The organism is Marinobacterium lacunae (assembly GCF_000705555.1).
GTDB classification, from domain to species: Bacteria; Pseudomonadota; Gammaproteobacteria; order Pseudomonadales; family Balneatricaceae; genus Marinobacterium_D; species Marinobacterium_D lacunae.
Genome location: NZ_JMQN01000043.1, coordinates 1 through 56,583 on the forward strand (window position 1 = coordinate 1; position 56,583 = coordinate 56,583).

Genomic DNA, 56,583 nt, shown 5'->3' on the forward strand with positions numbered 1-56,583 from the left:
GAGTAGGTCATCGCCAGGCACCTAATGATCCCGAGAGGGAGTGAAGAACCCCGGTACCGAAAGGTGCTGGGGTTTTTTGCGTCTGGGGCGGGTGAAATATATTGGACGAAGGACTGTATGACGGAGAAAGAGGCGCTGTGACGGGGTGAAGTGCCGAGTGCAGTCAATGCACCGAGATGGATCATTTTAGGAAAAATTCCTATATAAAAAGGTGGGGAATTAGGGGAATATGCGCATCGAGGGACGCAGGGAGGCGTGACTTTAAAGCGGGATGCTTTACCCTCATCCCATATCAAGGACGATATGGGGGCGGAATGGAAGCCGCAAAACCTAAGGGGCCCGGTTCACGGATGTGTTCGGGCCCCAACTTTTTATACCGTACAGCTTTCCTTACCTTCGATAGCCCTTCCTCATTGAACGATTCTGCTCATCCAATCGGATACATCCTGAATAACGCCTGAGATCGGAGCCATGTCATAGGCACGCATAAAAGACAGCGTGTACGGAGACTTGAGAAGCCGTACGTTTTGACCCAAAATGCTGTGTATATATACAGTATTTTGAGGTGGTCATGGCATTGGTCAACCTTTTGGAGCAGGGACAGCTATGGCGTGGTTCGCATGCAGGCTCAGAGAGTATTGGCGGCGTTGAAATAAGCGGTTATAGCCAGCTGGATGAGAAGCTGTATGGCGGAGGGTGGCTGAAAGGGCAGCTTGTCGAACTGCTTTACTCGGGAGAAGGGCTTGGAGAGATCCGTCTGATCTGGCCTTTATTGAGGCGTTTCTCGGCTGAAAGCAAGCCAGTGTTCTGGATTGACCCTCCTCATCATCTCTATCCAATAGCGTTGCAGAACGCTGGAATAGGGCTGTCATCTCAATATGTCGTCTATACCAGCAGCACTCGGGATCGGCTTTGGACCATCGAACAGGTGCTAAAAAGCGGTATGTCTCCTCTGGTGTTGAGCTGGCTGGACGACCGGGTCGTTACCTCCTCTCTTAGACGGCTGCAACTAGCGGTGCAAGCGGGTGGTGGGCTCGGTTGGGTGATGAGGCCGGAGAGTGTCCGGAATCAATCCTCGGCGGCGGCATACAGGATGGTTCTAAACAGGCAAGGGCAGTCGACCGAGTTGACTCTGCTTAAGCGCCGGGGCGGATGGCCTCTGCCACCGTTTCGCATAGATCTTCCGGCGGTGATATGAGATGCGTTGGTTGTGTCTGCATTTTCCCTGGCTGGAATTGGAACTGCATGGACTCTCAGAAGAGGTCCCGCAAGTATTGCTCGATAGTCGACGGCGTATTAAAACCCTGAATCCCTGTGCGGAAGATCTGGGCATAAAAACGGGGCAGGCGTTGGCGACGGCTCTGGCGCTTGGGCCTGAACTGGTTGTTCTCGATACATCCGATAAGCGTTTACGCTCCGCTCTGGAGCAGTTGGCTATCTGGGCGGGTCGTTTCAGTGCCAGAGTCTGCTTATGTCCACCGCAAGCGTTGCTGCTGGAGATCGCCAGTATGCTGAACTATTTCGGGGGGATGATGCAGCTAATAGCAGCGATAACCGATTCGCTGCGAAGTACTGGCTATACGGCCAGAATGGCCGTGGGCGAAACGGCGAAAGGGGTACAACTGCTCGCGGCTATCGAGAACCGGTTGTGTAGTGATGCGCAATCCTGGTGGGCGGGTTTGTATGCGTTACGGATCGATCAGCTCCAGCTTCACTCTGAACAGGTAGAGCGTCTGCAAGGGGTTGGGCTTTCGACATTGCAGGACCTTCTTGAACTGCCTCGCGCAGAGTTATCTCAGCGCTTTGGGCCGTCGTTGCTGCGGGAACTGGTATCGATCATCGATCCGGGAGCGCCAGCCCCTGAAACGTATAATCCACCGGAGCATTTTAGACAGCGCTGTGAGCTAGCCGCTGAGATTACGTACAGCACGGGCTTGCTGTTTCCGTTGCGTCGTTTGCTATCGGCGTTGGAGGGCTATCTCACTCAGCGCCAGCAAAAAGTAGCCCGTATCCATCTGACGCTTAATCTACGGGGGGCTTCAACTCAGACTCTTGATATAGGGCATGCAGGTGGTTGCGCGGCTGCTTCTGCCTGGCTGGAACTTTGTCGGCTGCGACTTGAGCGCGAGCAGCTCAAGGGACCGGTCCTGTCGATAGAGCTGAGTGCCGAACAAGGTGAGGTATATGAGGCCATCAGTGGGGACCTCTTTGCCCTATCTCATGCGCAGAGTTCATTACCGGATCTGATAAGTCGGCTTCGCAGCCGTTTGGGAAGTGAAGCGGTAAAGACCCTGAGCGTTTATCCGGATCATCGCCCTGAGTCTGTATTGCGTGTGGAAGGCAGTTACCGGGAGGTGTCTCCAGAGGGAATGGTACGACCCAGCTGGTTGCTGCCACATCCTCAGCCACTGTCAAAGTCACAGCGCTGTCGTCTGGAGCTGCTCAGTGGCCCTGAAAGAATTAGCAGTGGTTGGTGGGATCGAATGGTCAGTCGGGATTATTTCGTGGCCCGCTGGCCTGATGGTCGCTGTTGCTGGCTATTTCGTGAGCCCGACGGCTGCTGGTTTATCCATGGCTGGTTTGGTTGAGGTGGTGGCTGTGAATAGCGCTCTAGCGGGCTATGCAGAGTTGCATGCCGTATCCAATTTCTCGTTTCTGCGGGGTGGCTCGCATCCGGAGGAGTTGGTTGCACAGGCGGCTGCACAGGGATATCGCGCACTGGCCTTGACGGATGAGTGCTCGGTCGCCGGTGTGGTAAGGGCTCATCAGGAGGCGAAAGAGCTGGGCCTTCAGCTGTTGATAGGCAGCGAGTTTAAAGTTGATGGGCGTGTATTGGTCATATTGGCAAGGGACCGTAGAGGCTATGCCCAGCTTTGTGCATTGATTACCTGCGGGCGCAGGAGAGGCAAAAAGGGTGGGTACTTACTTACGCTAGAGGACTTTGAAAAAGAGCTGGATCGTTGTCTGATCCTGTTTCAGCCCGGCAGGGATGATAGCAACACAGAGGCTGACTTGAACTGGCTCCGACGGCATCACGCCGGACGTAGCTGGGTGCTTGTGGAGCGTCTACTCGACTCGGATGATCGTTGGCGCTATCACCGTTTAATGGAGATGCATGAGCGTCACTCGATACCGCTGGTCTGTGCGGGAGATGTGAATATGCATGAGCCTTCGCGACAGCCCTTACAGGATATTCTGACTGCAATACGGCTGCGTACAACGATTGATCAAGCCGGCTGGAGGCTCGCGGCCAATGCCGAAAGGCACCTGAGATCGCTGCCAAAGCTGGAAAAAATCTATCCACAGGCCCTGCGGGAGCAAACACTCGAAATAGCATCGCTGTGCAGTTTCTCCCTTGATGAGCTGCGCTACGAATATCCCGATGAATTGGTGCCGAATGGACTGACGCCCAGAGCACATCTGCGGGCACTGGTCGAGGCCGGTGTGAAACGGCGCTTTCCGGAAGGTGTACCTGAACAGGTGCGACAGCAGATCGAGCGTGAGCTGCAGTTGATCGCCGAGCTCAAATACGAACCTTACTTCCTTACCATTGAAGATATCGTCCGGTTTGCACGGGATAACCGGATTCTCTGTCAGGGACGAGGCTCGGCCGCCAATTCGGTGGTGTGTTATTGCCTGGGGATCACCGAAGTTGACCCGCGTCGGGTCAACCTGCTGTTCGAGCGCTTCCTGTCGAAAGAGCGCAACGAACCGCCGGATATCGATGTGGACTTCGAGCACCAGCGGCGCGAGGAGGTGATTCAATATATTTACCGTCGCTACGGGCGGGACAGGGCAGGATTGGCCGCAGCGGTGATCAGCTATTGCAGTCGCAGTGCCATTCGTGATGTCGGGAGGGCGTTAGGCTTCGATGACGCCTATCTGGGGTGGCTGATCAGTCAGATTGACCGCCGGGATACGGTACAGCCCTGGCTGAAACAGCTGGAAAAACTCGGGGGTGATAAGCCTGCACAACGCTTTCGTCACCTGCTGATGCTGGTTCCGCAGATACTCCATTTTCCGCGTCATCTGTCACAGCATGTTGGGGGCTTTGTCATCTCATCAGGCCCTTTGCATCAACTGGTGCCGATCGAGAATGCCGCCATGGAGGGGCGAACGCTGATCCAGTGGAATAAAGACGATCTTGAAGCTCTGGGGTTGCTCAAGATCGATGTGCTGGCGTTGGGCATGCTCAGTGCACTGCGGCGTGCACTTCATCTGCTTGGCGAACGTGATGGCCGGGAGTGGCTATTGCAGGATATCCCGCGCGAAGATCTATCAGTGTACGACATGCTTAGCGAAGGCGATTCGATGGGGGTGTTTCAGGTTGAGTCGCGTGCCCAGATGAACATGCTGCCGCGGCTCAGGCCTCACTGTTACTACGATCTGGTCGTACAGGTGGCTATCGTACGCCCCGGCCCTATTCAGGGTGATATGGTGCATCCCTATCTACTAAGGCGACAGGGCAAGGAGGCAATTGATTACCCTAGCGAGGCGGTCAAAGCGGTATTGGAACCCACACTCGGGGTACCGATCTTTCAGGAGCAGGTGATCCGGTTGGCGATGGTCGCCGCAGGCTTCAGCGGAGGTGAGGCAGATCAGTTGAGACGGGCGATGGCGGCCTGGCGGCGCAGTGGACATATTGCGATCTATCAGCAGAAACTGCGCAGCGGCATGATGGCGCGTGGCTACAGTGCCGAATATGCCGAGCGGATCTGCCGTCAGATCGAAGGGTTTGGCGAATATGGTTTCCCTGAATCCCATGCGGCGAGTTTTGCGCTGCTGGTTTATCTCTCTGCATGGATCAAGTGCCATGAGCCGGCAGCGTTTTGCTGTGCGTTACTCAACAGTCAGCCGATGGGCTTCTATTCGCCTTCGCAGTTGGTACAGGACGCGCGTCGGCATGGCGTTCAGGTACGCCCGGTGTGCATCAATGCCAGTGCCTATGACTGCACGCTGGAGTATGACAGCCCTGAACAGCGTGCGGCCGGTCGGGGAATACTGCGTTTGGGGTTTCGGCTGGTAAAAGGCATGTCCCGCTCGGCGGGAGAACAGATAGCCGCCATGCGACCGATTGATGGTTACCGGTCGGTCGCCGATCTGCGTGCACGGGTTCGCCTTGGTCGGAGGGATTATGACGCGTTGGCTGCGGCCAATGCTCTGGCTGCGATTGCCGGGCATCGCCATCAGGCACGTTGGGCGCTGATGAATGACGAGGCTGTTCTGGAACTGGATACCCAGGCGGCGGAGTCTGATACCAGTTGCTTGCTGGGCAGCGAAGCGGTCATGCCGGCACCGGATGAACGCAGCGAGTTGCAGGCGGATTATCGACATCTTGGGTTGACGCTCGGCCGCCATCCTATGGCGCTGCTACGCGAGCGGGGCGTGCTGTCGCGCTGCGTGCCCTCCACTGGGCTTGCCGGTGTGGAGAGTGGACGTCCGGTGCGTGTTGCCGGGTTGGTAACCAATCGCCAACGGCCGGGAACGGCAACCGGCATCACCTTTGTGACGCTTGAGGATGAGCATGGCCCGATCAATCTTGTGGTCTGGCAGGCAACTGCTCGGGCCCAGCGCAAGGCGCTGCTGGGTAGCCGGATCTTGCAGGTAGACGGCATTCTGGAGCGGGAAGGGGGGCTGATTCATGTCATAGCGGGGCGGCTGACCGATATCACATCTCTTTGGGATGGATTGAGCAGCCGCTCCCGGGACTTCCACTAGCCGGGTACTTGGTTCAGATATCGCCCAGCATATTGGAGGCGTTGGACAGCCGCATCGCTTCATGCCGTTCCAGTGCCGCCAGCTCCTCGAGCAGGTCGACAGCCGGAGTCGCGACGGCTCTGCCGGCAAGGAACTTGTACAGCTCGACGATATCGCGATGCTCCTCTTCTACCCGCTGGATAATCTCTTCGGCGGACAGGTCCGCGAATGGGGCGTCGATCTGGGCAAAGGATTTGATCGGTTTTTTGTCCAGATACTCCATGACCCAAGTATTCAATGCCTTGAGGTTATCGCTTTTCTCGAATGCGTCTACCGCCCGGGCCAGTTTGGCCTCATGCTCGGAAAGGTAATCCAGTAGCAACCGCGCCTTCTCGTCACGATTCGCGTCGCTGCTTTTTTTCAGGCTGTCGGAAAGCTGCTGATGGTAAGCTTTCGTCCAGTGAATGATGTCGCGAAAAGTATCGATCTGCATGCTGACTCTCCTCGATGACTGACGGCCCCGAAAGCATCGGCAAAGGGACCTTTGCTGTCTACCTAAAGGATATGTCAGTACACCCTGATTACCAGTTAATTGCGTGGCAGCCAGACCGAGATCAAGACTGTCAGCAATAGCAGGGCTGTGGATATCCACAGACAGGCGGCGAGTCCGACGGCACCTTGTCCTGCAGCCTGAAATACCCAACCTGAGAGCAGCGTGCCCAGAAGACGGCCCAGCGCATTGGCCATGTAGTAGAAGCCGACATCCAGCGAGACACCATCTGCGCGGGCAAGACTCACGATCAGGTAGCTGTGCAGCGATGAGTTGATCGCAAACAGCAGGCCAAACACCATAAGGCCTGCAACTATCAGCGTTTGCGGGGCAAGTGCTGCGTCCAGCCCGAGGGCGATCACCGCTGGCGTCATGGCAAGGGCAGCCGCCCACAGCATCGCCGCGCGACCATCCGGCACACGGCCACTGGCTTTGCCGGTGATGCGTGGGGCCAGCGCCTGAACCGCGCCATAACCGATGATCCACAGGGCGAGAAAACCGCCGGTCTGCCAGTGGTCCCAGCCCAGCGTCTGCGAGAGAAAGACCGGCAGCGCGACCACAAACCAGACATCGCGTGCGCCGAACAGGCACAAGCGAGCGGCCGAGAGAATATTGATCGCTGGGCTTTTAGAGAATATGTCACGGAACTTGGGCTTTGATTTCGCCTTGCCCAGATCATGTTTAAGCGCGATCAGACTGGCACACCATACCAGTGCCAGTGCCGCCGCCATGAAGGCGATAGCCCCGGTGAAGCCAAGCCCCACCAGCAGCGCGCCGCCGAGAAAGAAGCCGACACCCTTGAGTGCATTTTTAGAACCGGTCAGCAGCGCTACCCATTTATAAAGCGCGCCTTGAGCATCGGCTGGCACCAGCAGCTTGATCGAGCTCTTGGCGCTCATCTTGTTGAGATCCTTGGCGATGCCGGATAGTGCCTGAGCGGCCATGACCCAGGGCACGCTCAACATCGCGGTCGGGACCAGCAACATCACCAGCGCCACAACCTGCAGACCCAGGCCTATGTTCATCGTGCGGTTCAGCCCCAGGTGAGCACCGAGCCAGCCGCCGAACAGGTTGGTGACAACGCCGAAGATCTCGTAAAAGAGAAACAGCAGCGCGATCTCCAGCGGCGAATAGCCGAGACTGTGAAAATGCAGCACGACCAGCATGCGCAGAGCGCCGTCCGTGAGCGTAAAGGCCCAGTAGTTGCCGGTGACAACCAAATATTGGCGCACCTGCGGGGTGAGCTGGCTCAGCATCATCCTTTATCCAGTTGACCGACCTTCAGTGCCAGTTCCGCGGTGCGGTTGGCATAGCCCCACTCGTTGTCGTACCAGGCGTATATCTTCACCTGCGTACCATTAACCACCATCGTCGAAAGCGCATCGATGATGCTTGAGCGCGGGTCTGTCTTGTAATCGATCGATACCAGCGGGCGCTCCTCGTAACCGAGAATCCCCTTCAGCTCGCCTTCAGCGGCCTGTTTTAGCAGGGCGTTGACCTCTTCAGCGCTGGTCTCGCGTGCAACTTCGAACACGCAGTCGGTTAGAGACGCGTTAGCCAGCGGCACGCGGATGGCGTGGCCGTTCAGCTTGCCCTTTAGCTCCGGGAAGATATGGGTAATCGCCGTGGCAGAGCCGGTAGTGGTTGGGATCAGACTCTGGCCGCAGGCACGCGCCCGACGCAGATCCTTGTGAGGGGCGTCAAGGATGGTCTGGGTATTGGTAATATCGTGGATTGTGGTCATCGAGCCATGCTTGATACCCAGCTGCTCGTGGATAACCTTCACCACAGGTGCCAGACAGTTGGTGGTACAGGATGCCGCCGTCACGATGCGATGCTCTGCGGGGTTGTAGAGATCGTCATTAACGCCGATGACCAGATTGAGCACGCCCTCCTCTTTGACAGGAGCGGTCACGACCACGCGCATTACCCCCTGCTCAAGATAGGCTTCAAGGAGCGCTTTCTTGTTCATCTTGCCGGAGGCTTCGATCACCAGATCGCAGCCGGACCAGTCGGTTTCGCCGATTGTCTTGTTCCGGCTGGTCGCGATGCGCTGTCCTTCGATCAGGATGCAGTCGTTCTCGGCACGCGCTTCGTGGCTCCAGCGACCGTGAACCGAATCGAAATTGAGCAGGTGGGCCAGTGTGGCCGCATCACCTGCCGGATCGTTGATCTGTACGAACTCGATCTCATCCCAGCCCCAGGCTGCGCGCATCGCAAGCCGCCCCATGCGGCCGAACCCATTGATTCCGACTTTGATCTTTTGCATCTGAAAACTCTTCTACAGGTTGATACGGATCAGGCCAGCCAGCTGCGGATAGCGTCCTGACTCGGGATACTGCCTGAGTGAACGACAGTGTCGTCGATAACCACGGCGGGTGTGCTCATGACGCCATGATTCATGATCGCTTCCGGATCGGTCTCTTTGATGACATTCACCTCAACGCCGATATCCGCCGCCACCTTGGCGATGATGTCGGCTGTCTTGATACATTTGCTGCAACCGCTGCCCAATACCTTGATCTGTTTCATTATTGACTCCTTGTAACCGTCGCGCTGACGTTCATATAAACGGCGTCAGCAGATTGAAAATCCAGCCCACCAGCGTAAAGGCGGTCAGCAGCAGTGCGAACAGCGTCACCAGCAACCGCCACTGCATTACCTGCTTGAGCAGAATGAACTCGGGAAAACTGGCAGCCACCGTGCTCATGCAAAACGCCAGCGTCGTACCGATAGGGAGGCCGTTCTGAATCAGGCTTTCCATGACTGGAATCACGCCGGTGGCGTTGGAATACAAGGGGATTCCCAGCCCCACGGCAGCCGGGACCGACCACCATTGACCGTTGCCCAGATGAGCCTCTATCCAGCCATCCGGTACAAACCCGTGCAGGGCCGCGCCGAGGCCGACGCCGATAATCACCCACTTCCAGACCCGGCCAAATATGTCGGCGGTTTCCGAGCGGGCGAAACTGTGGCGCTCGGCAAAGCTCAACTGGCGCGGTGCGCTGGATGGGGTGAGGGGGCCTCCCTGTTGTCCCCGTTCGAGCGCTTTGCGGGCGAACGACTGCAACCAGCGCTCGGCGCGTATCTGGTCGAGAAAAATGCCCCCAAGAATGCCGACCGACATGCCCACAACCACATACAGCAAGGTGAACTTCCAGCCGAGCAAGCTCAGCAACAACAGCACCGCCACCTCGTTGATCAACGGCGATGTAAGCAGGAACGCCATGGTGATGCCCACCGGAATGCCTGCCGAGGTGAAACCGAGGAAGACCGGAATGCTCGAGCAGGAGCAGAACGGGGTGATCGCGCCGAAGCCTGAGCCCAGCAGATAGCCCACACCGCGATGCCGGCCCGCGAGAAAGTCGCGAACACGTTCCACATCGAGTGATGCACGGGCCAGCGCGATCAGGTAGATCATCACCACCAGCAGTACGTAGATCTTGCTGACATCCTCGACGAAAAAGTGCAGGGCGTCGCCGAGCTTTGTTTCGGGTGACAGACTCAACAGACCGTAGACCAGCCAGTCGGCCAGATAGGTGAAGATCTCAAACATGGCTCATCTCCTTGAAGCCGGGGTTCAGGACGCGGCCGAACAGAGCCGTTCGCTGTCTGAAGGGCGGTCTTGCATCAATGCCAAACGGCTTTCCGGCTGTCGCAGGAGAGTCGGGTTGTGTTCCCGCGTTTGCCTCAGTAACTCGACGATCCACTGCGGTATCTGCGGATGCAGACGGTAGAACACCCACTGCCCCTGACGGCGATCCTGCAGTAGCCCCGCGCGGCGCAACTGTGCCAGATGGCGTGATACCTTGGGTTGGCTCTCATCAAGCGCCTGCATCAGCTCGCACACGCAGAGCTCACCTCTGGCTTCGATCAGCAGCAGGCTGCTCAGGCGCAGCTCGTCGGAGAGGTTCTTGAACAGCTGGGCCGGTGATAAGGTCGGCATCGTCATGGTGGTGCTCTTGATTGATCCTGTATATATGGAAAAGTATATATATGGAAAAGCATATGTAAAAGCCCCAAGCCTGATCTGAATCAGCTGTGGCTCCACATTCGCGTCTTGAGAGTCAGGCGCTATCTTTATAGGCACAAACGCGAGCGAATGGAGTGCGGAATGAAGCGTGAGCAGTTCCTCGAAAGCCTGAGTGCGCAGTGTGAAGCGCTGAAGCAGGACGGGCTCTACAAAACAGAGCGTCAAATCACCTCGCCCCAGTCCGTCGATGTGACACTCGGCGGTGGTCATACCGTCGTCAATTTCTGTGCTAACAACTACCTTGGTCTTGCCGATCATCCGGCACTGATTGAGGCGGCCAAGCAGGGATTGGATCAGCACGGGTTTGGTATGGCATCGGTGCGCTTTATCTGCGGCACCCAGGATATACACAAGCAACTCGAAGCCTCGCTTGCGGCGTTTCTCGGTATGGAGGACAGCATTCTTTACTCCTCCTGCTTTGACGCCAACGGCGGTTTGTTCGAAACCCTGCTGGGCTCTGAGGACGCGGTGATCAGTGATGCGCTGAACCACGCCAGCATCATCGATGGAGTACGCCTGAGCAAGGCCCGACGCTGTCGCTACGCCAACAACGATATGGCTGAACTGGAGCGACAGCTCAAGGACACCCAGGATTGCCGGGTGAAACTGATCGCCACTGACGGCGTGTTCTCCATGGATGGGGTCATCGCCAATCTGCCGGCGATCTGTGATCTGGCAGAGCGCTACGATGCGCTGGTGATGGTGGATGACTCCCACGCGGTGGGCTTCTTGGGTGAGCACGGCAGGGGCACCCCGGAATATCACGGTGTCATGGAGCGGGTGGATATTCTGACCGGTACCTTCGGAAAGGCACTCGGTGGTGCTTCGGGAGGCTATACCGCCGCAAGCCGCGCAATTGTCGACTGGTTGCGTCAGCGCTCACGCCCCTATCTGTTTTCCAACTCGTTGGCGCCGCCAATCGTACAGGCCACGCTCACATCGCTTGAACTGGTGGAATCTCACGGGCGCGAGATGCGTGCACGGCTGCAGGAAAACAGCCGCTACTTTCGCCGGGAGATGGAAAGCGCCGGCTTCTCTCTGGCTGGCGGTGAGCACCCCATTATTCCAGTAATGATCGGCGATGCCGCGCTGGCCGGTGAGATGGCGGAACGTTTGCTGGCCGAGGGTATCTATGTGATCGGCTTCTCCTATCCGGTGGTGCCGATGGGGCAGGCCCGGATACGCACGCAGATGTCGGCCGCGCACAGCCTGATCCAGCTGGAGCGGGCGGTAGAAGCCTTTCATCGAATCGGTCGTGAACTGGGAGTGATCTGATGCGCGCGTTGGCGAAACTGCACCCTGAAGAGGGTATCTGGCTGCATACCACGCAGCGCCCGAAAATGGGACACAACGATCTGATGATCAAGATCCACAAGACCGCGATCTGCGGCACCGATATGCATATCTACAATTGGGACGCCTGGGCGCAGAAGACCATTCCTGTGGGTATGACCGTGGGGCATGAGTACGTCGGTGAAGTGGTGGAGATCGGCTCTGAGGTCGAGGGCTTCAGGCCTGGCGATCGGGTGTCAGGCGAGGGCCATATTACCTGCGGCCACTGCCGCAACTGCCGTGCCGGACGTCGTCACCTGTGCCGCAATACCCAGGGTGTAGGCGTCAACCGACCTGGCGCCTTTGCCGAATATCTGGTGATTCCCGCGATCAACGCATTCAAGATACCCGATAACATCTCCGACGACCTGGCGGCTATTTTCGACCCCTTCGGCAACGCCCTGCACACGGCGCTGTCATTCGATCTCGTTGGTGAGGATGTGCTGGTAACCGGCGCCGGCCCCATCGGTATCATGGCTGCAGCCGTTGCCCGGCATGTGGGGGCTCGTCATGTGGTGTTGACCGATGTGAACCCCTATCGCCTGGCGCTTGGGCGGCGAATGGGGGTTATCCACACCGTCAACGTGGCTGAGCAGTCCCTTGATGACAAAATGCACGAACTGCAGATGAATGAAGGCTTCGATGTCGGGCTGGAGATGTCCGGCGCGGAACCGGCCTTTCGCAGCATGTTGGAGGCGATGAACCACGGCGGCAAGATAGCCATGCTCGGCATTCCAGCCGGCGACATGGCGATCGACTGGACGCAGGTGATCTTCAAGGGCCTGATCATCAAGGGCATCTACGGTCGCGAAATGTTCGAGACCTGGTACAAGATGGCGTCGGTTGTTCAGTCCGGGCTCAACCTGTCCCCCATCATTACCCACCGTTTTCCCATCGAGCAGTTTCAGCAGGGGTTCGATGTCATGCGCTCAGGCGAGGCGGGCAAGGTGATACTGGAGTGGGACTCGTGAGTTGCTCCAGAGCTTCCCGAATCGCCGCCTTGCTGCTCTCCTGTAACTCCACCATTGGTAAGCGCAGTTCAGCTGAGCATAGCCCCAACAGGGAGCATGCGTACTTGATTCCGGCGGGGTTGGGTTCCAGCCCCAAGGCCTGGATCATCGGTGTCAGCTGGCGCTGGATCGCGGTGGCGGTGGTGAAGTCGTTGGCGCGGCAGGCATCCTGCAGTTGGCGGCTATGGGCGGGTAGAAGGTTGGCGATGACGCTGATGATGCCGTTGCCCCCCATCGCGTTGTATGCGGCGGCGGTGCAGTCATCGCCTGAGAGGTAACAGAACAGGTCGCCAATCAGTATCCGCTCCTGCATCGGTCTGGCCAGATCCCGGCACGCGTCCTTGACGCCGATCACCCGATCCAGCTGGGCCAGACGAGCCATCGTATCCGGTTGTATATCGACGATGGTGCGCGGCGGAATATTGTAGATGATGATCGGCAGATGGGTGTTATCGTGAACGTAACGGAAATGCTCGTACAGCCCCTGCTGATTGGGCCGGTTGTAGTAGCCGGCGGCGCAGAGCAGTGCATCCACACCGGTTTGCTCTGCAGCCTGGGCCAGTGCCAATGCTTCTATCGGGTTGTAGGAGGTCGCGCCTGCAATTACCGGAATACGTCCTGCGATATATCGGCAGACCTCGGACAACAGCTGTTGATATTCAGCCTTGTTCAGCGCTGGCGCTTCGCCTGTTGTTCCCGCGATCAGCAGCCCCTGAGTGCCGTTTTCGAGATGGTGGTCCAGGCAGCGCAAGAGACTGGGGTAATCGATCTGTCCCTCACTGAAGGGGGTGATCAAGGCAACGAGTGAACCTTCAAACATGGTGTTTCTCCCTAAATAGGTGGGTATAGGTGGTCGTGACCAGGTTCTCCGGGCATTAAAAAACCCGGTGGCGTAGTCCGCGACCGGGTTTCTGTAAACGCTAAGATCGTTACCCTCTCAGCCCTTCATACACACAACACCCGTCCCGGACAGAAAATGCCCGTTTATCGGCGTTGCGTTTAGAGAAGAGAGATGTGGCTATCACAAGTGCGACGATCAAATCAGTAGTTGGTTGAGTTGAATCTAGCAACCAGCCTGCGGTTGGTCAATCGTAAAGGTTAGGGAATGTAAAAAGGCCCGCTGCCTTTTTGAGGAGCGGGCCAAGCTGACAAGTCCAGTCATGAGCAGACGCCATCCCTGGCGTCGGTATTGCAAACGGCTTAGGCGCCGATGATGCCGCCATCCTTGCGGCGCACAACCATAATGGTTGAGCGGGGTTTGCTGCTGCCGCCAGCCGGGAAGTGGGACGGGGCAAGCTCTTCGCCCGGGTGCTGTACGCCGACGAAGACAGCGCGATGGTCCGGCGCGAATGTCAGGCCGGTGATCTCACAGGCGATCGGGCCCGTAGCGAAGCGGCGGATCTCGCCGGTTTCAGGATCGGCGCAGAGCATCTGGTTGTTACCCATGCCGGCGAATTCACCCTCGTTGGAGTATTTGCCGTCGGTCAGGATCCACAGGCGACCGTCGTTATCGAAGCCCAGACCGTCAGGGCTGTTGAACATGTTGTCGGCGTTGATGTTGGCGCTGCCTTTGTACAGGCCTTCACCGACTGTCGGGTTGCCGGCAATCACGAACAGATCCCAGTCGAAACCGGCAGCGGTATGATCACCACCGCGCGGCCACCAGCGCACGATCTGGCCGTAGTTGTTTTTGGCACGCGGGTTCGGGCCGCCCACCGGCTGGTTCTTGCCTTCAACACCGCGGTATTTGTTGTTGGTCAGGGTGCAGCACACGCTCTTGTTGTTCGGGTGTACGGCAATCCATTCCGGACGGTCCATCGTGGTTGCGCCAACCTGAGTCGCGGCTTCACGGGCGAAGATCAGTACTTCAGCCTGATCGGCAAAACCGTTTTCCTGGGTCAGGCCGTTCTTGCCATGAGTCAATTCCAGCCACTGGCCCTGACCTTTCAGCTCGCCTTCGCCAGCGTCGAAACGTGCCACATACAGAGTGCCCTCTTCGAGCAGGTTGCGGTTAGCCGCCTGATCGTTGGGGTTGTACGTGTTCTTGGACACGAAGCGGTACAGGTGCTCACCACGCTCGTCATCACCGAGATACACCACGACATGGCCGTTGTCATCGACGGTTACGGCAGCGTTTTCATGCTTGAAGCGACCCAGCGCGGTGCGCTTCTGCGGTGTAGAGGTCGGATCCATCGGATCGATCTCGACGATCCAGCCATGACGGTTCGGCTCGTTCGGGTTTTTGGCGATATCGAAACGCTCATCCTGAGTGAACCACTGGTAGTCGCTCTTGTCTTTCAGACCGTAGCGCTTCTGGTGCTTGTCGGCCGAGAACGCGGCATCTGCAGTACCGAAGAAACCGTTGAAGTTCTCTTCACAGGTCAGGTAGGTGCCCCAGGGGGTCTGGCCGTTGGCGCAGTTGTTGAACGTACCCAGTACCTTCTTGCCAGCGGCGTCGGCTGAGGTTTTGACCAATGCATGACCGGCGACGGGGCCGGTCAGCTCCATCTCGGTGTTGGCGGTGATGCGGCGGTTGTACTTGGAATCTTTCAGGTAGCTCCAGCCGCCGTTGGCATTGCGCTGTACTTCGAAGACCGATACACCGACAGCGGCCTGGGCTTTCTTCACCTCGTCGGCACTCAGCGCCTCTTTACCCTGATGGGGGAAGAGGTACTCGTAGTTTGTGTATTCGTTGTTCACGGCAATTACGCCGCGGTCTTCGCTCAGCGGGAAGAAGCTCATACCGTCGGTGTTGTCACCGAACTGGCCCGCCTGCGCAGCAGAGTCCTGCAGGCCGGATTCGTCGAATGCCGGTGCACCCTTGAGAATTGGATCACCCCAGGAGATCAGCGGCTCGGCGATATAGCCTTCCGGTACTTCGAAGGTATCGGCTGTGCTGGCCGGAATCTGGGTGAAACCGAGCAGTTTGCTTTCGGTCACGGCAGCAACGGCTTTTGCCAGCGGGGATGCGGCCAGGAACAGACCCATGGCGGCGGCACTGCCCTGCAGGAAACCGCGGCGGCTCAGGCCTTTCTGAACCAGCTTGTCGAAGTCGCTGTGTTCCAGCTCGATATGATCTTCATCGTCGTAGGGTTTGTGGCTCATGGTGATGTTGTCCTGTCGTTCAAGAAAAATTCAGTGCGCATTTGATAACAGCCGCAGATGACAGAAATAAGAAACCGACCGCAAATGTCAGTTTTTAGTCCGCCTAGCGCAGGGGAACGTGAATAAGACAGGGGCTTTGAGTCATTGTAGAGCGAGAGGAGCCGGCACATCGCTGAGGGCGATGCGCCGCCCGAAGTCAGTTGGGTGTTATTTCGCGAACAAAGTGTCGATGTTTTTGAACGCCTTGATCTCGATCGCATTGTCAGATGGATCAAGGAAGAACATGGTGGCCTGCTCACCGACCTCCCCGGCAAAGCGTATATAGGGTTCGATAACAAAATCGATGCCCAGCCCCTTGAGCCTGTCGGCCAGTGCCTGCCATTCATCCATTGGCAGCACGATGCCGAAATGCCGGGCCGGAACTTTGTGGTTATCCACATCGCTGGTTGCCGAACAGCCGCACTCCTCAGGCGCGACATGCGCCACGATCTGGTGGCCGTAAAAGTTGAAATCGCACCATTTTCCCGGTGAACAACGCCCCTCGCTGCACCCGAGCACGTGGCCATAGAAGTGGCGGGCTTCCTCCAGCTCACGAACGGGAAATGCCAGATGGAAGGGGTGAATACTCTGGTTGGATCCACTCATCTAGAACTCCTGACATCAGAATGTGTTTTGGTCAGTGTAGTGTGGTTTCCGATGCGAATTCACCCCGCGGTGTTTTGCGCCCTATATCAGTATTGTCTAATTTTTATTCATCAGTGCACTTGAAGCCGGCGGAAAACACCCTCATTTACTGAGGTAACAGAAAGTTCCGGAGTCTATCCGGCGCAGCAGAGTTCAAAAGGAGAGCCTATGCGTCCTGACAAATTCACCTCCAAACTCCAGGAGGCCCTGGCCGATGCCCAGTCGCTGGCGATCGGCAAAGACCACAACATGATCGAGCCGATCCACCTGCTGGCGGCATTCCTCGAGCAGCGCGGCGGCTCTATCAGACCGCTGCTGAAGCAGGCTGGCGCCGAGCCTATGGCGCTTACCCGCAAGGTGGGTGAGGCACTCGATCGCTTGCCGGTGGTCTCCAATCCGGACGGCGAGATTCGCCTGTCCCAGAACATGGCACGGCTGTTTAACCTGACCGATAAGCTGGCGCAGCAGCGCGGCGACGAGTATGTCGCCAGCGAGCTGGTACTGCTGGCGATGCTGGAGGACAAGGGTGACACCAGCAAGCTGCTGAAAGAGGCCGGTGTCACCCGTGAGTCGCTGACCACGGCGATCAACAACGTGCGCGGCGACCAGGCGGTGACCGACCCCAATGCCGAGGAGAACCGTCAGGCGTTGGATAAATACTGTATCGACATGACCGAGCGTGCCGAGTCCGGCAAGCTCGATCCGGTGATCGGCCGTGACGACGAGATTCGCCGCACCATCCAGGTGCTGCAGCGGCGCACCAAGAACAACCCGGTGCTGATCGGTGAACCCGGTGTCGGTAAGACCGCCATCGTCGAGGGCCTTGCGCAGCGTATCGTCAATGGCGAAGTGCCTGAAGGACTCAAGCACAAGCGTGTGCTGGCGCTGGATATGGGCGCGCTGATCGCTGGCGCCAAGTTCCGCGGCGAGTTCGAGGAGCGCCTGAAGGCAGTGCTGAACGAGCTGTCCAAGCAGGAAGGCCAGATCATCCTGTTTATCGATGAGCTGCACACCATGGTCGGCGCCGGTAAGGCCGAGGGTGCCATGGACGCCGGTAATATGCTCAAGCCGGCGCTGGCGCGCGGCGAACTGCACTGCGTCGGCGCCACCACGCTGGACGAGTACCGCCAGTACGTGGAGAAGGACGCGGCACTTGAGCGTCGCTTCCAGAAGGTGATCGTCGACGAACCCAGCGAAGAGGACACCATCGCCATTCTGCGTGGCTTGAAAGAGCGCTACGAGGTGCATCACGGCGTCGATATCACCGACCCTGCAATCATCGCCGCGGCCAAGCTCAGTCAGCGCTACATCACCGACCGCCAACTGCCGGACAAGGCGATCGACCTGATCGACGAAGCCGCCTCCCGTATCCGCATGGAGATCGACTCCAAGCCGGAGGAGATGGACCGTCTCGACCGTCGCTTGATCCAGCTGAAGATGGAGCGCGAAGCGTTGAAGAAGGAGAAGGACGAGGCCTCGCGCAAGCGTTTGTCCGAACTGGAGGAGCATATCGCCACGCTGGAGAAGGAGTACGCCGACTTCGAGGAGATCTGGAAGGCGGAGAAAGCCACGCTGCAGGGCTCGGCTCAGGTCAAGGAGCAGCTCGACCAGGCCCGTATCGAGATGGAGCAGGCGCGCCGTGCCGGTGATCTGGCCAAAATGTCCGAGCTTCAGTATGGCCGCATCCCGGAGCTGGAAAAGCAGCTGCAGGCGGCCGATAGCGCCGAGCAGGAGCAGACCGAGACCAAGCTGCTGCGCAACAAGGTGACCGAAGAGGAGGTGGCCGAGGTGGTCTCCCGCTGGACCGGCATCCCTGTCGCTAAGATGCTCGAGGGTGAGCGCGAGAAACTGCTGCGCATGGAAGAAGCGCTGCACCAGCGGGTGGTCGGCCAGGACGAAGCGGTGATCGCTGTGTCCAACGCCGTGCGCCGCTCCCGTGCAGGTCTTGCCGATCCTAACCGTCCGCACGGCTCCTTCCTGTTCCTCGGCCCTACCGGTGTCGGCAAGACCGAGCTGTGCAAGGCGCTGGCCGGCTTCCTCTTCGATACCGAAGAGGCGATGGTACGCATCGACATGTCCGAGTTCATGGAGAAACACTCCGTGGCCCGCCTGATTGGTGCGCCTCCTGGCTATGTCGGGTACGAGGAGGGCGGCTACCTGACCGAAGCGGTACGCCGCAAACCCTACTCCGTGCTGCTGCTCGACGAGGTGGAAAAGGCGCACCCGGACGTGTTCAACATCCTGCTGCAGGTGCTGGAAGATGGCCGCCTGACCGATGGTCAGGGGCGTACCGTGGATTTCCGCAACACCATTGTGGTGATGACCTCGAACCTGGGCTCGGACCTGATCCAGAACTACACCGAGGACGATGACTACAACCTGATGAAGAGCGCGGTGATGGAGGCGGTGGGCATGCACTTCCGCCCCGAGGTGATCAATCGTATCGACGAGGTGGTGGTGTTCCACAGCCTGCGTAAAGAGCAGGTGGCCGGTATCGCCAACATCCAGCTTGAGCGCCTGCGCAAGCGTCTGGCCGAGCGTGAGCTGACGCTGACGCTGACCAGTACCGCCATGGACAAGCTGGTTGATGTGGGCTTCGAGCCGATATACGGCGCGCGGCCGTTGAAGCGTGCGATCCAGCAGTGGATCGAGAACCCGCTGGCGCAGAAGATTCTCTCGGGCGATTACGCACCGGGTGATGAGATTGGGGTGGATGTTGAGGCAGGGGAGTTTGTGTTCCGATAAGTTTTCGGTACTTCCGCCTGCATGAGAAAAGAGCCTGCCGGTGTTTCGGTGGGCTCTTTTTATTTAGTCAGTGTTTCGCCCTGGGGCGAGTTCATTTTCTTTGCTTGCCCAAAGAAAACGAACCAAAAGAAAAGGCACACCCACGAAGCAGGCCTTCGGCTCCCCTGCGCTTCTCGAAGCGACGGGATGGCTGAGAAACTCGTCGCTTCGCTCCTCAAACAACTCAGCCATTTTTCCCGTCACTTCTGCGATGCTCGGCTGCTTTGAGGGGGAGGTGGGTGCCATCGTCATCAAAAGTGTGATGCAGCCACTTCGACGCCACCCCTACTGCAGCGCTTGGACATCGCTGCAGGCCTGCACCATCGCGCGCAAACAGGCCCAAGACGTGCCGGTAAACAGTATCCTGCACAGAGCCTGCACCTGCGCGACACCATCTACCCCATCTATTCAGATACCGAGGCGGATAAGCCTATGCAGCGACGCAGCAGTTCGGGGATGAGGAGCGGAACATACCAGCACGCGAGTATTTTTGGAATCGGTCTTGTGGATGTGGAGGAATTTTTGGGTATTCTGGCGGAGGAGCTGGAGGGGTTGCTTAGAAGGACGGAATTTGTGTCCGTGTGGAGCAGGGATTCTAGTTTGCGGCTCATAACGCTATTCTAACGGTTTGAGAAGCCAAATCTCGCTGTACCCCTTTAACGAACTCAAGGAACTGAGTCGCCATGTCTGATACAAAGACTTACCAAGTAAGCTTCTATACCACTAACGTTCTCGATGGTACTGAGCAACCTCCAACTCTTGGAGAAGCATTTTCACAACTAGTGGAAGGCGATTTACCTTACGAGTTCGTCCATCCGGTAGATGGACTTGTGTATCAGCTTCGAGAACTCGAACAGATGCCTGGAGGGCGCTATAGAGGGGTTGTAGCAAAGTTTCGTTATAGTGATATACCAAATATTGGGGATCGTTCAACGACGGAGGAGCGTCCCATTGATCTCGAAGACCAAGAAGGTCTCATCGAAAAGAATTTTTTCCTGTTCGATCCGGCGCTAAACCTGATGACATATCAGATCAACGGTAACGGTTGTAACATCAACAGAGTCGCGGAAATTTTTGATGCGCTGGCTACAGGAAAATTTGGACACCTTGCGAACGTAAATTTAAGCCCAGTTCTTCGACCGGATGCCATCGAGCGTATCCTTAATGGTGATATGCGGGTGAGGAAACTGGAAGTGGGTTTCAGTAAACCTACAAATGCAGCTACGTGGGCTTCTCAGGAGCAGTTTTCTGGAGAGCTTCTGCACCTTCTCAACGCGCTCGGAGGAGCATCCATGAACATAACTGTCAGCGCAAATCCAGCTGGCAGATCCGCTGTTCGAAGCTTCCTTTCAGACTTCGTAAAAACGGGTGTCGCCCACTTTGCTCAACAAGCCCCCGTGCGGGTATCCCGGTTATGGTTTGATGAAGCGTCAGATCCAATCGACCTTATCGAAGATCGTATAAAGGGAACCACACGACCAGTGGAGCTTAATGGCCGATATCCCGAACCTGAGTCTATCTTTAGTGCGCTTGATCAGGTTTGGAAGAAATACGAGGATGATATTCGGCAGGTTCTAAGCGAATCTGGGCTCGAATAAAGCGTCTCAAGAGAGGCGAAGAAAAAAATGAGCAAAAGAATTCGACGTTCTCTATACCGACTCGTCATCTCCATATCATTCGCCACGGTAGTCGCCTACTTGGCGTTTGTAATGTACGTTGACTTGCCGTCGGATAGAGCGTTAGCGATTACATCGGGGTTTGCATCGCACTCAGTCACTATTATGAGCATATTGGTCGCGGCTGGAGCTATTCTTATGACAATTGCGAATACGAGGCTAATGCGGAATATGGCTAAGACTGGTCATTACAAGCGTTTGGTAGATAGTTTGTTGGCCTCCGCGATCCTATTCTTGATCACAGCGATCTCGGCGATTGGCATGATGTACATGCCACAAGACCTGGAGCATTACTGGTTTACGCTAACGTCTGCTCTATTCGCGATGGGAATATATAGCTTTGTAGCGACAGGCTCGATGTTGTATCACGTGCTAACAACAATCTATAGCCCTCAAACCTCAAACCCACGTTAAACGACACCCTCTGACCATGCCGCCATCATGGCGGCATGAGCATTTCAAACCACCTACACATCGCAGTTCTCGCCAGCCAGACCGACCGATCAGGAATATTAGGTCAGCGTAACAATCTTCGTCGTTATCTCACCTTTGGTGATGATGGCACGTTTATCCCCTTGGGGCAGCCGAGCATCGCAGAAGTGGCGGGAAATAATGGCTGAGTTGTCTGAGGAGCGCAGCGACGAGTTTCTCAGCCATCCCGTCGCTTCGAGAAGCGCAGGGAAGCCGAAGGCCTGCCCCTCGGGGTGCACTTTCTTTTGGTTCGGTTTTCTTTGTGCAAGCAAAGAAAATGAACTCGCCCTTCAGGGCGAAACCGGACTCAAACCGCAAACCCCACATGTCGCCCATCCGGCAACTCGATATCCACCCGCACCTTGCCGCCAGCGGCCTCCACATAGCGCTTCAGTGTGGATAACTTGAGATCACGCCCGTCGCGTTCCAACCCGGCAACGGTTGGCTGCTTGATCGCCATCGCGTCAGCGATCTCGGTCTGGGTCTTACCCAGCAGTTCGCGGATCTCGGCAAGACGGAGTTCCAGCCGCATCTGCTCGGCCTTGGCTTCGGCACGGGCCACCACTTCCGGCTGTTCGTTTTCGAGTATCTGGTTCAGAGTGCGAGCCATGATTCACTCCTCGCTCTGTTTGAGCGTTTCGAGGTGCCAGTCGAACTCTTGGTCGGCGATGGGCACCATTACTGTGTAAAAGCGTTTTTCCTGACCTTTGCCAGCTTTGTTCCCCGCACACAATAGAATTGCTCTGCGTTTGGGGTCAAAGGCATAGAATGCTCGCAGCGGATTGCCGTTGCTCTGCACTCGAAGCTCCTTCATGTTCGTGTGTCTGGAGGTTTCTATGGTGTTCCGCATAGGGGCGTCCCAACATCGGCCCTTCTGATTGCAGAAGAAGCATACCCGCCAGCACATTTTCGCGGTCTTTCGCCTCCAGCGAGTCGTACCACTCGTCAAACCTGTCGGTCGTTTGTACTTCCCACATTGAACTTCCCTGTCAATATAGTCTGTATGCTATATAGCTTAAATACTATTTATTATCAATTATAGGTATCGTTTCTAGATTGTTAGGGTCTTAGGGCCAGAACAGACAGCCCTGTATCAGACAGCCTGCACGTGGCAATTGGATGCCCGCCGGATCCGTCGCATCCGGCGGGTCATGCCATGCGTGAACGCCTATACCGCTATACGCGGTAAACCAACATGACGCCCAACAGTATGGCGACCATACCCGCCAGGGTGTTCCAGGGCAGCAGATTGCCAAGGAAGACAAAATCCATCAGCGCCGTTACCACCGGCACCAGATAGAACAGGCTGGTCACGTTGACCAGATTGCCGTGCTGGATCATCCGGTACAGTAACAGTTGCGCCACCACCGAAATCACCAGCGCCAGCCAGATCCACGACAGCACAAAACCCCACGTCCATTGCACCGTCAGCGGTTGCAGAGGGCTTGTCAGCAAACAGATCACAAGGTTCAGGCCATATTGCAGTGGCAATACCTGCAGCGGTGACTGGCGTATCCCCTTCTGCAGAATGGCGCCGGCCGTCATGCTCAGCAGCGCACCCAGGGCAAACAGCATCCCCGCCAGAGAGAAATGGGCTTCGGTGATGCTCTTCCACATCACCAGTACGAGTCCGGCGATGGCCAGCAGCAAGCCGAGCAGGCGTAACGGCTGAAAACCTCGTTCCAGCAGTGCCAGCGTCAGTACCGGCTGAGCGCCCAGTACGGTTGCCAGTACGCCGGGCGTGATGCCCTGATCCAGAGCAAGAAAGTAGCAGATGGAATAGCTGCCGATCAGCAGCGTACCGGCCAGTGCCACCCGTTTCGCGGTGCCCGGTTGTGGTCGCCATTGCCGCTGTTGCCGTCCCAGTATGAATAGCACCGAAGCGGCGAGGGCAAAGCGTAACAGCAGAAAGGCAAAGGGTGAGGCGTAATCCAGGCCCCATTTGGAGAAGATGGCGCCACTGCTCCACAGCAGCACAAATAACGAGGTCGAGCCAAATGCGGCCCAGTTAATGGAAAGCAAAGACATGATCTATCACCTGTCAAAAAGCGTGATGGCTTCCCGAAGACAGATGTGTGCACGCCGTAAAGCGAACAATACGATCTGAATCGAATAGAAAAGCCGAGAGTATTACGCGCCGATTAACACAGCCCGTGAGGCGGTGGCAGGGCGCAATTACGCAGTGCGCCTGGAGGTGGCGCGACAGGTGGTGCCATGGTCAGTGTCATGGCAGCAGACAGAGCAACAAGGGTCACACCTGCAGGCTTGGCGGCACAGGCAGCTTGGGCGTTTTGGCGTGATGCGTTGAACATGGGGTTGGCTCTGTTAGAAAAGAAGCAGTGCTTTAATTTAGAACGGTTTTACGCAATCTGCAAAGCCGAAATGGCATTTCTTCTCAGGACGGTGTTTATAGTTCCGTACCCTTTGGGTATTGCGTTGTGCGAGCAAGAAACATCAATGCGCCGTCAGGGCGAAACCTTCTCTCGCCAAGACGGCTAGGTTTATGCCTTTCCGCGCTGGCGCTCATAGATGCTGAGGCTCACGGCAGTACCCAGATTGAGTGATTCAATCAGCCCGCTGCCGGGAATGGTAAACGCCTGAGCGTTCAGTGCACTCAGTGCTTCATGCGGTACCCCCCGCGCCTCGTTGCCGAAGATGTAGCAGTCACAGTCGCCAAAAGCGCGGCTGCTGATCGGGTCGCCCTGCATATCCAGATAACCGGGCTGGCGGTAGCGTCCGCTCAGGGACTCGATCGGTACCTCGGTTTCCAGCGGCACATGGAAGATGGCGCCCATGCTGGAACGGATCACTTTCGGGTTGTACGGATCGACACTGCCGGGGCTGAGCAGGCAGCGGTAGCCGCCGAACCAGGCCAGCGTACGCAGAATGGTACCCAGATTGCCCGGGTCCTGAATCTGGTGCAGATAGATCGCAGGTTCGCCGGTTGAGGCGGCGGGTTGCAGCGCAGCGATCGGCACCACGGCAGCGATCCCCTGAGGGGTTTTGGTATCGCTGATCGACGCCATCTGCCGCTCGCTGATCAGGTGGTGGGGGAAGGGGCTGTCCCAGTGCTGATAGCTGTCGGTGAGGTAGAGCTCGGCGCCGAGCAGGGCCGGACGCAGGGCGGCAGCGCGCTGCAGCTCCAGCACCAGATGCTCGCCCTCGACCAGACAGTAGCCCAGCTGCGTGCGGTACTTCTTCTGCTGCAGCTTCTTGATGTCGTCCAGCTTCATGGCTGTTCAGAGCCCTGCTGTTGCAGTTGTTGCAGCATATCCAGCGCCACGGCCTCAGCGACCTTAATGCCGTCGATACCGGCGGAGAGGATACCGCCGGCGTAACCGGCACCCTCACCGGCGGGGTAGAGACCGCGCACGTTGAGGCTCTGCAGCGTCTGCGCATCGCGGGTGATGCGCACCGGTGACGAGGTGCGCGACTCGATGCCGGTCAGCACCGCGTCTTCGCGGTCGAAGCCACGGATCTTCTTGCCGAAGGCGGGCAGGGCCTCACGCATCGCCGTGATCACGTACTCGGGCAGAGCGTCGGCCAGATTGCACAGCTTCACCCCCGGTTGATAGGAGGGCTCGACCTGACCCAACGCGGTGGAGGGTTGGTTGCGCAGGAAGTCGCCGACCAGCTGGGCCGGGGCGCTGTAGTCTTCGCCACCGAGTTTGAACGCGATCTCTTCCAGACGCTCCTGCAGCTCGACACCCGCCAGCGGACTGCCGGGAAAATCCTGCTCGGGATTAATACCGACCACGATACCGGCGTTGGCATTGCGCTCCTGACGGGAGTACTGGCTCATACCGTTAGTAACGACTCGCCCCTCTTCCGAGGTGGCGGCTACCACTTGGCCGCCCGGACACATGCAGAAGCTGTATACGGCACGGCCGTTCTTGGCGTGGTGGATCAGTTTGTAGTCGGCGGCGCCCAGCTCCTCATGCCCGGCATACTTACCGAGGCGCGCCCGGTCGATCATCGATTGCGGATGCTCGATGCGGAAACCGATGGCAAACGGCTTGGCTTCGATGTGCACCTGACGGTCGTGCAGCATGCGGAAGGTGTCGCGGGCACTGTGACCTAGCGCCAGTACTACATGGCGGCTGTGCAGCTCAGAGCCGTCTTCGAGTACCACGCCGCGGATCTCGCCGTCATCGAGCAGCAGGTCGTTGACCCTGGATTCGAAGCGGATCTCGCCGCCCAGGTCGATGATCTCGGCGCGCATCTTGGCGACCACGCTGGTCAGGCGGAAGGTGCCGATATGGGGCTTGCTGACATAGAGGATCTCTTCCGGGGCGCCCGCCTTGACGAACTCCTGCATCACCTTGCGGCCATAGAACTTGGGGTCCTTGACCTGACTGTACAGCTTGCCGTCGGAGAACAGGCCTGCGCCGCCCTCGCCGAACTGTACGTTCGATTCCGGAGTGAGCACATGCTTGCGCCACAGCGCCCAGGTATCCTGGGTGCGCTGGCGCACGTTGCGTCCGCGCTCGAGTACGATCGGCTTGAACCCCATCTGTGCCAGAATCAGCGCCGCGAACAGGCCGCAGGGGCCGAAGCCGATCACCACAGGGCGTTCGGTCAGCTCTGCCGGTGCCGCCGCGACCGGATAGTAGTGGGTATCCGGTGCCGGTTTGACATGCGAGTCGTTGGCAAAACGCGCCAGCACTGCGTCGTCATCGGCGGTCTGCAGATCGATGATGTAGACGAAGGTGATCTCGGTGCTCTTCTTGCGCGCGTCATAGCTGCGCTTGAACACGGTGAATTCGAGCAGCTGGTCATCGGCCAGTGACAGGCGTTGCAGAATGGCTTGGCGCAGCGCCGCTTCGGGGTGATCGAGCGGCAGGGAGAGTTCGGTGAGGCGAATCATGCTTGGGCTTCCGGCCGGTTGACCCGGCAAAGGCGTAAAAGGTGGCGCAATTATACCCGCCGCCGCCGGTGAAGTCAGGCAAGCGACGGCGCTTGAGCCGTTGGCCTGTACCCCAACGAGCGCGTACAATTGGGCTCTTCATTCCAATCCGGTTGTTGTGTGTCATGGCCCGTCCTACCCGTTCCAAAAGCAGTGCTCGCTGGCTCGATGAGCATGTCAATGATCCCTTCGTAAAGCAGGCGCAGGTCGACGGCTATCGATCCCGTGCCAGCTACAAGCTGCTGGCGATCAACGACAAGGACAAGCTGATCAAACCCGGGATGCTGGTGATGGATCTGGGTTCGGCTCCCGGTGGCTGGTCCCAGGTGGCGTCGAAGCTGGTGGCACCCAAGGGGCGGGTGATCGCGTCCGATATCCTGCCGATGGATGCGATGGCCGATGTGGAGTTCATCCAGGGCGACTTCACCGAGCAGGAGGTGTTCGACCGGATCATGAGCGCCGTGGGCGGGGCGCCGGTGGATGTGGTGATCTCCGATATGGCACCGAACATCAGCGGCGTGGCCTCTGCCGATCAGGCCTCCTCGATCTACCTGGTTGAGTTGGCGCTGGATATGGCGTGTCAGGTGCTCAAGCCCAAGGGCAGCTTTATCGCCAAGGTGTTCCACGGCGAAGGCTATGAAGAGTTCGTCAAAGCGGTGAAGGAGCACTTCGATACCGTTGTCGTGCGCAAACCTGAAGCGTCCCGAGCGCGCTCGCGCGAGGTCTATCTGGTCGGAAAGGGGTTCCGGGGCGGTTAACTGCTCAGCCGCCTTTTTGGCATACCTACTCTTTGGCATATCTAAGTGTCGATGCCAGACATCTGGCATGACATGACAGCCTGCATAATGTCGGACCTTTTTCATCCGATCTTCTTGGAGCTGACATGTCCGACTTTATCACTGTGCTGCGCGAAACCTGCCCGACGCCAGTGGTTGACGCCACCAAGTGGACCCGCATCGGCGGCGACCCGCACACCGTTAACCTGAACGCCTACACCTCTGCTGACGGCAGCAAGATCATGGGTACCTGGATCTGCACCCCGGGCAAGTTTGAAGTCAATTACGAGAAGTGGGAGTTCTGCCACTTCCTCGACGGTTACTGCATCATTACCCCGGAAGGCGAAGAGCCCAAACACCTCAAAGCCGGCGATGTGTTCGTGATTGAACCCGGAATGAAAGGCACCTGGGAAGTGGTTGAAACTGTTCGTAAGTACTTCGTTTTTGCCTGATCCTTATTTGCCGGACGGCGCTTGTTGCCGTCTGGCGATTCAGTTTTTAGCAATAGACAGTAAAGCCGTAAGTCCCCCGCTTTTTAAATTCCCTGCTTAACGGATAGTCGCGTGACCATAAACCGCGACTTAAGACGATAGTGCCCGGGCTTCGTAATCCTAAGACGAATGTGCAGAGCTCCCTGCTGTTCGGGCATTCTGCGCGGGGCCGGCAACTCAGCCAAATATGGCCCTCAGGTGATTTCCGACGAGCGATTAAACTTGAGAATGAACTCCTTTTTGTCCCTTTACAGAGCACGATAAGGTGTATGATAGGCAGCTTGCGGAGAGTGTCGGCACAGTACGGCCGCTCTCGGACGATATGAGATCGCCACGCTCAAGTCACATCAGTGTCGCAGGTAAAGGACGTGAAAATACTGCTTGTAGATGACCATCAGCTCTTTCTCGATGGCCTGACATCGCTGCTTGCCGCTTCAGAACGGGTTGAGTCAATACTTACCGTCAATAATGGTCGGGATGCCTGCGCGCTACTTAAGAGTGGGGCGTTCGACATCGCGCTGATCGATCTGCGCTTGCCAATTATGGACGGGTTCAGTCTGCTTGAAGCGCTTTCCAGAGCCCATTCCTTGGTACCTGTCATTGTCGTCAGCGCTTCACGTGATCCGGATGATATCCGCAGAGCCTTTGAGTTGGGCGCAATGAGCTTTATCCCCAAGTCCTCCACTGGCCAGCAGATCTTGGAGACCATTGAAGCGGTATCCAAAGGTGAGCTGGTCTACCAATCCGGAGGTGATAGCGCCGGGGATGCGCATCAGTTTTCCAGTGAAGACTGGGCTGCGCAGCACAATATGACGCAACGCCAGCTTGAGGTGCTGCGTCTTGTGCGTCAGGGGCTCTCTAATCAGGCAATTGCCGAGCAGTTGCATGTCAGCCTGGCGACGGTAAAGTCTCATATCAGTGCGATCTTTCAGATTCTTGATACTCAGAGTCGCTCTGAATCGATCAAGAAAGCTCATCAGCTCGGATTGGATTAATGCTGAATACCCTCCCGTCCACAGAGGGCTTACAGGCCAGGTATCAGCAACGTATCGACGCCGAGAGGGTCTTGATTGTCCAACGCAACAGCCCCGCTACGCTGTTGGGCAATGTATTTGGCGCTATTCCGATTACCCTGATCTTTAGCGGCACAGACTATTCCACGAGCGTTTATATCTGGCTGGGTGCCCTGTATCTGATCACGCTGCTGCGCTGGATTCACTATCGTGTGTTCAACCGCTCACTAATGCGTGATGAAGATCCGACTCTGCATGGCTATATCCAATGCGCTGGCGTTTTTATAGCTGGCTCGATTTGGGGCAGTGCCGGCGTATTTTTGTTCGATGCTGATAACCCCACCTATATCGTGGCCATAGTATTGACCTTTGTCTGCATGCTGGCGGGAAGCCTGGCATCTCTGTCTGCCAGGCCTAGAGCATATGTTGTCTTTGCTCTACCGGTGATGGTACCGCTTATTGTTAACATGGTGATTCAGGAGCAGGCGGTATATCAGTGGATGGCGTTCGGTGCGACTGCCTATCTGGCAGCGACGTTTGCGTTTTGTCTTAGTATCAACCGCGTTATTGTCCGGTCATTGAGCCTTCAATACGAGAACATGGATCTGATCTTGGATCTGCGGGAGCAAAAAGAGCGTGCCGATAAAGCCAACAAGGACAAGTCCCGCTTTCTCGCTTCAGCCAGCCACGATCTTCGCCAGCCATTGCATGCAGTGAACCTTCTGGCCGAGGTGCTCGGCAGTAAGGTCCGTGAGCCGGAACAAAAACAGGATCTGAATAACATCAAACATGGTCTTAACTCGTTGAACGATCTGCTTGATGTGTTACTCGATATCTCGCGACTTGATGCTGAGGCTGTTAAGGCCGACAAGGTCTGTTTCGATATCGATGAATTACTGACCAGGCTGGAGCAGCTGTTCGCAGTTGAGGCGCGGAGAACGGGAGTTATGCTGTCGGTCAGCCACGAGAAGCATATCGTGGATACCGACCCTATTCTGCTGGAGCGAGTCATTACTAACCTTTTGGTGAACGCGTTTCGTTACACCAAGGAAGGTGAGGTGCGTGTTTTCTTCACTACCCGAAAGGGTGAGGTGGATCTTCATATCGTCGATACGGGGATCGGCATCGACCGGGAGCATCTGGAGCAGATCTTCGAAGAGTTTTTTCAGGTCGGTAATAAAGAGCGCAATCGTCAGAAAGGGTTAGGTTTGGGATTAGCCATCGTGCGCAGAATCCTCAGCTTGCTCGACCACCGATTACAGATCAGATCAGAGCCTGGAGTGGGCACTGAACTGGTCATAACACTACCCCTAGGTCAGTCTGAACCGGCCCTGAGTCAGGAAAAGCCGAATCCGTTAACCCAAACGATGAGCCATAACCGTTTGTCGGGTGTTCGGGTGCTGTTGGTTGATAATGAGGTCGATATCGTTCGGGCGATGAACTCATTGCTCAGCGGCTGGGGTTGCGAGTGCCAGATAGAGACCTCGACCGAAAGCGCATTGCAGGCACTAGAGACGGGTTACAGGCCTGACCTGTTGCTGGTCGATTACCGTATGCCCGGACACTACAACGGCTGCATCTTTGTAGATCGGGCTCGGTCAGTGATTGGCGATATCCCTGCGTTGATCATTACGGGCGAGACCAGCGAGGAGGTTATGAGCGAGATCGCGACAAGTGGTCTGGTTTGTCTACACAAGCCGCTGCGCGCAGCTCAGCTAAGAACCTTGATGACACGGTTACTGAATACGCAGTCGGTGAGCACGGCCTGATCTGATTAACTTTTCCCAAATCTTTTCTTATGTCCTGTTGGTCAGTGCAATGCACTCTCTCCCAGGGCCGGTTATTTCAGTCTTTCGGCTGATGCGGGGGCTGTTCAACCGCTGTTAGGCTCCTCGACTTGGTCAATTGAGGAGAAGAACCATGCGCAAATATCTGGGCGGTACGCTGGCCGCCTCTCTGCTGCTATCTACAGGATTGTCTCAGGCATCTGAAAACCAAATTAGCATCAGCAATACTTCGGATCCCAATAGCAATATCGAGATCCTGCAAACCTCGGACACTGTGGATCTGGACCAAGGTGCAATCGTTGCCGGCAAGGAGATAAAACAGGCTTGGGAAAAGGTTGACGGCCAGGCAACCTCTATCGGAATCGGGCCTCAGGGCGATATCTGGGTAGTCGGCACAGACGGTTATCTTTACAAGCGTGATACGGCAGCGAAGAAATGGAACAAGCTCACGCCGCCGTCATCCAGTATTCGCTTCAAGCAGGTGACGGTCGGTAAAAACGAAATATGGGCACTGACCACTACATCGAATATTTACCGCTATGGTAAGAGCGGATTTAAATTGATCAGAGGCGAGTTGGAGGATATCTCAGCAGGTGCCGATGGCTCCGTTTGGGGCGTCAATAGCAAGTCTGAGACCTTCAAGTGGTCAGGTACCAGTTTTGTAAAAACGACAGCACTTGCTAGCCGTGTAGCTGCATTAGGTGATGGCAGCGCTATCGTAGTCGGCAATGGCAATACTCTGTATCAGGGCAGCGGCAGCAAATGGAACTCCTTGGGTATTAGCGCGCGCGATCTGGCAATTGGCGCCGATAAAACGATCTGGTACGTCAGCACTCAAAAGGTCAATGCTAATGGCAATGCGATCTATCGTCTGGACAGTATCTCCACCAAGCAGGTGACCAAAGATTCAGTTGCTGCTGCCACTGCGGTTGCTGTGACACCTGATGGTAAACCCTGGGCTATCAACGCCAACGGTGAGATCTACTACGCCAGATAACAGGGTGTAATGTGTCAGCCAGCAAAAGCCCCGAAACGGGGCTTTTTGTTTTTCTGATATCAGTTTATCGCTCTACACACCATGTATCGCCACTATGACGGGGGCGTTGCTAACGGACCCTATAAATATCGGCGTTACTATCGATTAGCCAGAGACGACCTACATTGTCCACCGTAATACGTTCCGGCGTACTGACGTTGGATTTGACCACGTCGAACCGGTCATTAGCAGGTGAGTAGCGCATTAGCCGGTTGGGCGAGGCGAGAATATAAACAGTCCCGTTGCTGCCGATCGCCAGTTCGTCGGCAGAGGTGAGAGAGCCGCGAGGGACATTGATCGCGACATCGTCCTGATAGCGTTTGAGGCGGTTGCCACTGTCAATTCCCCATAGCTCACCGGATGAACCAACCGCGATGCGGCGATAGAGCGTGCTCGGGTCGTAGCGCTGGAAGCGTTTTCTGTCGGCGTCAAAGCGGAAAACCTCTTGGGCGTCATTCAGTGCGAACACCTCACCCGAGTTTGCAGCCAGCTGCCTGATATTACTGCCTGGAACCGAAGGTTCGGTACCCGCTATGGCTTGGAAGCGTCCACCTCCTGCGCTTGTCTCCCGATACACAATATTCTGTCGGTCGATCGCCCAGCGCCGACCGTCCTCATCGGTCAGGTACCAGCTTACTTGGGTATCCGGCAGCTTGCGTTCAGGCTTGAAGGCATAGGTTGTGGATGAGGAGGTCCAGACTGTGCTGTCGGTCAGCGTCTGAGTGTCATTGTTCAATAGGACGCATACGGTACCTAGCTGGCTGGCTGGGTTGCTACAGTCGACACAGGCGGCGCTGCCGCAGCCTGGCTGCATGCCGCAGAACGGATCCTGAGGATTAAGCAGGCAATACCCGTTGTTCCAGCCGATTATGCCGCCGGAACCGTTGTACGCTGTGCAGAGCTGAGTACCCTGATTGGCAGGGTCGTTACAGCTTTGACAGCCGGGGTCATTCTGACCGGCAGGGGATGGGCAGTAGTTGGACATATCCGTATCAAGGCAGGGTATGTCGGTCGGGTTGTTCAGGCACCAACTGTTTATCCAGGTTGCTCCACTGCTACCTGCGCTACCCGTATCGATAAGGTGTACCCGTGATTCTGCATCGTTTGTGGCGAGCCAAAGCGTGCTGGTGCCAGCGGTCAAAGACGGGTTTTTCACTCGGGTCAGCGGGAGCCGTTTGCTAATTGTGATTGCGGACGTCGAGGTATCGATATCGACCGTTGTATTCAATGTTTGCTGAGCCAGTGCGAGATCATCGCTCTCATCGCGTTCGAAGAAAGCTGTACGCCATACCTGTTGCTTGCTGTCGGTAACCCACGGATAGCCGCCCGGACCGACGCTGACATGCACTGCGTTATCAAACTGCTTTATCCAACGACTACCATCACGCTCCCAAAGGTAGAGTTGTCCTCTGTCGGTTGTAATGAACACAGAACCTTCCGGTCCGACCGAAACATCCACAGCATTGCTGCGTTTACGGTAGTCGCATTCGGTTTGTTGGCATTGGTAGACCCTGCCGTCCTGACGTACTATCCAGAGACTGTTATCGGAGGCAGCGGCAAGCTGTTCGCCAAAAACGCCGCTGATGCGTTCAAACCGGTTGAGTAGCGGATTGTAGCGGAAGATATTTTCCGCACTGTTGCTGACATATATCTGGCCGAGCGGGCTGATGGTGATATCCGCTGCCTTGATATTGGGTATCGCCTTCCAGTCGCCTTCGCTATGGCGGTAGACTTCGCCTGAGGTGTTGATTCCCCAAGGGAGACCATAAGGGTCGATGGCTATTTTTTTCAAGATTCCGGGAAAGGCTAGGAATCGACTCCGACTGTTCTGCCAACGCAGAAGTTCGCCCTCGGCACCCAGTGCGAAGACGCTGCCATCAGGACCAATCGCGATCTCATTAGCCGATGCGTCTTTTATCTTCCTAAATATCAGAGGCTCGGTTGTGGTGCGTTCGGTTGAGCGTGTCGCAGCGATAAAGTCAGACTGTCTGGTGTCGGTCTGATCGCGGTTAGTTTCACCGGTTTCCGCTTTGGCAAGGGGTGTAGTTTCGGATGAAGGCGTTTCAGTTGGTGAGATAAGGCTGGTTGCTGTCAGCAGGTTGCCCTCGGCATCAATGATCCAGGGCGAACTGTTATCACCGGCGCTGATGCTGATAGCATTCTCGATACCTTGCAGTGGGTGGCGCTCCATATTTTCAGACAATAGATAGGGCTTACCATCTGTGCCTATCAGTAGCATATGGTTCTGTCCGCCTGCCGAGATATCGATCGCGTCTATGGGTAGGGTCTGCCACCGCTGATCCTTGCCATAAACAATGCGTCCAGATGACAGTACGACCCATGGTGAGCCGTCGTCATCCAGCGCCACTCGTGAGCCCGGGTCTAGCTTCCAGTTGTGGCCTGAGTAACTCAAGGCCTGCCAAGCTCGCTCAGAGTCCTCCCAAAGATAGGGGCGTCCGTCTAGATCCAGTGCTGCGATGCCATTGCTGCCGGTACCGATATCGCGGGCACGTAGTTCGCCTTTCAGATCCCACCAGAGGCCGTTGTAGCGACGTATTCTATTGTCACGATCAATCGCCCAGGGTTTGTGATCCGAATCGATAGCGACGCGTTGGAAATGTCCCGAAAGCAGTTGCCAACCGCTCTCTAATCGCCACCGGTAGAGTCGATTTTCGTCGCTGACAACGTAAACCACATCCCTGTCGCTGGCGCCTACATCTCGTGCTTTCCCACCCGGCAGCTGTTGCCAGTAAAGGCTGGCGATCCAGTCATCGATGGGATTGATGCTTTCGTCTGCTTGGCTGGTCAGTGATGTGAGTACCGAGGCTATAAACAGTATGCTGTGCAACCCTAAAAGCCGCATCGGGCGCAGGAGATCTAGCGCCAGCAGATTGCTGAGACAATTTCTCTTCATACGCAAAAGCTGTCTCAAAGAATCGGCTCCAGACGTTTCTGGTGTGAATCGCTCTTGTACCAGGCATCCATATCCAGGTCGCCGGTTTGGAAGTAGCGATAGAGTTCAGATCCTGACAGGTTCCTGAGTACTCGACGGATAGAGGATGTTGGCTGGTACCAGTATTCGTATCGGTCACTCAAATTGCTTGCAATATCGGAGTCCTGATTGGCGAAGGGTGACTTGCGGCCTGAGGCCTGCTCTTTGTCATAGAGATAGGGCGTGGGGTGTGGTGTTAGCAGGATCACAACCGACTTGGAGTAGTTGCGGCGGGTAGTACGTGAAAACAGCAGGTTGACGCCCGGTACCTCTTTCAGCCCCGGTACGCCATCGGCATTCATCTCGACATCGCGCTCGTTGAGGCCACTGAGAATCAGGGTCTGGCCGTACTTCATGGCCACATTGGCGTTGACGGTTGTTTTGGTGGTGTCGAGACGGAACTCGAACTCCACCGAACGGCTGGGTTGTGTGAGGAAGGTGCGTTCTGCAACAACGTTCAGGATGATCAGGCCATCAGGTCCGAATTCCGGCGTGACGGCCAGTTTGACGCCAATCTCCTTCTCGATCGAGATCGAATCACCGGCACCGCCGGAAACCGCCGCGCCAAGTACCTCTACACCGGAGAAAAACTCTGAGGTCTGGCCGGAACGTGCTACAAGGGTGGGCTGAGCAATGATCTCGTTCTGCTGATCCTGATCGTTAAGGATGTTCAGGGTGTATGAGACAGCAGGGATAGTTATTGTCGAAACAATACTTCTCGTACTTTCGTTAAACGTCGAATCATTGAAGTCGGTAATACGAGTGCGGGTACGGCTGAAAGCGGGAAGCAAATTATCAGCGTCGCCGAACTGAAGGGTCAAGCCGTCGAGCAGGTTTATGCCGCGACGGGTACTGCGATCCTCCTCGGTACGGATGATAACGACATCGACCGAGACCATTTTGTTATCCACAAACTCCAAATCTGAGTCATAGCTGTCCTCGTTTGAGGAGTAGCTAATCGTCTCCTCCTGATGATCCTTACGGGTGTAAAGATGGTGCCAGTCTTCGATACGGCGCTTTAATCGCGCTGCCCGATTCACGTCGCCGGTTTTGGCAAGGTAGCGGTCCATGAATTCACTGGATGACTCGGTGTCATTGACTGCGGCGGTGGTCACGCTCATTAGGCGAAGCAGTGCATCAGGAGATATTGTGGGAGTCGCTTGTCCATCGCATACCTGCCACAGCTGTAGCGCCGCCGCGTGTGAGGTTTCGGCATCGCCAGCGTAGTAGGCTGCAACAGCCAGGTAGTAGAGCGCTTCCGGATCGCTATCATCCTGCAATACGTAGCTTCCAAGTTGATACTTGGCTTCCTGAAAGCGTTCAGTATCAAGATAGAGCAGACCCAGATAGTAGCGAGTCACCCAGTTGGATGGGTCCATGCGTATAGCAGCCATGTAGCCCTGCTCAGCGAGCTTAAACAGGCCGCTGTCACCGCTTAGAGCGCGTAAATGGTAGTTGAGGCCATTTAACAACTGGAGTGAAGAATCGGTGAAGTCCTGTTTTAAGGCCTTGTTGAAATAGGTTGTTGCTTCGGCGAGCTGGCCCTTGGCCATAAGCTTAAGTGCCTTGGTGCGTTCGGGTTGATCGGAATGTTGGTCTTGCACCTCAAGGCTGGTGCGGTAGCGGTCCTGATAGTTGCTCGACTGGATGCCGCCAGACATACAACCGGATAAAAAGAGTGTGGTCGCGGCAGCGAGGGCACAGGTTTTTGCGGATTTGTAGTTCAGCGGTTTCAGCATGATGGTGCTCGGTCCGTGGCAGATGTGAGTGCAGGGTTCTCCAAATTTCGAACGTATGTTAGTGAGCTAGCCACGGCCGCTCATCAGCCAAAAGGATGGTTTTATGGGTGACGTAGAATTGATCAGTGGAAAATATAAAGACTGGTCATAAGGGGGATAGCGGCAGCCGGCTTTTGCCTAACCGCTCCGTCAATCGTTTGATTTCTGCGTTGGCGATCTGCTTGCTTCTTTAAGCCGCTGCAGAGTATGCGTTCGGTGATCACACCTTGTCAGTGATCGGTGGTGGGATTCCAGTTATGGGGTAGCAGCTCGTTGATCGCACTAGCCTTCTGGGTCGGTAACCGTGTCAGCACATCTTTCAGATAGGCATACGGCTCATGCCCGTTCAGCTTGGCGGACTGGATCAGGCTCATCACCGCAGCGGCACGTCGGACACTGCGCAAGGAGCCGGCGAACAACCAGTTTTTCCGACCGAGCGCCCAGGGCCGGATCAGATTCTCGATTGGGTTGTTGTCGATCGGGATCGACCCGTCATCCAGATAGCGTGTCAGCGCGGCCCAGCGCTTGAGGCTATAGTTCAAGGCATTCGCTCGCCGTGCCGTCCGGCACTTTCAGCCGCTGCGCAAGTATCCATTCATGCAGGGTTTTGAGGATCGGCTTTGAGTGCTCTTGCCGGAGCTGTTGCCGCTCATCGGCGGTCAAGTCGCGGGCATCCTGCTCAACCTTGTATAGCTGCTTGATGTAGTCCACTGCTTGGCCGGCGATCTGACTCTTGCCTGCCACATGCAGTTCGATGAACTTACGTCGGGCGTGGGCCATGCAGCCGATCTCGGTAATTCCCCGCTCGAAGCCCGCCTTGTAGCCGCTATAGTCATCGCAGACCAGCTTGCCGGTCCAGTCACCGAGCATGTCACGCGCGTGCTGGCAGCCGCAGCGGCACTGGGTATTCTCCGGCTCATGGCGGATCTCGGTACGGGGCAGTTCAGTTGGGAGCGGTGAGCGCTTGGGCTGGCGTTCCCCGGCCTGGTCGCCGTTGCTGCGTTCAGCTGCTCCAGTTCCGCTTCGATCGCCGCAATATCGGCATCGACCACCTCGTCCAGCAGGCTGATCTGAAGCACGTTGAGGTGTTCACTACGCTGGCCGTACTCATGGTGTTTGAGCAGGACCACTTCGTACGTGAGTTGTCCTATTTTCAGATCGCGCTGTTGGATGGTTTGATGACTCTGCTGAAGGGCTTGATCGCGCGCCAGATCTCGGTCCAGTGGAACTTGCCTTGGTTCAAGCGACGGGCGCAGAGCCAGATACCCAGTCCGTCATGGAGCAGTGCTTTCATCCGGTTGCCGCGCTTGTTGGCGAACAGATAGGCGCAGTGAGGGCGGGCCTCACCGAACACCTTCACCACCCGAGCCAATGTCGTCTCGGGACCGGCCCGCATATCCATCGGCGTGGTGGCCAGCCAGATCTCATCAATGCGGATCATTGCAGCAGTTCCTTGAGCCAGCGAGCACATTGGTCGGCAGCGGCGGTCGGCCAGCACACTGAGATGGAGCCTCGTAGCGTGGGGATCTCGATACGGATCTCGCTTGGTTCGTGAGCAGGGGAAGAAGCCGAAGGCGCTGAGGCATACAGCGGGAGCTTCACAAAATCGTTCGGCGCCGGGAGCCTGTTGTGTTGGAGTCCCCGTTGGCGAGCCGTACGGATCCAGGTCTGCACCTGGTTAGCATTGAGCTCATGTTCACGCGCCACCTGAGCGACAGAAGCACCTGGCTGGAGGCAGGCGGAGATCACCGCGGCTTTGAACTCAGGAGAATGGCGGCGACGCTTGCGGATCGTGTCGGTCGTCATGATAAGTGCCCACTTAAAAATAGATGGGCGCTTATTGCTGGCGTGCTAGTCGGTCGCGGGAAGATGTGTTGGCCAGACGGTTACCATGAAAGGCACCTGGGAAGTGGTTGAAACTGTTCGTAAGTACTTCGTTTTTGCCTGATTCTTAACTGTGTATAAAAAAAGGGTGCCTTTGTGGGGCACCCTTTTTTGTGTGTGTCGGTGATTTGGCGTGCTGCTTAGAACCTCAGGTTCACGCCCACGTAAGCAGAGCGGCCCATGCCCGGCACAGCGATACCCCAAGGGGTGGCGTTCATCGACATGGTTTTGCCCTGGCCTATGTAGGAGCCGCCGGTCGGTAGCGCGTAGCCGCGGTCAAACAGGTTTTCGATGCCGAAATCCAGACGTACTGCCTGCCAGCTGTGGCTGGCGCGCAGGTTGAGCAGGCTGTAGCCGCCGGTGCTGATCTCATTACGCACGTCAGAGGTGTCATCCTTGGCGCCGACGACCACCCATTCGACGCTATTGTCCCAACCCGCTTTCTGCTGGGTCAGAGTGAAGCGTCCGTTCAGCGGCATGATGTTGTAAAGCTCATCGCCGGTCTTGCGATTTTCACCTTTGGTGTAGTTGATTACGCTGTCCAGTCCCCAGACACCCCAAGCGTTGTTTACCAGCGGTAGATGCATCGAGAGATCGATACCGTACAGGCGCGCATCCTGGTTGGCGTACTGCAACACATTAAACTGATCATCGGTCCAACTCGATAGCGCAATGGCATCGATATAGTCGTCCACATAGGTGTAGAAAGGAGTCGCTCGGAATGTCCGGCTACGGTCGGTGTCATGCCAGTCGAAGGTGACCGATGCGGTGTAGGCGGTCTCCGGTTTCAGGTCTATATCACCGACATAGCCGTTACCGTCTCCGACAAAGTTGTTCATGGTGGCGGCCATCGCCCAGCTGGACCAAGTGTAGCGTTCATACAGGTTGGGTGAGCGTACCTTTCGTGCCAGGCCCAGTTCGATGTCCAGTGTGTCATCGTGGCGATAGCGTGCCAGTGCAGTCAGATCCAGGTTGTCATCGCTCTGATCGCGATCCTGAGCGTTGAAAGCAGCGGCTTCGGGGCCCTGGTTAAGTTTGGTATCGTTGTAGCCGTGTACCTCGTCGGCATCCATGTGGACGCGCTCGTAGCGAACCCCCAGCAGCGTGGTCCAACGCCTATTGTGCTCGGTTTCCACTTCGGTAAACAGCGCTGCACGGTCGCGCTGACCGCTGTTGATGTTGAGGAAGGTGTCTGGCCCCATGCCGCCGCCGGAGGCGGTCCAGTAGTCGTCAAGACGGTAGCGCTGCAGCTCGGTGCCGACGCGGAGTATCTGCTCAGGGTTCAGGACGATATCGGCCTTGAGGCTCAGGCCGGTATTTTCGCTCTCGGAGTACATCGGCATACCTGCAGCGCAGGTCGGATCATAGTCGCCCTCGACGGTGCAGGGATATCCGTTGATCGCATCACCCATGACCATGGAATCCATGGCATACCAGTAACGTTTGTCGGCGCCGAAGTCCATGAAGTGATCTACGGTCTCATGATAGAGGCGGGTTTCCAGATGGCCCCAATCCGTCTGGCGGGTCCAGGCGAGGTTGATCAGCCTCTGTTCGTTATCCAGCAGGTCCATGCGCTGGTTGGGGTAGAGCTGCTCCGGCATGTTCTGATAGCTCAGCTGCGTCTCAAACAGGTCGTCGCCCGCCTTGAACGCCAGGTTCAGGGTATGGTTCTGGGTCTTGTAAGCGCTGGAGCCGACCTCGTCCAGTGGCAGTGTGTGGCCCGGACGTCCGGAATCGTACGTAGTCTTGAAATCGTCCCCGGCGGTGTAGTTATCCGCCTTGCTCCAGGAGCCGCTGTAGTGGATGCTGAGCTCCTCAGTGGCATGGGTCGCGTTCAGGTTACCGCCCACCGCGTTGTTGTTGCTGCGGTAGAAAGCGCCAATCTCGCCTTTGTTCAGAGCAGATTCGCCGGCAGGCGCGAACTCTGGCTCCGACTTCTCGGCAACGATGGTGCCGCCGATACTGTCACCACCGACACTGACCGGTGTGATACCGGCGAATACCTTGATCTGGCCGATGTTACTGGGATCGACGTAAGAGAGCGGCGGGTTCATGTGGTTAGGGCAAGTGGCGATCAGGTCCATACCATCGACCTTGATCCGCAGTCGGTCGTCCGCCAGTCCACGAATAGAGGGTAGGCTGGATACACCGCCCGCAGCGTTGAGGCTGACCCCCGGTATGTCCCTTAGCAGGCTGGCGGTGTCGCTGGTGGCAGCGCGTAGCTGATCGACGACTGAAGGGGGAAGCTGCTCAGCATTTTCCAGTGGGCTGGGTTTGCCTTTGACGAGAATCACCATGGGCTGTGTTTCAGCCTCTTGGGCGAGGGTAAAGGGCGCCATCGCCGAGCAAACGAGTGCCAGCGATAGCCGTCCAGGCTGGGCCGGGAAACGACGGGGTTTGATATTCATGGAAACTCCTGAAGATACCCAATGGCCGTGTAACTAGCGATAGCGTCAATGGCGTAAAGGGGGCACGCGACGAAGCAGGTCGTCAGTACGGCGCTAATTAAAAACTGCTGCAGATTGTAGGGAAATGGTGAGCGTCTGAAGTGAGGCATAACGTCGCAGCCTGCTGGAACCGGGCAATCCGTTACGCAGACATGAACTCACGGGATGGCTTTGAACTAGAGGGCGATCGAACCATCAGTACAGAGGTGTTGGCCGACTGATAGCAGTATGGGCGTACAGGGGGGGGCGGAAAAGTCTGTGTGAACCCTGAGGTTGGAGCCAGACTTCAGGCGTGCAGGTGTTCCGAGAGGTGCTTGAAAACTTAAGTAAGTCGAGACGTTCAGCAGCCCGTAGCGTTAGGCGGGCTGCTGTGTCTTTCGGATCGGGGCTTAGCCTGTGATCCGACGCTCTTCACGCCACTGGCTCAGGGCCATCTTGGCGCTGGTGCTCAGCGGCAGTTCAAGTGCCATGAGCAGCTCACCGCGAGTCATGCCGATATCGTCCAGAACGTGATCGTCGTACTTGAGCAGGCTGCTCAGAGTCTTGCGGTATTTCCGCTCGGTCAGGCGCGCGCTCAGGGCTCGGCCAAGCACGACAACCGGGTGCTCTGCATCGAATGCTTTGAAGAGAGACTTAACGTCAAGTAGGCGAATTTTGCTGTCGCCGCGCAGGTATAGATCGTAAGTAGACATCTGAGGAACCTCGCTTAAGCGATATCGCGATCGCGCGGATATCACTCTATATTCATTCGTTAGTGTTGGTGTGTGCCCAACTTTGATGCGGATGATGCTCCTTACTTGTGCGTAAAACAAACGACTATTAGTACACGTTAATTTGAGTTTTTTTCACCTTATTGATCGCTTTTTTGGACGCCGAATTAATAATCTTTTTATTGCTAATTATTTAGCTTTAAATCTCTATAATTTGCGATTATGCGGTAAATAAAGCTGGTTTTATCTAAAATATATACTGTTTTGGTCTGGTTTGTTTGCTGGTGATTCTGGTCGGTTTAGATGAAATATTTCATGTAAATAAGGGTGATTGTGCGGTTGGGTTACACGGGAGTCGTGTGTCAGTGTTTGCATATGCACTAATATGGTGCGAAATGTGTTCGTTGGTTGACTCTGGTGAGTGAAGCGGTGTCTGTGAGGCGAAGATGCACGAGTGTGAAAGTGAATAAAAAAGCCGCGTCAGACGCGGCTTGTGAGCATGTGATATATCGACTTGGCTGAACCGTTAAATACGGTTTGCGTAAATTTCGGACGCACGAATCCCTCACCGCCTATCGGGGTAGAATCGCTCTACTCGCGCTCGGTGTGCAAATGTCGGTTCGAAACGTGTGAGTCCGGAGTCCTAGTGGCCGGATGGATGCCGCTTAAAGGTCGCGAGCGCTCCGGTGCGGATTCAGGACGTTACCGCTTGTCTGGTTCATCTTCATCGCGCGAGGTCCGACTAGAAGTGGTAAGAAACCCCTAATCTCAGACTCATCAGGGATGCGGATTTGTCCTTGTCACCCGCGATGTCGATCTCGTCAGAGGCGCTGATCACTTCGAAGTTGGTCGACAGCTGTTGGTTGATACGATACGCCGCGCCGGCTCCGTATATTGCGGAGAAACCGCTGTTGTCGGCTTTTTCGTCGTTAAGTCTGACGTCGTACTCAAGGTTGGCGACGCCGGCGATACCGTACAGCGAGAATCCAGAGTTCCACTCGTAACCCAAATGGCCTTTGATGCCATATTGGGATTCGACATTGACCCGGTCGCCGTTACCGTAGCTGTTGCTCTGGGAGGTGTCGTGGTAGAACGCCTCGCCAGCGCCAAAGAAGCCGCCGCTCAAGAACTGTTTGTAGCCGACGTATACACCGACCGACGTGGTCGACGTATCGCGCTCTTTTGTGAAGTCGCCGTCGTCTACCACATAGCCTGAGTTAACCAAAGCGCCGCCTGCGTAGAAGCTGTCTTCGGCTGCCTGTGAGGCGAGGGGGAGCGCCCCCATGCCCATGACTGCGGGTATGAGAAGTAGTGTGTGGAGTTTCATGGTAGTCCTTTATATCAAGGGTGGGTTTTAGCGTTTAATCGGATTCAATATCCTCGTTTCCATCTGCATCAGGTTTATATTCGAGAATGTCAGCGGGCTGGCACTCAAGAACTTCACACAGTTTTTCCAGCGTGGAAAAACGAATGGCTTTTGCTTTTCCGGTTTTGAGTATCGACAGGTTCGCAAGGGTAATGTCGATGCGTTCGGACAGTTCCGAGAGGCGCATCTTTCGCTTGGCGAGCATGACGTCGAGATTCACGATGATCGGCATAATCTCTTAATTACCAGTTGTCTTCATATCGTTAGTTCTGATTCATCCTTCATCGCGGCTGCACACTCCATGATCCTGGCGATGAGCCAGAAAAAAACGCCGGGGACTAGTGTGTCCAGATTGAACAGCAAAGCGTACTTGATATCCGGCATTTTCGGGATGATCGCGCGGTACATCAGGTAGCCACCGATAGCAGGTACAAGGGCGACCTCGACAACTGCGATCATCACCAGTATCACACCTGTATGTTTGAAGCATCGCGCGTTAGCTACGGTAAAGATCTGGTTGCGCTTGTACAGGCTGCACAACGTCCAGAACTGATAGAGCACTCCTATCCAGAGCAGTTTGCCAAGGCTGATCAGCGTCACGAGGACGACTCTGTCACCTGCTTCAAAGCCCGAGATAGGGCGTGTCCAGAATTCACCATTGATCGACAGTGTGACAGGGATGTCGCTGGCAAAGGTAAACATCATCTCGCCCAGTGACAGCGCCAATGTGCCAAGGATGAGCAGATTCAGCCAGAACGCCGTTTTTTTGATCGCTGTCGATGTGTTGTCGCTGTGCATGATTGATTGTCTTGGTTGTGCATATGGCGCTTAAGATAGTCTTGTATATATTTCAGGTCAATAAAAAATTATCGTAAAACGATAAATTATGTGAAGGTCTGATCGAACTGGCGCTGGGGGGGGTTGCGGCGAAAATCGACCGGTCCCGACTTGCCGTCAGACTGTATTGCCAACCAGAATGAGAAAAAGACCAATACAGCGCAGGGGAGTAGACATGTCTGACTACAGGGTTGCGGGCAGTTGCTTATGTGGCAGCGTCCAATACGAGATCACCGGTCACCTCGGTATTTTTCAGTACTGCCACTGTTCTCGCTGTCGCAAGTTCACCGGTGGAGCCTTCTCGGCCAACATGTTCGTCGCCCCTGATCAGTTCAGGTGGACGAAAGGGGAGGTGCATGTCGCCCGCTTTGCGCTGCCAGAGGCCAAGCACTTTGCGACGGCGTTCTGCCGCTGCTGCGGCTCTTCCTTGCCGTGGCAGGCACAGACGGGAAAGGCTGTTGTCGTACCGGCAGGGACGCTCGATGCCGATCCGGAGTTGCGGCCTTCGCAGAGCATTTTCTGTGCCTCCCGGGCGGTGTGGTTTACCGATCCGGACAGTCTGCCGGCCTATGATGAGATGCCGTCTCGCAAAAAAAGAAAGGGAGAGTCGTGATGAGCAAGGTGGTAATCGTAACCGGTGCAAGCCGTGGCATTGGCGCCTCGACCGCAAAATTGCTGGCGGCTCAAGGGTATGGGGTTTGCGTCAACTATCGAGAGCGTAAAGAGCAGGCACAGGCGGTTGTGGACGCTATAACGGCGCAGGGAGGACGCGCCGTAGCGCTACAGGCGGATGTGTCGGACGAGTCTGAAGTGGTGCGTCTGTTTGATGATGTATCGCACAGGCTGGGGCCCGTAACGCACCTGGTGAATAATGTCGGGGTTCTATTTACCCAGTCGAGACTCGCGGATGTCGATGTCGAGCGTTTCACACGCGTGATGCAGGCTAATGTGACCAGCTGTTTTCTCTGCTGCCGTGAGGCGGCCCGGCGTTTCTCATTCGGTGGCGCGATCGTGAATCTGTCTTCGGTTGCCGCGCGTCTGGGGGCACCGTTTGAATATGTCGACTACGCCGCGTCCAAGGGCGCCGTCGAGTCTCTCACCAAGGGGCTGGCGACTGAGCTGGCGGGACAGGGTGTGCGCGTCAATGCGGTGAGTCCGGGGCTTATCTACACCGACATTCATGCCGATGGCGGTGAGCCGGGACGTGTCGACCGGATAGGGCCGATGCTGCCGATGAAGCGCGGAGGTCAGCCCGATGAGGTTGCAAACGCCATCGCCTGGTTACTGTCCGACGAGGCGTCCTATGTCACCGGATCCATACTGGAAGTAGCGGGCGGTCGTTAGGGGGTATTGACCGCCGCCTGAGGGCGCAGGGTATCAGCGCTCGACGAATGCGCGCTCGATCACATAGTGGGACCGTTCGCCGTGGCGCGACTCCTCGAAGCCCCACTCATCCAGAATGGCGCAGGTGTCCTTTAGCATGCTGGGGCTGCCGCAGATCATGAAACGGTCATCATCCCTGTTCGGCGTGGGCAGACCGATGTCCCGAAACAGGCGACCGGAGAGCATCAGATCGGTCAGTCGACCGTTGTTGGTGAACGCTTCGCGGGTAACCGTGGGGTAGTAGATCAGCTTCTCGCGTACCAGCTCGCCAAACAGTTCATTGTCGGGGAGTTCCCGCTCGATGAACTCACGGTAAGCCAGTTCCGATACATGGCGAACGCCATGAACCAGGATCACCTTGTCGAACTGCTCGTAGATCTCGGGATCCTTGATGATGCTCATGAACGGCGCTAGACCGGTGCCCGTGCTGAGCAGATACAGATGTTTACCATCGAGCAGATGTCCGCTGACCAGTGTGCCGGTGGGCTTGGTACTGACAAGCACTTCGTCCCCTACCTGAATATTCTGCAGGCGGGACGTGAGAGGGCCATCGGGCACCTTGATGCTGAAAAACTCCAGTTCCTCTTCATAGTTGGCACTGGCGATGCTATAGGCGCGCATCAGGGGAAGGCCGTCAACTTCGAGACCGAGCATGACAAAGTGGCCGTTTTCGAAACGCAGTGACTGACCACGGCTGGTACGAATTGAAAACAGGGTGTCATTCCAGTGGTGTACACGGGTAACGGTTTCTTTGACCACGCTTGCCATTGTCTCTTTCCCTTCACGATGAATAACCAATAGGGACACTGTAGAACCAGTATGGAAATCTGTATAACGGGTTGTTTGTGTAGTTATTACCTTTTTTCTAGGTAGATTGGTGGGCTGATTTGCCTGGATAGACCGAAGCCGGCTGAATCGAGCATTCGGCCACTGCTTCAGTCTTTTAGCGGGCCGGTTACTCCACAGTAACCGTGATCGGCTTTGACATGACCGGTGGGTGGTGAGGCATATGGGCCATGTCACCCATAATCAGCTGCAGCGTGTGCGGGCCTGGTTCCAGTGTCAGAGTGGTTTCGGTCTGTCCGCCACCGAAGTGTTTGACCTCTTTGCCCATCGGGCTTCCCATGGCGGGCGCCTGTTTGCCATCGATCATCAGATGGTGGTGTCCTGTGTTTTCCTTTTCAGTACCGGCAGGTGCGATACCCATTCCCTTGAGCCCGAACTGTACGGTAAAGGTTTTCGGAACCGTCGCACCGTCCGCCGGGGATATGATGTACACCTCAGCACCGTCCGGAGAGGGTGTTTCGGCGAAGCTGAACGTACTGATAAGCGCGCAGAAGCCCGCCGTAATGAGTGTTCGTTTCATCGTGTGAATATCCCTATTTTACGTGGTTGGGTTAGATGGTACCCATCAACTCTAGTCGGGTTTCGCCGCGAGGGCCAAAGCGATGGTGCCAAGGGGTGGCAATCGATCGAAGGTGCCCGCTCTCGATTGGCGCTGGGCTGCTCTGGAAAAAAGCAGCGCGCCGACCCATGCTTACTGAGCCCGACCAAGGTGCAGGTCTGCCCAGCGGTCACCTTTATTGGAGCAGGGAGGTCCCCTATGTTCCGTCATTTAAAGGCTCAAACGATAGTTTCCAAGGTTCTGTTGATATGTGGTTTGGCCGCGATGGGTGTTGGCTGTGCGTATGAATCACGCACGGCGTCTCGAGCGGGCACGTACAACGGGCCCCCGGTGGATGTTGGTCAGGGGCAGGCATGGACGTTTGTCACGCTGGATGAAACGGGTGAGGCCACCAATCTGGGTGTGCGGTTTAGCGAAACGGCTTTGTCCGGTTTGCCTGAGCATGCCGAGCACGGGGAAGCCGAGTATCTGCTCAGCCTGCCACCAGAGGCTTCGGTATCCGGGTATAACCATGTGACGCTGGATTGGAACCCCCAGGGGCATATTCCGCCGGGGGTGTACGACCTGCCGCATTTTGATTTCCACTTTTTTGTAATCGATGATGCAAAGCGTAACGCCATTACAGCGACGGGGGATGATCTTGCCAGAGCCCGCAAAGCGCCGGAGCCTAGCTATATGCCAGTGGACTACGTACTGCCCGAAGGCACGGAAGTGCCGCGAATGGGAGCCCACGCGATCGACCCCGGTAGCGATGAGTTTCAGGGCAAAGCGTTCACTCAAACCTTTATCTACGGATTCTACGATGGCGACATCATCTTTATGGAGCCGATGATGACCCACGCTTTTCTGCAGGCCCACCCGCAGGTCTCCATGCCAGTGAAACAGCCGCCTGAATACGCTGCACATTTTAGCTATCCGGCCTTTTATGGTGTCTACTATGATGCTGACCTTGCAGAGTATTCCGTGGTGCTGGAACAGCTGATGAAGCATTAAGCACGCAGTGCACTGCTGCTAGTTGGAGCTGGCAGCTGGGATGATGAAGGTGCTTTCGGGCACCTTTTTTTATGTTCATCGCTGTTACAATAGCGCCCAATTTCAGCTTGCCATGAAAAGGATACAACCATGTTGGGAACAGCCCTCACCCTGGGTGCTACTCGTGTCATGCTCTGCGGTTGTGGAGAGTTGGGCAAAGAGGTGGTGATTGAACTCCAGCGTTTTGGTATCGAGGTTATCGCCGTTGACCGCTATGACAATGCCCCGGCGATGCAAGTCGCCCACCGCAGTCATACAATCAATATGCTCGATGGTGCAGCGCTTCGCCGCGTGATCGAGCTGGAAAAGCCTGACCTCATCGTGCCGGAGATTGAGGCGCTGGCGACCCAAACCCTGCTGGAGCTCGAAGGTGAAGGGTTCAAGGTGGTACCGACGGCCCGCGCGGCCCGACTGACCATGGATCGAGAGGGGATTCGCCGTCTGGCGGCTGAGGAGTTGGGCTTGCCGACATCGCCCTACCGTTTTGCCGACACTGAGCACGAATACAGGGCGGCTGTTGTCGAGATTGGTCTACCCTGCGTCGTCAAACCGGTTATGAGCTCCTCAGGCAAGGGGCAGTCGCTGGTGCGCGAAGATACCGATATCCAGACAGCCTGGGAGTATGCTCAGGCGGGCGGTCGAGCGGGTCAGGGGCGGGTGATTGTCGAAGGTTTTATAGACTTCGATTATGAGATCACGTTGCTGACCGTTAATGCCGTCGACGGTATCCAATTCTGCGCACCGATAGGACATCGTCAGGAGGGGGGGGACTATCGCGAGTCCTGGCAGCCGCAGGCAATGTCGCCGTTGGCGCTGGAGCGTGCTCAAGACGTTGCCCGGGCGGTTGTCGAGAATTTGGCGGGGTTCGGTATCTACGGCGTTGAGCTGTTCGTCAAAGGCGATGAAGTGTGGTTCAGCGAGGTTTCGCCCCGTCCGCATGATACCGGTCTGGTGACGCTGATCTCCCAGGACCTGTCCGAATTCGCACTGCATGTGCGCGCAATTCTCGGGCTGCCTGTCGGGCCGATCCGTCAGCGTGGTGCCAGTGCGTCGGCTGTTATCCTGGGTGAGGGGCACTCAGTGAATCTGCGTTTTGCGGGTATCGCCGAGGCGCTGGCGCAATCCGATACCCAGTTGCGCCTTTTCGGCAAGCCTGAAATTGCCGGGAGTCGCCGCCTGGGTGTGGCGCTGGCATGCGCCGAGTCGATCGATGAAGCAATAGCCAAGGCGAAACGCGCGGCAGCCTGTGTCAGAATCGAATATTGATCAACTGCCGGCCGCAGGAAATTGCGGCATGCGGGGCGGGGGCTTCAGTCAACGCGCCGATTATGGGACAGTGTCACAATTCGCTATCAAACGGATATAGATTGATCTGATGAGCAAACTTAAAGTGCTGGTAGTCGATGACGCCCGGTTTATCCGTGAACGGGTGACGTCGATGGTGCGTGATGCCTTTCCCGAAAGCGTTGTTGATGCGTTCGAGAATGGCCGGGATGCGGTGAAAGCGATGCAGGCACGCCAGTATGACCTCATCCTGTGCGACTGGGAGATGCCGCAAATGAGCGGCCTCGAACTGTTGCAGTGGACCCGGAGCCGTCCCGAATACAACACGGTGCCGTTCCTCATGGTGACCAGTCGTGGTGAGCGTGAATACGTGCTCAAGGCGATTCAGGCCGGGGTAAACGATTACCTGGGTAAGCCGTTTACCAGCGAGCAGTTGGTACAGAAAATCGTCAAGGCTCTGGGTAAAGGCGGGCGTTTGAGTCTGGAGCAGCAGGAACGGGCGGCCAAGCTGTTGCAGGAGGATAAATCCCGCAAGGAGCCCGCTGCGAAGTCGATGCCCAAGCCCAAGGGGCTGGCGCAACTGCGTTGCAGCGATCAGACCTTCAAGTGCGCGATCAAGGACTTGACGCTGCGTGAAGTGAAGGTGGTGATCAAGAACGAACACGTTTTTCCTGTACTGCTTGAGCAGGTTGTGGTCGATATCGAGCAACTTTCCGGCGATTCTGTTGCCCGTATAAACGGTTTTGTGCTGTCTGTGCAGGCAACCGAGGCGAGGATGGACTCACCCTATGTGGAGGTGAGGGTGCAGTTTGCCGACGATGACCCCGACAAGATGGCGCATCTATCCAAATATATAGCCAGCGTACGCTAAGGAGTCGCCGCATGTCGGTGAAGAGATTGTTCAGGCCGTTGCTTGGCGCGGCGGTCGTGGCCGCCTTGTTGGCCGGCTGTGCGGGCAAACCGCCGGAGCCTGTGAAACCTCAGGATTCTGTAACGCCAAAGGCACTTAATGTGTCCCGGCTCGGCGGCTATGGCGCCGAACAACAACTGGCATTGTCATTAATTTCACACTATCTGGGCGCACCGCTTTACCGGATGTCCAACCCGCTGCCGATGAGTCGTGATTACCGCGTCGGTGGGGCGATCCATTCGCCCAATGAACAGCAGGTGGTGGTGACGATGCGCAATCTTGATGAGAAACGCTGGGCGCTGGTTACCCTGTCGGTATCACCGGGTGCGGTGATGAATGCCTTTGATGTGGTGCGCAACGGGCAGCCCGGCTATGCACTGGTGCTCAAGCACGCACGCATCTGCCTGGTTGAGGGGGCCGATCAGCCTCCTGTATGGGGTGGCACCGGCTGGGCGTTTTCAAAAACCGGCCCAGGCCATTTTGAGTGCAGTGGCCAGACCAACGGATCGCTCTATCAGCCCTATAGCGGTATGCCCGGCTTGATGGGTGCCTATGCCGAATCGGGTGATACCGTATTGTACGAGGAAAGCTGGCCGCGTCTGAAAGAGATCGCGACCGGTTTGGCGACTGTGTTTCCTCACCTCCAAGTACCGCGTATTTACTGACGCGGTACCGTTTTCCTGTTACCGGACCTGTTTTCATGCTCAGCTATCAGCACGGCTTCCATGCCGGCAATTTTGCCGATCTCCACAAGCATCTTGTTCTGACCCTGCTGCTTGATTCCCTCAATCGCAAAGCCAAGCCCTGGAGTTACCTCGAAACGCATAGCGGCAGGGCGCTCTACGATCTGGATGATGCGCAAGCGCAGAAGACAGGGGAGTACCGCCAAGGGATTGCGCGAGTCTGGGAAACAGAGTGGCCTGAACCCTTGCGCCTGTATCTGGAGCAGGTTAAACGGGTGAATAGCGGTGGCGCTTTGCAGCACTATCCGGGGTCGCCCACTATCGCCGCGGGTATGGCCCGTGATGACGATCGTATCCGGCTGATGGAGCTGCACCCGACAGAGGTTGAAGCGCTACGCTGTGTATTCGAGCGCGATGCACGGGTTGCTGTGCATCACCGGGATGGCTACGAGGGCGTTGGTGCGTTGTTGCCGCCAACGCCGCGCCGCGGGATGGTGCTGATCGATCCCTCATATGAGGTCAAGGAAGAGTACGCGCAGGTCGTGCGTTTTCTGGCAAAGGCCCAGCGGCGCTGGCCCACCGGCATATTTGCCATCTGGTATCCGTTGCTGGCCGCCAACCGCTGGCAGGGCCTGATTGAGGGCGTTAAGGCTGAGGCTCAGGGGGCAGTTCTGCGCAGTGAGCTGAAAGTGGCACCCGAGGATAGCGGCGGTATGTACGGGGCCGGGATGTTGGTGGTCAATCCGCCCTGGCAGCTCGACCAGCAGCTTGAGCAGGCTGTGCCGTTGCTGGCTCAGGGGTTGGGGTGTGATACGCCCGGCTCTGTGCTGTGCGAGTGGGTCGTGGCACCGGAATAAATGGCAGGTTTCTGAAAAGGCTCAGTAAAGAGCCTTTTCGTCGCGTACCAGATCCTTGAGCAGTTCCAGAAACAGCAGGTCGGCGTCGCTCTTTTCGATGGCAATCTTCACGTTGGTCGTGTTTGAGAGCTCGTCGGCGATCAGCTGATCCACGTCCTTTTCATTGATATGCTTGCGGGCTATCTGCTTGGCAATATCGCAGATTTCCGGCTCGTTGATCACCTTGCGAATAAACAGCATCAGCTCGTCGATGACGCGCTCTTTGTTCTTGATCTCGGATACTTTCATCAGTGCTACTCCTTGTCGCCTTATGCCGCTCACTATAACCCGAGCGCTTTAAGCTGCCTATAGGTCTGTTTTTGCGTCATAAAACAGCCTGTCCGGTTGATCAAAATATAGCTAAGTGCGAAAATGTCGGGCTCTTTTTGGCCTGTGGCGCAGGAAACCCCCGTCCACAGGCGCATTGTATGTGGCTAATTAAGCAGTACCCGGCTTAGGGCTCAGAACAGATAAGACCAAGCGAAGTGATCCTTGCTCCGGTCTGCTCCGAATCCACCGCTCATTCAGATGGGTATCCGAACTGATCGGATCGTGTCCGTGACGGCGTCACCAACGCCGGGGTTACGGGTGTGGGTTCAGAAGCACTTAACTTGAACTGTTTACCACCGGCACACTGGGTTGTCGGTGCTGAGTAGAGGGTAATAACGTGGAACAACTTTCAGGCGCAGAAATGGTAGTACGCGCCCTTCGTGATGAGGGCGTCAAGTACATCTACGGCTATCCGGGCGGCGCGCTTCTGCATGTGTATGACGCGCTGTTTCAGCAGGACGATGTTCAGCATGTCCTGGTGCGCCATGAGCAGGCTGCCACCCATATGGCTGATGCCTATGCGCGCGCGACCGGAAAGGCCGGCGTTGCGCTGGTCACCTCAGGACCTGGGGCTACCAATGCCGTAACGGGTATCGCAACCGCCTTTACCGACTCTATCCCGATGGTGGTGATCACCGGCCAGGTCATGAGTCACCTGATCGGCGAAGACGCCTTCCAGGAAACCGACATGCTCGGTATCTCCCGTCCGATAGTGAAGCACAACTTCAGCGTTCAGCGGGCTGAAGATATTCCGTCGACGATCAAGAAGGCATTCTATATCGCTCAGAGTGGCCGTCCGGGTCCTGTTGTCGTGGATATCCCCAAGGATATGACCACGCCGACCGATCGCTTCCCGTATGAGTATCCGAAGTCGGTCAAGCTGCGCTCCTATAACCCGATCAGCCGCGGCCACAGCGGGCAGATTCGCAAGGCTGTGGATATGTTGCTGCAGGCGCGTCGCCCGGTCATCTACACCGGTGGCGGTATTGTCATTGGCGATGCCAGCGCTGAACTGACCGAACTGGCGAAACTGCTGAATTTCCCGGTCACCAATACCCTGATGGGGCTTGGCGGCTATCCGGGTACCGACCGTCAGTTCCTCGGTATGCTGGGGATGCACGGTAGCTACGAAGCCAACATGGCGATGCACCATGCCGACCTGATCCTGGCCGTCGGTGCGCGTTTTGATGACCGCGTCACTAACGCCACCGATAAGTTCTGTCCGACCGCACGTATCATCCATATCGATATCGACCCGGCTTCGATCTCCAAGACCATACGCGCTGATGTACCGATCGTCGGACCCTCCAAGGTGGTGCTCGAAGAGATGGTGTCTCTGGTTAAAGAGAGCACCAAGAAGCCCGATGCGGCGGCCATCGATAGCTGGTGGAAGCAGATCGACGAGTGGCGCGGCCGTCATGGCGGTCACTACCGTACCGACGACTCCGAACTGATGAAGCCGCAGCAGGTCATCGAGATGCTGAGCAAGGTCACCAACGGTGATGCCTTTGTCTGTTCCGACGTAGGTCAGCATCAGATGTTCGCGGCGCAGTATTACAAGTTCAACAAGCCGAATCGCTGGATCAACTCCGGTGGCCTCGGCACCATGGGTTTCGGTTTCCCGGCGGCGATGGGCGTGAAGATGAACTTCCCGGATGCGGATGTTGCCTGCGTAACCGGTGAGGGCAGTATCCAGATGAACATCCAGGAGCTCTCCACCTGCAAGCAGTACGATATTCCGGTGAAGATCCTCTGCCTGAACAACCAGTCTCTGGGTATGGTGCGACAGTGGCAGGATATGAACTACGAGTCACGTCACTCGCAGTCCTACATGAAATCCCTGCCGGACTTCGTCAAGCTGGTCGAGGCGTATGGTCATGTCGGCATGAAGGTCGACAAGTACGCCGATCTTGAAGGTGCGATGCGCGAAGCATTTGCATTGAAGGATCGACTGGTCTTCATGGATATCGCAGTCGACCCGTATGAGCATGTCTACCCGATGCAGGTGCCGCGAGGCTCAATGCGTGACATGTGGCTGAGCAAGACGGAGAGGACCTGATCATGCGTCATATCATTTCAGTTCTGTTGGAAAACGAACCGGGTGCGCTGTCGCGGGTTGTCGGACTCTTCTCGCAGCGTAACTACAACATCGAGTCGCTGACTGTGGCGCCGACTGAAGATGCGACCCTGTCGCGTCTGACCGTCACCACAATCGGCAACGATCGTGTGGTTGAGCAGATCACCAAACAGCTGAACAAGCTGATTGACGTGGTCAAGGTGGTTGATCTTTCCGAAGGCGATCACATCGAGCGTGAGCTGATGATGATCAAACTCAAGGCCAACGGCCAGATGCGTGCGGAGATCAAGCGTACCTGCGATATTTTCCGGGGTCAGATCATCGATGTTACGCCGAACACCTATACGGTTCAGCTGATCGGGGCATCGGATAAGCTCGATGCGTTCATTGCATCGCTCGGTAACATGGCCAGCATCATGGAAGTTGTGCGTTCGGGCGTGTCCGGCATCGCACGTGGCGAGAAGGTGCTGAGCCTCTAACGGGTTCTGCCGCTCTTGCACTTAGAAAGCCGCCTTTGGGCGGCTTTTTTGTGCGCGCCGAAAAGTGGGTAAGAGGTGGCACGGGGACGCGAGGGCAGGGAACCAAGAATCCGCTTTTCAGTCTAGAGAACGGAGAGTCATAGAAGCGGGGACCAACAAGGTGTTTATGCGGATAGCGATTGCTATTGTTGCCTGTCTGCTCACTATCTGGGTGGTGCAGGCCTTCGCCGCTCCGGCACCCTGGTATCTGTGGGAGAGTCGTGTCGACCAATACCGGATTTGCCTGCAGTATTCGCCGGGCGATGCTTGGGTCAAGGCCGGAGGGCCTTTCGGTGATGCAAGATGTCGTACACCCTACGCTCCAAAAGGGCACCGCTGAGAGGGTGGTGTTACTCAAGGGTAGCTTTCTAGGATAGGGACCAGAAGGCGTTGATCAGGGGGCTGCGCAGTTTCTTTTCGAGGGCAAAAAGCCCGATTTCGTAAGGTTCCAGCTCGGGCTGGACCTCGAGTACGCGGACTTTATCGGCCAGCGGGCTGTTTTCGAGAACGATGCGTGGCACCACCCCGATTCCAAAACCCAAGCTCACCATACTGACGATAGCCTCGTTGCCCGCAACCTGAGCGTAGATGCGGGGCTTGATGCCGCGTTCACTGAACCACTGGTTGACGCGATTTCGAGCCACGCCGCTTTCGGACAGGATCAGCGGTATCTCCTGCCATTGTTGGCGCGAGAATGGAAGCTTGGTGGGTAGTTGCTCCTGCGCTTCCAGCGGTGCGATGAACAGTAGAGGTGTTATACCGATAGGGCGAAAGGCGAGGCCCTTGGTCAGTGTGTCGGGACGTGCCGCTATCGATATCTCCTCATGGCCGGAGAGGACGTGCCCGATGGCGTGCTCCGGATCGCCCGTATGCAGCTTTATCTCCACTCGTGGGTACTGACGACGAAATTTGCGCAGCATCTGGTACAGAAAGCTGTAACTTGCGGTAACCGAGCAGTACACGCTGATCTCGCCGTGCAGCTCCTTGGCATCCTCAAGCAGTGAATTGCGGATCAGATCCCACTGCGTCAGCGTGTCGCGGGCATAAGCCTGAAAGCGCTCTCCTTCTCTGGTCAGCCGCACGCTTCGGTTGTCCCGCTCGAACAGTTCAACGCCAAGCTCCTCCTCAAGCAGCTTGATAGAGCGGCTCAGAGTGGAGGGGCTGACATGGCAGAGATCGGCCGCGCGGCCAAAGTGCAGGCTGTCGGCAAGGGCGAGAAATAGGCGTAAAGGTTTGGTATCCATGATGTTTTAAATATTAGCACACTGCGTTGCATATATATCATTTTACGCAATGTGACGGATAGCCTAAGGTTCACCCATCGCACGCGCAGGCGTGCCCCTCGGCTATTCCATTAACGCTGTTTTGAGATCCAGTCGGAGAACTCAGATGCAAGTTTACTACGATAAAGATTGCGACCTGTCGATCATCCAGGGCAAGAAAGTTTCCATCATCGGTTACGGCTCTCAGGGCCACGCTCACGCCTGCAACCTGAAAGATTCTGGTGTTGACGTTACCGTTGGTCTGCGTGCTGGCTCTGCTACCCGCGCAAAGGCCGAAGCGCATGGTCTGAAAGTGGCTGACGTCGCTGATGCTGTTGCTTCTGCCGATCTGGTTATGATTCTGACTCCGGACGAGTTCCAGGGCCAGCTGTACAAGACTGAGATTGAGCCGAACATCAAGCAGGGTGCAACTCTGGCCTTCGCTCACGGCTTCTCTATCCACTACAACCAGGTTGTTCCGCGCAAGGATCTGGACGTTATCATGATCGCGCCGAAGGCGCCGGGTCACACTGTACGTTCCGAGTTCGTCAAAGGCGGTGGTATCCCCGACCTGATCGCGATCTACCAGGATGCTTCCGGTAACGCGAAGAACGTAGCGCTGTCTTACGCATCAGGCGTGGGTGGTGGCCGTACCGGTATCATCGAAACCACTTTCAAAGACGAGACTGAAACCGACCTCTTCGGTGAGCAGGCTGTTCTGTGTGGTGGCTGTGTCGAGCTGGTCAAGGCGGGCTTCGAGACTCTGGTTGAAGCAGGCTACGCGCCGGAAATGGCGTACTTCGAGTGTCTGCACGAGCTCAAGCTGATCGTCGACCTGATGTACGAAGGCGGTATCGCCAACATGAACTACTCCATCTCCAACAATGCGGAGTATGGTGAGTACGTAACCGGTCCGGAAGTGATTAACGATGAGTCTCGCGCTGCGATGCGCAATGCTCTGAAGCGCATCCAGAACGGCGAATATGCCAAGATGTTCATCTCTGAAGGTGCTACCAACTACCCGTCCATGACTGCATACCGTCGTAACAACGCTGCACACGGTATCGAGCAGGTTGGTGAGAAGCTGCGTGCGATGATGCCGTGGATCTCAGCTAACAAGCTGGTCGACAAAGAAAAGAACTGATCCCAGTATCGGTTTGAAAACCCGGCTTCGGCCGGGTTTTTGCGTTTTGGGCTGTTATCACCATTCTTTCATTTGACTGGGCGGGCAAACTGGCACACTGTTTTGTGCAGTGCACAATAAATTGGAGGTGTGCTATGTCGAAGCGGGTCGAGCTTAATCTCGCCCTCCAGGGCGGAGGTGCCCACGGCGCGTTTACCTGGGGTGTTCTGGATCGTTTGCTTGAAGAGCCCTGGTTTGCCATCGAAGCGGTAAGCGGTACCAGTGCAGGGGCCATGAATGCGGTTATGCTCGCAG

52 protein-coding genes and 1 pseudogene (1 of these 53 only partly in view) are annotated in these 56,583 nt (G+C 56.4%); 25 read left to right on the forward strand and 28 right to left on the reverse strand.

Features of this window, described 5'->3' with window-relative positions:
- Positions 1-571 precede the first annotated feature (571 nt).
- From imuA to ADIMK_RS14425, 3 genes are read left to right on the forward strand one after another with little or no spacing between them, the layout of a single operon-like run.
- Entirely contained in the window at positions 572-1,198 is a 627-nt protein-coding gene (imuA, locus tag ADIMK_RS14415) for a translesion DNA synthesis-associated protein ImuA (protein WP_051692981.1), read from the forward strand.
- A gap of 1 nt (position 1,199) precedes the next feature.
- The gene (locus ADIMK_RS14420) at positions 1,200-2,588 is read left to right on the forward strand and encodes a Y-family DNA polymerase (RefSeq protein WP_036189705.1); all 1,389 of its coding nucleotides are present in this window, start codon (positions 1,200-1,202) and stop codon (positions 2,586-2,588) included.
- Entirely contained in the window at positions 2,572-5,718 is a 3,147-nt protein-coding gene (locus tag ADIMK_RS14425) for an error-prone DNA polymerase (RefSeq protein WP_036189707.1), read from the forward strand. The genes ADIMK_RS14420 and ADIMK_RS14425 overlap by 17 nt, the downstream gene beginning before the upstream one ends.
- A 13-nt stretch (positions 5,719-5,731) precedes the next feature.
- Here the strand turns inward: ADIMK_RS14425 and ADIMK_RS14430 are convergent, their stop codons facing one another.
- From ADIMK_RS14430 to ADIMK_RS14455, 6 genes are all read right to left on the reverse strand, one after another.
- Positions 5,732-6,190, reverse strand: a complete 459-nt coding sequence (locus tag ADIMK_RS14430) for a hypothetical protein (protein ID WP_036189709.1) — start codon at positions 6,188-6,190, stop codon at positions 5,732-5,734.
- A 95-nt stretch (positions 6,191-6,285) separates the two neighbouring features.
- Entirely contained in the window at positions 6,286-7,503 is a 1,218-nt protein-coding gene (gene arsJ, locus ADIMK_RS14435) for an organoarsenical effux MFS transporter ArsJ (RefSeq protein ID WP_051692989.1), read from the reverse strand.
- Positions 7,503-8,516 (reverse strand): ArsJ-associated glyceraldehyde-3-phosphate dehydrogenase, encoded by a 1,014-nt coding sequence (locus tag ADIMK_RS14440; RefSeq protein WP_036189713.1) that lies wholly within the window; start codon positions 8,514-8,516, stop codon positions 7,503-7,505. Before ADIMK_RS14440 ends, arsJ begins: the two co-directional genes overlap by 1 nt.
- Positions 8,517-8,545: 29 nt before the next feature.
- Positions 8,546-8,779 carry a thioredoxin family protein gene (locus ADIMK_RS14445; protein ID WP_036189715.1) on the reverse strand — a complete coding sequence of 78 codons (234 nt, stop codon included), beginning with the start codon at positions 8,777-8,779 and terminating at the stop codon, positions 8,546-8,548.
- Between the two features lie 31 nt (positions 8,780-8,810).
- Positions 8,811-9,803: a permease gene (locus tag ADIMK_RS14450; protein ID WP_036189717.1), complete on the reverse strand. Its 993-nt coding sequence runs from the start codon at positions 9,801-9,803 to the stop codon at positions 8,811-8,813.
- 24 nt (positions 9,804-9,827) lie between these two features.
- Complete coding sequence (locus tag ADIMK_RS14455; protein ID WP_368085838.1) at positions 9,828-10,199, reverse strand: metalloregulator ArsR/SmtB family transcription factor; 372 nt, start codon at positions 10,197-10,199, stop codon at positions 9,828-9,830.
- Between the two features lie 162 nt (positions 10,200-10,361).
- On the opposite strand from ADIMK_RS14455, the gene ADIMK_RS14460 reads away from it, so the two are divergent.
- Entirely contained in the window at positions 10,362-11,555 is a 1,194-nt protein-coding gene (locus ADIMK_RS14460) for a glycine C-acetyltransferase (protein ID WP_036189719.1), read from the forward strand.
- A complete protein-coding gene (tdh, locus tag ADIMK_RS14465; protein WP_036189721.1) occupies positions 11,555-12,583 on the forward strand; it encodes an L-threonine 3-dehydrogenase in 1,029 nt (342 codons plus the stop codon). Before ADIMK_RS14460 ends, tdh begins: the two co-directional genes overlap by 1 nt.
- Here the strand turns inward: tdh and dapA are convergent.
- The 3 genes from dapA to ADIMK_RS14480 form a co-directional block, all read right to left on the reverse strand.
- Positions 12,534-13,442 carry a 4-hydroxy-tetrahydrodipicolinate synthase gene (gene dapA / locus ADIMK_RS14470; RefSeq protein WP_051692982.1) on the reverse strand — a complete coding sequence of 303 codons (909 nt, stop codon included), beginning with the start codon at positions 13,440-13,442 and terminating at the stop codon, positions 12,534-12,536. The two genes, tdh and dapA, sit on opposite strands and share 50 nt — an antisense overlap.
- 380 nt (positions 13,443-13,822) lie before the next feature.
- Positions 13,823-15,727, reverse strand: coding sequence for a PhoX family protein (locus ADIMK_RS14475; RefSeq protein ID WP_036189723.1), 1,905 nt, complete (start codon positions 15,725-15,727; stop codon positions 13,823-13,825).
- A gap of 207 nt (positions 15,728-15,934) precedes the next feature.
- Positions 15,935-16,372 (reverse strand): VOC family protein, encoded by a 438-nt coding sequence (locus ADIMK_RS14480; protein WP_036189725.1) that lies wholly within the window; start codon positions 16,370-16,372, stop codon positions 15,935-15,937.
- A 207-nt stretch (positions 16,373-16,579) separates the two neighbouring features.
- Between ADIMK_RS14480 and clpB the strand changes: the two genes are divergently transcribed.
- Positions 16,580-19,156, forward strand: coding sequence for an ATP-dependent chaperone ClpB (gene clpB, locus ADIMK_RS14485; RefSeq protein WP_036189727.1), 2,577 nt, complete (start codon positions 16,580-16,582; stop codon positions 19,154-19,156).
- Positions 19,157-19,878: 722 nt separating this feature from the next.
- Positions 19,879-20,793 carry a DUF6731 family protein gene (locus tag ADIMK_RS14495; protein ID WP_036189730.1) on the forward strand — a complete coding sequence of 305 codons (915 nt, stop codon included), beginning with the start codon at positions 19,879-19,881 and terminating at the stop codon, positions 20,791-20,793.
- An 856-nt stretch (positions 20,794-21,649) separates the two neighbouring features.
- Here the strand turns inward: ADIMK_RS14495 and ADIMK_RS14505 are convergent.
- The 3 genes from ADIMK_RS14505 to ADIMK_RS14515 all read right to left on the reverse strand — a co-directional run bounded on the left by ADIMK_RS14505 (position 21,650) and on the right by ADIMK_RS14515 (position 23,370).
- Positions 21,650-21,952, reverse strand: coding sequence for a helix-turn-helix domain-containing protein (locus ADIMK_RS14505; RefSeq protein WP_036189734.1), 303 nt, complete (start codon positions 21,950-21,952; stop codon positions 21,650-21,652).
- Between the two features lie 3 nt (positions 21,953-21,955).
- The gene (locus ADIMK_RS14510; RefSeq protein ID WP_438267749.1) at positions 21,956-22,249 is read right to left on the reverse strand and encodes a type II toxin-antitoxin system RelE/ParE family toxin; all 294 of its coding nucleotides are present in this window, start codon (positions 22,247-22,249) and stop codon (positions 21,956-21,958) included.
- 269 nt (positions 22,250-22,518) lie between these two features.
- On the reverse strand, positions 22,519-23,370 hold the full coding sequence (locus tag ADIMK_RS14515; RefSeq protein WP_036189736.1) for a DMT family transporter: 852 nt from the start codon (positions 23,368-23,370) through the stop codon (positions 22,519-22,521).
- A 186-nt stretch (positions 23,371-23,556) separates the two neighbouring features.
- Here ADIMK_RS14515 and ADIMK_RS14520 point away from each other — a divergent pair, with 186 nt between their 5' ends.
- Positions 23,557-23,841: a hypothetical protein gene (locus ADIMK_RS14520; protein ID WP_036189738.1), complete on the forward strand. Its 285-nt coding sequence runs from the start codon at positions 23,557-23,559 to the stop codon at positions 23,839-23,841.
- 2 nt (positions 23,842-23,843) lie between these two features.
- Here ADIMK_RS14520 and ADIMK_RS14525 read toward each other — a convergent pair whose 3' ends face one another.
- Both ADIMK_RS14525 and ADIMK_RS14530 read right to left on the reverse strand, forming a co-directional pair.
- Complete coding sequence (locus tag ADIMK_RS14525; RefSeq protein ID WP_036189740.1) at positions 23,844-24,575, reverse strand: TrmH family RNA methyltransferase; 732 nt, start codon at positions 24,573-24,575, stop codon at positions 23,844-23,846.
- A complete protein-coding gene (locus ADIMK_RS14530; RefSeq protein WP_036189742.1) occupies positions 24,572-26,209 on the reverse strand; it encodes an NAD(P)/FAD-dependent oxidoreductase in 1,638 nt (545 codons plus the stop codon). The genes ADIMK_RS14525 and ADIMK_RS14530 overlap by 4 nt, the downstream gene beginning before the upstream one ends.
- A gap of 164 nt (positions 26,210-26,373) precedes the next feature.
- Between ADIMK_RS14530 and rlmE the strand changes: the two genes are divergently transcribed.
- From rlmE to ADIMK_RS14555, 5 genes are all read left to right on the forward strand, one after another.
- Entirely contained in the window at positions 26,374-27,006 is a 633-nt protein-coding gene (gene rlmE / locus ADIMK_RS14535; RefSeq protein WP_036189744.1) for a 23S rRNA (uridine(2552)-2'-O)-methyltransferase RlmE, read from the forward strand.
- 125 nt (positions 27,007-27,131) lie between these two features.
- A complete protein-coding gene (locus ADIMK_RS14540) occupies positions 27,132-27,476 on the forward strand; it encodes a cupin domain-containing protein (RefSeq protein ID WP_036189746.1) in 345 nt (114 codons plus the stop codon).
- Between the two features lie 407 nt (positions 27,477-27,883).
- A complete protein-coding gene (locus ADIMK_RS14545) occupies positions 27,884-28,510 on the forward strand; it encodes a response regulator transcription factor (protein WP_036189748.1) in 627 nt (208 codons plus the stop codon).
- Entirely contained in the window at positions 28,510-30,297 is a 1,788-nt protein-coding gene (locus ADIMK_RS14550; protein WP_036189750.1) for a hybrid sensor histidine kinase/response regulator, read from the forward strand. Before ADIMK_RS14545 ends, ADIMK_RS14550 begins: the two co-directional genes overlap by 1 nt.
- Before the next feature lie 151 nt (positions 30,298-30,448).
- Positions 30,449-31,312, forward strand: coding sequence for a tectonin domain-containing protein (locus tag ADIMK_RS14555; protein ID WP_036189752.1), 864 nt, complete (start codon positions 30,449-30,451; stop codon positions 31,310-31,312).
- 109 nt (positions 31,313-31,421) lie between these two features.
- Here ADIMK_RS14555 and ADIMK_RS14560 read toward each other — a convergent pair whose 3' ends face one another.
- From ADIMK_RS14560 to ADIMK_RS14605, 10 genes and pseudogenes are all read right to left on the reverse strand, one after another.
- On the reverse strand, positions 31,422-34,265 hold the full coding sequence (locus ADIMK_RS14560) for a tectonin domain-containing protein (RefSeq protein WP_036189753.1): 2,844 nt from the start codon (positions 34,263-34,265) through the stop codon (positions 31,422-31,424).
- A gap of 14 nt (positions 34,266-34,279) precedes the next feature.
- Entirely contained in the window at positions 34,280-36,082 is a 1,803-nt protein-coding gene (locus tag ADIMK_RS14565) for a type II and III secretion system protein (protein ID WP_036189755.1), read from the reverse strand.
- A 269-nt stretch (positions 36,083-36,351) separates the two neighbouring features.
- Positions 36,352-37,383, reverse strand: a pseudogene (tnpC, locus tag ADIMK_RS21750) (IS66 family transposase).
- Positions 37,275-37,562, reverse strand: coding sequence for an IS66 family insertion sequence element accessory protein TnpB (tnpB, locus tag ADIMK_RS14575; RefSeq protein ID WP_051692983.1), 288 nt, complete (start codon positions 37,560-37,562; stop codon positions 37,275-37,277). Before tnpB ends, tnpC begins: the two are co-directional and overlap by 109 nt.
- Positions 37,559-37,927 carry an IS66-like element accessory protein TnpA gene (gene tnpA, locus ADIMK_RS14580; RefSeq protein WP_036189757.1) on the reverse strand — a complete coding sequence of 123 codons (369 nt, stop codon included), beginning with the start codon at positions 37,925-37,927 and terminating at the stop codon, positions 37,559-37,561. Before tnpA ends, tnpB begins: the two co-directional genes overlap by 4 nt.
- Before the next feature lie 218 nt (positions 37,928-38,145).
- Entirely contained in the window at positions 38,146-40,413 is a 2,268-nt protein-coding gene (locus tag ADIMK_RS14585) for a TonB-dependent receptor plug domain-containing protein (protein WP_036189759.1), read from the reverse strand.
- Between the two features lie 428 nt (positions 40,414-40,841).
- The gene (locus tag ADIMK_RS14590) at positions 40,842-41,144 is read right to left on the reverse strand and encodes a YjiS-like domain-containing protein (protein WP_036189761.1); all 303 of its coding nucleotides are present in this window, start codon (positions 41,142-41,144) and stop codon (positions 40,842-40,844) included.
- Between the two features lie 760 nt (positions 41,145-41,904).
- Entirely contained in the window at positions 41,905-42,489 is a 585-nt protein-coding gene (locus ADIMK_RS14595; protein WP_081849802.1) for an outer membrane protein, read from the reverse strand.
- A gap of 34 nt (positions 42,490-42,523) precedes the next feature.
- Positions 42,524-42,760, reverse strand: coding sequence for a helix-turn-helix domain-containing protein (locus ADIMK_RS14600; RefSeq protein WP_036189765.1), 237 nt, complete (start codon positions 42,758-42,760; stop codon positions 42,524-42,526).
- Positions 42,761-42,783: 23 nt separating this feature from the next.
- Positions 42,784-43,326 (reverse strand): DUF2975 domain-containing protein, encoded by a 543-nt coding sequence (locus tag ADIMK_RS14605; protein ID WP_036189766.1) that lies wholly within the window; start codon positions 43,324-43,326, stop codon positions 42,784-42,786.
- A 214-nt stretch (positions 43,327-43,540) separates the two neighbouring features.
- Here ADIMK_RS14605 and ADIMK_RS14610 point away from each other — a divergent pair, with 214 nt between their 5' ends.
- Together ADIMK_RS14610 and ADIMK_RS14615 are read left to right on the forward strand one after the other, a co-directional pair.
- Positions 43,541-43,978 carry a GFA family protein gene (locus ADIMK_RS14610; protein WP_036189768.1) on the forward strand — a complete coding sequence of 146 codons (438 nt, stop codon included), beginning with the start codon at positions 43,541-43,543 and terminating at the stop codon, positions 43,976-43,978.
- On the forward strand, positions 43,978-44,709 hold the full coding sequence (locus ADIMK_RS14615; RefSeq protein WP_036189770.1) for a glucose 1-dehydrogenase: 732 nt from the start codon (positions 43,978-43,980) through the stop codon (positions 44,707-44,709). Before ADIMK_RS14610 ends, ADIMK_RS14615 begins: the two co-directional genes overlap by 1 nt.
- 33 nt (positions 44,710-44,742) lie before the next feature.
- Here the strand turns inward: ADIMK_RS14615 and ADIMK_RS14620 are convergent, their stop codons facing one another.
- Both ADIMK_RS14620 and ADIMK_RS14625 read right to left on the reverse strand, forming a co-directional pair.
- A complete protein-coding gene (locus tag ADIMK_RS14620; protein WP_036189772.1) occupies positions 44,743-45,516 on the reverse strand; it encodes a ferredoxin--NADP reductase in 774 nt (257 codons plus the stop codon).
- 187 nt (positions 45,517-45,703) lie between these two features.
- The gene (locus ADIMK_RS14625; protein WP_036189774.1) at positions 45,704-46,114 is read right to left on the reverse strand and encodes a DUF4399 domain-containing protein; all 411 of its coding nucleotides are present in this window, start codon (positions 46,112-46,114) and stop codon (positions 45,704-45,706) included.
- 237 nt (positions 46,115-46,351) lie between these two features.
- On the opposite strand from ADIMK_RS14625, the gene ADIMK_RS14630 reads away from it, so the two are divergent.
- From ADIMK_RS14630 to ADIMK_RS14650, 5 genes are all read left to right on the forward strand, one after another.
- The gene (locus tag ADIMK_RS14630; RefSeq protein ID WP_156042937.1) at positions 46,352-47,146 is read left to right on the forward strand and encodes a DUF5602 domain-containing protein; all 795 of its coding nucleotides are present in this window, start codon (positions 46,352-46,354) and stop codon (positions 47,144-47,146) included.
- A gap of 129 nt (positions 47,147-47,275) precedes the next feature.
- On the forward strand, positions 47,276-48,451 hold the full coding sequence (gene purT, locus ADIMK_RS14635) for a formate-dependent phosphoribosylglycinamide formyltransferase (RefSeq protein WP_036189776.1): 1,176 nt from the start codon (positions 47,276-47,278) through the stop codon (positions 48,449-48,451).
- 109 nt (positions 48,452-48,560) lie between these two features.
- Complete coding sequence (locus ADIMK_RS14640; RefSeq protein ID WP_036189778.1) at positions 48,561-49,340, forward strand: response regulator; 780 nt, start codon at positions 48,561-48,563, stop codon at positions 49,338-49,340.
- Between the two features lie 11 nt (positions 49,341-49,351).
- Positions 49,352-50,044 (forward strand): hypothetical protein, encoded by a 693-nt coding sequence (locus ADIMK_RS14645; protein WP_036189780.1) that lies wholly within the window; start codon positions 49,352-49,354, stop codon positions 50,042-50,044.
- 35 nt (positions 50,045-50,079) lie between these two features.
- Positions 50,080-50,919 (forward strand): 23S rRNA (adenine(2030)-N(6))-methyltransferase RlmJ, encoded by an 840-nt coding sequence (locus ADIMK_RS14650; protein WP_036189782.1) that lies wholly within the window; start codon positions 50,080-50,082, stop codon positions 50,917-50,919.
- A 21-nt stretch (positions 50,920-50,940) separates the two neighbouring features.
- Here ADIMK_RS14650 and ADIMK_RS14655 read toward each other — a convergent pair whose 3' ends face one another.
- A complete protein-coding gene (locus ADIMK_RS14655; protein WP_036189785.1) occupies positions 50,941-51,207 on the reverse strand; it encodes a hypothetical protein in 267 nt (88 codons plus the stop codon).
- 418 nt (positions 51,208-51,625) lie between these two features.
- Between ADIMK_RS14655 and ADIMK_RS14660 the strand changes: the two genes are divergently transcribed.
- The 3 genes from ADIMK_RS14660 to ADIMK_RS21755 all read left to right on the forward strand — a co-directional run bounded on the left by ADIMK_RS14660 (position 51,626) and on the right by ADIMK_RS21755 (position 54,223).
- Positions 51,626-53,347: an acetolactate synthase 3 large subunit gene (locus tag ADIMK_RS14660; protein WP_036189787.1), complete on the forward strand. Its 1,722-nt coding sequence runs from the start codon at positions 51,626-51,628 to the stop codon at positions 53,345-53,347.
- A 2-nt stretch (positions 53,348-53,349) separates the two neighbouring features.
- Entirely contained in the window at positions 53,350-53,844 is a 495-nt protein-coding gene (gene ilvN, locus ADIMK_RS14665) for an acetolactate synthase small subunit (RefSeq protein ID WP_036189789.1), read from the forward strand.
- A gap of 160 nt (positions 53,845-54,004) precedes the next feature.
- A complete protein-coding gene (locus tag ADIMK_RS21755) occupies positions 54,005-54,223 on the forward strand; it encodes a hypothetical protein (protein WP_197027541.1) in 219 nt (72 codons plus the stop codon).
- A 28-nt stretch (positions 54,224-54,251) separates the two neighbouring features.
- On the opposite strand, the gene ilvY is transcribed toward ADIMK_RS21755, so the two are convergent.
- Positions 54,252-55,127: an HTH-type transcriptional activator IlvY gene (ilvY, locus tag ADIMK_RS14670; RefSeq protein WP_036189790.1), complete on the reverse strand. Its 876-nt coding sequence runs from the start codon at positions 55,125-55,127 to the stop codon at positions 54,252-54,254.
- A gap of 145 nt (positions 55,128-55,272) precedes the next feature.
- Here ilvY and ilvC point away from each other — a divergent pair, with 145 nt between their 5' ends.
- Positions 55,273-56,289 (forward strand): ketol-acid reductoisomerase, encoded by a 1,017-nt coding sequence (ilvC, locus tag ADIMK_RS14675; RefSeq protein WP_036189792.1) that lies wholly within the window; start codon positions 55,273-55,275, stop codon positions 56,287-56,289.
- 134 nt (positions 56,290-56,423) lie between these two features.
- Positions 56,424-56,583: the 5' end (the start) of a patatin-like phospholipase family protein gene (locus tag ADIMK_RS14680; protein ID WP_036189794.1), read on the forward strand. It continues 830 nt past the right edge of the window; 160 of the gene's 990 nt are visible here — the first part of the coding sequence; it begins with the start codon at positions 56,424-56,426; its stop codon lies beyond the right edge, outside the window.

Coding starts and splice junctions, on each gene's coding strand:
- imuA (WP_051692981.1), top strand. CDS start 572: ATGGCATTGGTCAACCTTTTGGAGCAGGGACAGCTATGGCGTGGTTCG.
- ADIMK_RS14420 (WP_036189705.1), top strand. CDS start 1,200: ATGCGTTGGTTGTGTCTGCATTTTCCCTGGCTGGAATTGGAACTGCAT.
- ADIMK_RS14425 (WP_036189707.1), top strand. CDS start 2,572: ATGGCTGGTTTGGTTGAGGTGGTGGCTGTGAATAGCGCTCTAGCGGGC.
- ADIMK_RS14430 (WP_036189709.1), bottom strand. CDS start 6,190: ATGCAGATCGATACTTTTCGCGACATCATTCACTGGACGAAAGCTTAC.
- arsJ (WP_051692989.1), bottom strand. CDS start 7,503: ATGCTGAGCCAGCTCACCCCGCAGGTGCGCCAATATTTGGTTGTCACC.
- ADIMK_RS14440 (WP_036189713.1), bottom strand. CDS start 8,516: ATGCAAAAGATCAAAGTCGGAATCAATGGGTTCGGCCGCATGGGGCGG.
- ADIMK_RS14445 (WP_036189715.1), bottom strand. CDS start 8,779: ATGAAACAGATCAAGGTATTGGGCAGCGGTTGCAGCAAATGTATCAAG.
- ADIMK_RS14450 (WP_036189717.1), bottom strand. CDS start 9,803: ATGTTTGAGATCTTCACCTATCTGGCCGACTGGCTGGTCTACGGTCTG.
- ADIMK_RS14455 (WP_368085838.1), bottom strand. CDS start 10,199: ATGACGATGCCGACCTTATCACCGGCCCAGCTGTTCAAGAACCTCTCC.
- ADIMK_RS14460 (WP_036189719.1), top strand. CDS start 10,362: ATGAAGCGTGAGCAGTTCCTCGAAAGCCTGAGTGCGCAGTGTGAAGCG.
- tdh (WP_036189721.1), top strand. CDS start 11,555: ATGCGCGCGTTGGCGAAACTGCACCCTGAAGAGGGTATCTGGCTGCAT.
- dapA (WP_051692982.1), bottom strand. CDS start 13,442: ATGTTTGAAGGTTCACTCGTTGCCTTGATCACCCCCTTCAGTGAGGGA.
- ADIMK_RS14475 (WP_036189723.1), bottom strand. CDS start 15,727: ATGAGCCACAAACCCTACGACGATGAAGATCATATCGAGCTGGAACAC.
- ADIMK_RS14480 (WP_036189725.1), bottom strand. CDS start 16,372: ATGAGTGGATCCAACCAGAGTATTCACCCCTTCCATCTGGCATTTCCC.
- clpB (WP_036189727.1), top strand. CDS start 16,580: ATGCGTCCTGACAAATTCACCTCCAAACTCCAGGAGGCCCTGGCCGAT.
- ADIMK_RS14495 (WP_036189730.1), top strand. CDS start 19,879: ATGTCTGATACAAAGACTTACCAAGTAAGCTTCTATACCACTAACGTT.
- ADIMK_RS14505 (WP_036189734.1), bottom strand. CDS start 21,952: ATGGCTCGCACTCTGAACCAGATACTCGAAAACGAACAGCCGGAAGTG.
- ADIMK_RS14510 (WP_438267749.1), bottom strand. CDS start 22,249: ATGTGCTGGCGGGTATGCTTCTTCTGCAATCAGAAGGGCCGATGTTGG.
- ADIMK_RS14515 (WP_036189736.1), bottom strand. CDS start 23,370: ATGTCTTTGCTTTCCATTAACTGGGCCGCATTTGGCTCGACCTCGTTA.
- ADIMK_RS14520 (WP_036189738.1), top strand. CDS start 23,557: ATGGTCAGTGTCATGGCAGCAGACAGAGCAACAAGGGTCACACCTGCA.
- ADIMK_RS14525 (WP_036189740.1), bottom strand. CDS start 24,575: ATGAAGCTGGACGACATCAAGAAGCTGCAGCAGAAGAAGTACCGCACG.
- ADIMK_RS14530 (WP_036189742.1), bottom strand. CDS start 26,209: ATGATTCGCCTCACCGAACTCTCCCTGCCGCTCGATCACCCCGAAGCG.
- rlmE (WP_036189744.1), top strand. CDS start 26,374: ATGGCCCGTCCTACCCGTTCCAAAAGCAGTGCTCGCTGGCTCGATGAG.
- ADIMK_RS14540 (WP_036189746.1), top strand. CDS start 27,132: ATGTCCGACTTTATCACTGTGCTGCGCGAAACCTGCCCGACGCCAGTG.
- ADIMK_RS14550 (WP_036189750.1), top strand. CDS start 28,510: ATGCTGAATACCCTCCCGTCCACAGAGGGCTTACAGGCCAGGTATCAG.
- ADIMK_RS14555 (WP_036189752.1), top strand. CDS start 30,449: ATGCGCAAATATCTGGGCGGTACGCTGGCCGCCTCTCTGCTGCTATCT.
- ADIMK_RS14560 (WP_036189753.1), bottom strand. CDS start 34,265: ATGAAGAGAAATTGTCTCAGCAATCTGCTGGCGCTAGATCTCCTGCGC.
- ADIMK_RS14565 (WP_036189755.1), bottom strand. CDS start 36,082: ATGCTGAAACCGCTGAACTACAAATCCGCAAAAACCTGTGCCCTCGCT.
- tnpB (WP_051692983.1), bottom strand. CDS start 37,562: ATGATCCGCATTGATGAGATCTGGCTGGCCACCACGCCGATGGATATG.
- tnpA (WP_036189757.1), bottom strand. CDS start 37,927: ATGACGACCGACACGATCCGCAAGCGTCGCCGCCATTCTCCTGAGTTC.
- ADIMK_RS14585 (WP_036189759.1), bottom strand. CDS start 40,413: ATGAATATCAAACCCCGTCGTTTCCCGGCCCAGCCTGGACGGCTATCG.
- ADIMK_RS14590 (WP_036189761.1), bottom strand. CDS start 41,144: ATGTCTACTTACGATCTATACCTGCGCGGCGACAGCAAAATTCGCCTA.
- ADIMK_RS14595 (WP_081849802.1), bottom strand. CDS start 42,489: ATGAAACTCCACACACTACTTCTCATACCCGCAGTCATGGGCATGGGG.
- ADIMK_RS14600 (WP_036189765.1), bottom strand. CDS start 42,760: ATGCCGATCATCGTGAATCTCGACGTCATGCTCGCCAAGCGAAAGATG.
- ADIMK_RS14605 (WP_036189766.1), bottom strand. CDS start 43,326: ATGCACAGCGACAACACATCGACAGCGATCAAAAAAACGGCGTTCTGG.
- ADIMK_RS14610 (WP_036189768.1), top strand. CDS start 43,541: ATGTCTGACTACAGGGTTGCGGGCAGTTGCTTATGTGGCAGCGTCCAA.
- ADIMK_RS14615 (WP_036189770.1), top strand. CDS start 43,978: ATGAGCAAGGTGGTAATCGTAACCGGTGCAAGCCGTGGCATTGGCGCC.
- ADIMK_RS14620 (WP_036189772.1), bottom strand. CDS start 45,516: ATGGCAAGCGTGGTCAAAGAAACCGTTACCCGTGTACACCACTGGAAT.
- ADIMK_RS14625 (WP_036189774.1), bottom strand. CDS start 46,114: ATGAAACGAACACTCATTACGGCGGGCTTCTGCGCGCTTATCAGTACG.
- ADIMK_RS14630 (WP_156042937.1), top strand. CDS start 46,352: ATGTTCCGTCATTTAAAGGCTCAAACGATAGTTTCCAAGGTTCTGTTG.
- purT (WP_036189776.1), top strand. CDS start 47,276: ATGTTGGGAACAGCCCTCACCCTGGGTGCTACTCGTGTCATGCTCTGC.
- ADIMK_RS14640 (WP_036189778.1), top strand. CDS start 48,561: ATGAGCAAACTTAAAGTGCTGGTAGTCGATGACGCCCGGTTTATCCGT.
- ADIMK_RS14645 (WP_036189780.1), top strand. CDS start 49,352: ATGTCGGTGAAGAGATTGTTCAGGCCGTTGCTTGGCGCGGCGGTCGTG.
- ADIMK_RS14650 (WP_036189782.1), top strand. CDS start 50,080: ATGCTCAGCTATCAGCACGGCTTCCATGCCGGCAATTTTGCCGATCTC.
- ADIMK_RS14655 (WP_036189785.1), bottom strand. CDS start 51,207: ATGAAAGTATCCGAGATCAAGAACAAAGAGCGCGTCATCGACGAGCTG.
- ilvN (WP_036189789.1), top strand. CDS start 53,350: ATGCGTCATATCATTTCAGTTCTGTTGGAAAACGAACCGGGTGCGCTG.
- ilvY (WP_036189790.1), bottom strand. CDS start 55,127: ATGGATACCAAACCTTTACGCCTATTTCTCGCCCTTGCCGACAGCCTG.
- ilvC (WP_036189792.1), top strand. CDS start 55,273: ATGCAAGTTTACTACGATAAAGATTGCGACCTGTCGATCATCCAGGGC.